The organism is Holdemanella hominis, assembly GCF_014306155.1.
Taxonomy (GTDB): Bacteria; Bacillota_I; Bacilli_A; order Erysipelotrichales; family Erysipelotrichaceae; genus Holdemanella; species Holdemanella hominis.
Genome location: NZ_JACRWH010000004.1, coordinates 1 through 57671, shown reverse-complemented (window position 1 = coordinate 57671; position 57671 = coordinate 1). Strand labels below are relative to the sequence as shown.

General features: G+C 33.5%; 53 protein-coding genes, 1 rRNA gene, 1 other RNA gene, 2 pseudogenes and 1 other annotated feature. Of the genes and pseudogenes, 34 read left to right on the top strand and 23 right to left on the bottom strand.

Annotated elements, in window-relative coordinates; all coding sequences use genetic code 11:
- Positions 1-160: 160 nt before the first annotated feature.
- Positions 161-371 (top strand) — a binding site (T-box leader).
- Positions 372-411: 40 nt separating this feature from the next.
- From serS to tadA, 3 genes are all read left to right on the top strand, one after another.
- Positions 412-1695 (top strand): serine--tRNA ligase, encoded by a 1284-nt coding sequence (serS, locus tag H8911_RS02265; protein WP_117925499.1) that lies wholly within the window; start codon positions 412-414, stop codon positions 1693-1695.
- Between the two features lie 65 nt (positions 1696-1760).
- Positions 1761-1846: signal recognition particle sRNA small type (ffs, locus tag H8911_RS02260), an RNA gene on the top strand.
- Between the two features lie 12 nt (positions 1847-1858).
- On the top strand, positions 1859-2335 hold the full coding sequence (gene tadA, locus H8911_RS02255; protein WP_199519615.1) for a tRNA adenosine(34) deaminase TadA: 477 nt from the start codon (positions 1859-1861) through the stop codon (positions 2333-2335).
- A 157-nt stretch (positions 2336-2492) separates the two neighbouring features.
- Here the strand turns inward: tadA and H8911_RS02245 are convergent.
- Positions 2493-2852: pseudogene (locus H8911_RS02245) on the bottom strand (RNA-guided endonuclease TnpB family protein).
- Between the two features lie 11 nt (positions 2853-2863).
- A pseudogene (gene tnpA / locus H8911_RS02240) lies at positions 2864-3247 on the bottom strand (IS200/IS605 family transposase); the annotation flags it as partial.
- Between the two features lie 219 nt (positions 3248-3466).
- Between tnpA (H8911_RS02240) and dnaX the strand changes: the two are divergent.
- From dnaX to H8911_RS02225, 3 genes are all read left to right on the top strand, one after another.
- Complete coding sequence (dnaX, locus tag H8911_RS02235) at positions 3467-5230, top strand: DNA polymerase III subunit gamma/tau (RefSeq protein WP_186998579.1); 1764 nt, start codon at positions 3467-3469, stop codon at positions 5228-5230.
- 10 nt (positions 5231-5240) lie between these two features.
- A complete protein-coding gene (gene recR / locus H8911_RS02230) occupies positions 5241-5828 on the top strand; it encodes a recombination mediator RecR (RefSeq protein ID WP_117925506.1) in 588 nt (195 codons plus the stop codon).
- Positions 5829-6508: 680 nt separating this feature from the next.
- Entirely contained in the window at positions 6509-7057 is a 549-nt protein-coding gene (locus H8911_RS02225; protein WP_186998578.1) for a hypothetical protein, read from the top strand.
- Here the strand turns inward: H8911_RS02225 and H8911_RS02220 are convergent.
- Positions 7054-7599 (bottom strand): CYTH domain-containing protein, encoded by a 546-nt coding sequence (locus H8911_RS02220; RefSeq protein ID WP_186998577.1) that lies wholly within the window; start codon positions 7597-7599, stop codon positions 7054-7056. The two genes, H8911_RS02225 and H8911_RS02220, sit on opposite strands and share 4 nt — an antisense overlap.
- A 54-nt stretch (positions 7600-7653) precedes the next feature.
- Between H8911_RS02220 and H8911_RS02215 the strand changes: the two genes are divergently transcribed.
- Complete coding sequence (locus tag H8911_RS02215) at positions 7654-8427, top strand: NAD kinase (RefSeq protein ID WP_186998576.1); 774 nt, start codon at positions 7654-7656, stop codon at positions 8425-8427.
- Here H8911_RS02215 and H8911_RS02210 read toward each other — a convergent pair.
- Positions 8411-9649 carry an FtsW/RodA/SpoVE family cell cycle protein gene (locus H8911_RS02210; protein ID WP_117925512.1) on the bottom strand — a complete coding sequence of 413 codons (1239 nt, stop codon included), beginning with the start codon at positions 9647-9649 and terminating at the stop codon, positions 8411-8413. The genes H8911_RS02215 and H8911_RS02210 overlap by 17 nt on opposite strands.
- A gap of 86 nt (positions 9650-9735) precedes the next feature.
- Between H8911_RS02210 and mutS the strand changes: the two genes are divergently transcribed.
- Genes mutS through H8911_RS02180 form a run of 6 tightly spaced genes read left to right on the top strand, consistent with a single transcriptional unit; the run spans position 9736 to position 17940 of the window.
- Positions 9736-12276: a DNA mismatch repair protein MutS gene (mutS, locus tag H8911_RS02205; protein WP_186998575.1), complete on the top strand. Its 2541-nt coding sequence runs from the start codon at positions 9736-9738 to the stop codon at positions 12274-12276.
- A gap of 32 nt (positions 12277-12308) precedes the next feature.
- Positions 12309-14135, top strand: a complete 1827-nt coding sequence (mutL, locus tag H8911_RS02200; RefSeq protein ID WP_117925516.1) for a DNA mismatch repair endonuclease MutL — start codon at positions 12309-12311, stop codon at positions 14133-14135.
- Positions 14128-15042, top strand: a complete 915-nt coding sequence (gene miaA / locus H8911_RS02195) for a tRNA (adenosine(37)-N6)-dimethylallyltransferase MiaA (protein ID WP_186998574.1) — start codon at positions 14128-14130, stop codon at positions 15040-15042. The genes mutL and miaA overlap by 8 nt, the downstream gene beginning before the upstream one ends.
- A complete protein-coding gene (locus H8911_RS02190) occupies positions 15029-15715 on the top strand; it encodes a tRNA threonylcarbamoyladenosine dehydratase (protein ID WP_117925520.1) in 687 nt (228 codons plus the stop codon). The genes miaA and H8911_RS02190 overlap by 14 nt, the downstream gene beginning before the upstream one ends.
- 15 nt (positions 15716-15730) lie before the next feature.
- Positions 15731-16630 (top strand): diacylglycerol/lipid kinase family protein, encoded by a 900-nt coding sequence (locus H8911_RS02185; RefSeq protein WP_117925522.1) that lies wholly within the window; start codon positions 15731-15733, stop codon positions 16628-16630.
- A 38-nt stretch (positions 16631-16668) separates the two neighbouring features.
- On the top strand, positions 16669-17940 hold the full coding sequence (locus tag H8911_RS02180) for an HlyC/CorC family transporter (protein WP_186998573.1): 1272 nt from the start codon (positions 16669-16671) through the stop codon (positions 17938-17940).
- A gap of 24 nt (positions 17941-17964) precedes the next feature.
- On the opposite strand, the gene H8911_RS02175 is transcribed toward H8911_RS02180, so the two are convergent.
- The 9 genes from H8911_RS02175 to H8911_RS02140 all read right to left on the bottom strand — a co-directional run bounded on the left by H8911_RS02175 (position 17965) and on the right by H8911_RS02140 (position 24195).
- Positions 17965-18702, bottom strand: coding sequence for an N-acetylmuramoyl-L-alanine amidase family protein (locus H8911_RS02175; RefSeq protein WP_186998572.1), 738 nt, complete (start codon positions 18700-18702; stop codon positions 17965-17967).
- 27 nt (positions 18703-18729) lie between these two features.
- Positions 18730-19347, bottom strand: a complete 618-nt coding sequence (locus H8911_RS02170; RefSeq protein ID WP_186998571.1) for a YggS family pyridoxal phosphate-dependent enzyme — start codon at positions 19345-19347, stop codon at positions 18730-18732.
- Between the two features lie 311 nt (positions 19348-19658).
- Complete coding sequence (locus tag H8911_RS12620) at positions 19659-19784, bottom strand: hypothetical protein (protein WP_255466253.1); 126 nt, start codon at positions 19782-19784, stop codon at positions 19659-19661.
- On the bottom strand, positions 19753-20175 hold the full coding sequence (gene tnpA / locus H8911_RS02165) for an IS200/IS605 family transposase (protein WP_186998570.1): 423 nt from the start codon (positions 20173-20175) through the stop codon (positions 19753-19755). Before tnpA (H8911_RS02165) ends, H8911_RS12620 begins: the two co-directional genes overlap by 32 nt.
- A complete protein-coding gene (locus H8911_RS02160) occupies positions 20165-20353 on the bottom strand; it encodes a hypothetical protein (protein ID WP_186998569.1) in 189 nt (62 codons plus the stop codon). Before H8911_RS02160 ends, tnpA (H8911_RS02165) begins: the two co-directional genes overlap by 11 nt.
- Positions 20354-20459: 106 nt before the next feature.
- Positions 20460-20960 (bottom strand): DUF2798 domain-containing protein, encoded by a 501-nt coding sequence (locus H8911_RS02155; RefSeq protein WP_255466252.1) that lies wholly within the window; start codon positions 20958-20960, stop codon positions 20460-20462.
- A 42-nt stretch (positions 20961-21002) separates the two neighbouring features.
- Positions 21003-22832, bottom strand: a complete 1830-nt coding sequence (locus tag H8911_RS02150; RefSeq protein ID WP_186998568.1) for a histidine kinase dimerization/phospho-acceptor domain-containing protein — start codon at positions 22830-22832, stop codon at positions 21003-21005.
- The gene (locus tag H8911_RS02145; protein ID WP_186998567.1) at positions 22825-23526 is read right to left on the bottom strand and encodes a response regulator transcription factor; all 702 of its coding nucleotides are present in this window, start codon (positions 23524-23526) and stop codon (positions 22825-22827) included. Before H8911_RS02145 ends, H8911_RS02150 begins: the two co-directional genes overlap by 8 nt.
- Before the next feature lie 18 nt (positions 23527-23544).
- Positions 23545-24195 carry a PIG-L family deacetylase gene (locus tag H8911_RS02140; protein WP_186998566.1) on the bottom strand — a complete coding sequence of 217 codons (651 nt, stop codon included), beginning with the start codon at positions 24193-24195 and terminating at the stop codon, positions 23545-23547.
- Positions 24196-24412: 217 nt separating this feature from the next.
- On the opposite strand from H8911_RS02140, the gene H8911_RS02135 reads away from it, so the two are divergent.
- The 3 genes from H8911_RS02135 to H8911_RS02125 are packed head-to-tail and all read left to right on the top strand — an operon-like array spanning position 24413 to position 27907.
- On the top strand, positions 24413-26647 hold the full coding sequence (locus H8911_RS02135; protein ID WP_222620929.1) for a YfhO family protein: 2235 nt from the start codon (positions 24413-24415) through the stop codon (positions 26645-26647).
- Positions 26599-27000 (top strand): GtrA family protein, encoded by a 402-nt coding sequence (locus H8911_RS02130; RefSeq protein WP_186998564.1) that lies wholly within the window; start codon positions 26599-26601, stop codon positions 26998-27000. Before H8911_RS02135 ends, H8911_RS02130 begins: the two co-directional genes overlap by 49 nt.
- Positions 26987-27907: a glycosyltransferase family 2 protein gene (locus H8911_RS02125; protein WP_117925745.1), complete on the top strand. Its 921-nt coding sequence runs from the start codon at positions 26987-26989 to the stop codon at positions 27905-27907. The genes H8911_RS02130 and H8911_RS02125 overlap by 14 nt, the downstream gene beginning before the upstream one ends.
- On the opposite strand, the gene H8911_RS02120 is transcribed toward H8911_RS02125, so the two are convergent.
- Both H8911_RS02120 and H8911_RS02115 read right to left on the bottom strand, forming a co-directional pair.
- Positions 27904-29145 carry an alpha-L-fucosidase gene (locus H8911_RS02120; RefSeq protein ID WP_255466251.1) on the bottom strand — a complete coding sequence of 414 codons (1242 nt, stop codon included), beginning with the start codon at positions 29143-29145 and terminating at the stop codon, positions 27904-27906. The two genes, H8911_RS02125 and H8911_RS02120, sit on opposite strands and share 4 nt — an antisense overlap.
- Positions 29146-29155: 10 nt before the next feature.
- Entirely contained in the window at positions 29156-29647 is a 492-nt protein-coding gene (locus H8911_RS02115; RefSeq protein ID WP_186998562.1) for an SOS response-associated peptidase, read from the bottom strand.
- 47 nt (positions 29648-29694) lie between these two features.
- Between H8911_RS02115 and H8911_RS02110 the strand changes: the two genes are divergently transcribed.
- A complete protein-coding gene (locus H8911_RS02110) occupies positions 29695-29865 on the top strand; it encodes an NAD(P)-dependent oxidoreductase (protein ID WP_117925748.1) in 171 nt (56 codons plus the stop codon).
- Between the two features lie 430 nt (positions 29866-30295).
- Here H8911_RS02110 and H8911_RS02105 read toward each other — a convergent pair whose 3' ends face one another.
- From H8911_RS02105 to H8911_RS02070, 8 genes are all read right to left on the bottom strand, one after another.
- The gene (locus H8911_RS02105; protein WP_117925749.1) at positions 30296-30706 is read right to left on the bottom strand and encodes a FoF1 ATP synthase subunit delta/epsilon; all 411 of its coding nucleotides are present in this window, start codon (positions 30704-30706) and stop codon (positions 30296-30298) included.
- Between the two features lie 2 nt (positions 30707-30708).
- Positions 30709-32094, bottom strand: coding sequence for a F0F1 ATP synthase subunit beta (atpD, locus tag H8911_RS02100; protein WP_117925750.1), 1386 nt, complete (start codon positions 32092-32094; stop codon positions 30709-30711).
- Positions 32085-33005, bottom strand: coding sequence for an ATP synthase F1 subunit gamma (atpG, locus tag H8911_RS02095; RefSeq protein WP_117925751.1), 921 nt, complete (start codon positions 33003-33005; stop codon positions 32085-32087). Before atpG ends, atpD begins: the two co-directional genes overlap by 10 nt.
- On the bottom strand, positions 33005-34747 hold the full coding sequence (atpA, locus tag H8911_RS02090) for a F0F1 ATP synthase subunit alpha (protein WP_186998561.1): 1743 nt from the start codon (positions 34745-34747) through the stop codon (positions 33005-33007). The genes atpG and atpA overlap by 1 nt, the downstream gene beginning before the upstream one ends.
- Positions 34748-35212, bottom strand: coding sequence for a F0F1 ATP synthase subunit B (locus H8911_RS02085; protein ID WP_186998560.1), 465 nt, complete (start codon positions 35210-35212; stop codon positions 34748-34750).
- A 12-nt stretch (positions 35213-35224) separates the two neighbouring features.
- Entirely contained in the window at positions 35225-35446 is a 222-nt protein-coding gene (gene atpE / locus H8911_RS02080; RefSeq protein WP_040466409.1) for an ATP synthase F0 subunit C, read from the bottom strand.
- Between the two features lie 17 nt (positions 35447-35463).
- Complete coding sequence (locus H8911_RS02075) at positions 35464-36147, bottom strand: F0F1 ATP synthase subunit A (RefSeq protein ID WP_186998559.1); 684 nt, start codon at positions 36145-36147, stop codon at positions 35464-35466.
- Positions 36148-36418: 271 nt separating this feature from the next.
- A complete protein-coding gene (locus H8911_RS02070) occupies positions 36419-36772 on the bottom strand; it encodes an ArsR/SmtB family transcription factor (RefSeq protein ID WP_040466407.1) in 354 nt (117 codons plus the stop codon).
- 140 nt (positions 36773-36912) lie between these two features.
- On the opposite strand from H8911_RS02070, the gene H8911_RS02065 reads away from it, so the two are divergent.
- From H8911_RS02065 to H8911_RS01985, 17 genes are all read left to right on the top strand, one after another.
- A complete protein-coding gene (locus H8911_RS02065; protein WP_117925762.1) occupies positions 36913-37131 on the top strand; it encodes a cation transporter in 219 nt (72 codons plus the stop codon).
- Positions 37132-37221: 90 nt separating this feature from the next.
- Complete coding sequence (locus H8911_RS02060; protein WP_186998558.1) at positions 37222-39090, top strand: heavy metal translocating P-type ATPase; 1869 nt, start codon at positions 37222-37224, stop codon at positions 39088-39090.
- A gap of 87 nt (positions 39091-39177) precedes the next feature.
- Complete coding sequence (locus H8911_RS02055) at positions 39178-40047, top strand: phosphoribosylaminoimidazolesuccinocarboxamide synthase (protein ID WP_117925765.1); 870 nt, start codon at positions 39178-39180, stop codon at positions 40045-40047.
- Between the two features lie 189 nt (positions 40048-40236).
- Complete coding sequence (gene tmk / locus H8911_RS02050; protein WP_117925767.1) at positions 40237-40869, top strand: dTMP kinase; 633 nt, start codon at positions 40237-40239, stop codon at positions 40867-40869.
- Positions 40862-41776, top strand: coding sequence for a DNA polymerase III subunit (locus H8911_RS02045; RefSeq protein ID WP_186998557.1), 915 nt, complete (start codon positions 40862-40864; stop codon positions 41774-41776). The genes tmk and H8911_RS02045 overlap by 8 nt, the downstream gene beginning before the upstream one ends.
- On the top strand, positions 41776-42609 hold the full coding sequence (gene ricT, locus H8911_RS02040; protein WP_186998556.1) for a regulatory iron-sulfur-containing complex subunit RicT: 834 nt from the start codon (positions 41776-41778) through the stop codon (positions 42607-42609). The genes H8911_RS02045 and ricT overlap by 1 nt, the downstream gene beginning before the upstream one ends.
- Positions 42602-43447, top strand: coding sequence for a 16S rRNA (cytidine(1402)-2'-O)-methyltransferase (rsmI, locus tag H8911_RS02035; RefSeq protein WP_117925774.1), 846 nt, complete (start codon positions 42602-42604; stop codon positions 43445-43447). Before ricT ends, rsmI begins: the two co-directional genes overlap by 8 nt.
- Before the next feature lie 115 nt (positions 43448-43562).
- Entirely contained in the window at positions 43563-45245 is a 1683-nt protein-coding gene (locus H8911_RS02030) for an ABC transporter substrate-binding protein (RefSeq protein WP_186998555.1), read from the top strand.
- Between the two features lie 441 nt (positions 45246-45686).
- Positions 45687-47345 (top strand): ABC transporter substrate-binding protein, encoded by a 1659-nt coding sequence (locus H8911_RS02025; protein WP_186998554.1) that lies wholly within the window; start codon positions 45687-45689, stop codon positions 47343-47345.
- A 326-nt stretch (positions 47346-47671) separates the two neighbouring features.
- The gene (purE, locus tag H8911_RS02020; RefSeq protein WP_117926472.1) at positions 47672-48160 is read left to right on the top strand and encodes a 5-(carboxyamino)imidazole ribonucleotide mutase; all 489 of its coding nucleotides are present in this window, start codon (positions 47672-47674) and stop codon (positions 48158-48160) included.
- Between the two features lie 10 nt (positions 48161-48170).
- A complete protein-coding gene (locus tag H8911_RS02015) occupies positions 48171-51872 on the top strand; it encodes a phosphoribosylformylglycinamidine synthase (RefSeq protein WP_186998553.1) in 3702 nt (1233 codons plus the stop codon).
- 1 nt (position 51873) lies between these two features.
- Positions 51874-53253 (top strand): amidophosphoribosyltransferase, encoded by a 1380-nt coding sequence (gene purF, locus H8911_RS02010; RefSeq protein WP_117926474.1) that lies wholly within the window; start codon positions 51874-51876, stop codon positions 53251-53253.
- Between the two features lie 3 nt (positions 53254-53256).
- Positions 53257-54288 carry a phosphoribosylformylglycinamidine cyclo-ligase gene (gene purM, locus H8911_RS02005; RefSeq protein ID WP_186998552.1) on the top strand — a complete coding sequence of 344 codons (1032 nt, stop codon included), beginning with the start codon at positions 53257-53259 and terminating at the stop codon, positions 54286-54288.
- Entirely contained in the window at positions 54282-54863 is a 582-nt protein-coding gene (gene purN / locus H8911_RS02000; RefSeq protein WP_117926476.1) for a phosphoribosylglycinamide formyltransferase, read from the top strand. The genes purM and purN overlap by 7 nt, the downstream gene beginning before the upstream one ends.
- Positions 54863-56395 carry a bifunctional phosphoribosylaminoimidazolecarboxamide formyltransferase/IMP cyclohydrolase gene (purH, locus tag H8911_RS01995; RefSeq protein ID WP_117926477.1) on the top strand — a complete coding sequence of 511 codons (1533 nt, stop codon included), beginning with the start codon at positions 54863-54865 and terminating at the stop codon, positions 56393-56395. The genes purN and purH overlap by 1 nt, the downstream gene beginning before the upstream one ends.
- Before the next feature lie 51 nt (positions 56396-56446).
- Positions 56447-57349 carry a serine hydrolase gene (locus H8911_RS01990; RefSeq protein ID WP_186998551.1) on the top strand — a complete coding sequence of 301 codons (903 nt, stop codon included), beginning with the start codon at positions 56447-56449 and terminating at the stop codon, positions 57347-57349.
- A 237-nt stretch (positions 57350-57586) separates the two neighbouring features.
- Positions 57587-57671, top strand: a 16S ribosomal RNA gene (locus H8911_RS01985); the annotation flags it as partial.

Genomic DNA, 57671 nt, shown 5'->3' with positions numbered 1-57671 from the left:
AATGGATTACAGATGGATTTCTTATATTTTGATACTTTATATCGTCGTAACATTAAATATGATTTGTAGATAAGTAGAATCATACGATAAATCCGATTTAATGTGGCTATTTCACAGAATAAGCGGTTGACTTTAGCTTTGTATTAATGGTATAAATGTGTTGAAAACAAAGATAAGGATAAGTAGATTATTCCATATATTAATTAGAGACAGTATGGCTGGTGAAAATACTGATATGAATAATTGAATAGCACCTTAGAGTGATCGAATGAAACTAGTAGTTTGATCCGGTACATACCGTTATCATGTTAAGAGATCATATATGTATATATATGGTAAAAAGGGTGGCAACGCGAGACATCGTCCCTTTATGGGTGCGAGTGTCTCTTTTTTTATGCAGAGGAGGATATCATGTTAGATATGAAATTTGTCCGTGAAAATCCGGACATTGTCAAAGAGAACATTAAGAAAAAGTTCCAAGACTACAAATTGCCTTTAGTAAATGAAGTGTTAATGGAGGATAAAGAGCTTCGCCAAACACAACAACATGCGGATGATTTACGTGCTAATCGTAAAAAGATTTCTAAAGAAATTGGTAAGTTGATGGGCCAAGGTAAAAAAGAAGAAGCTGAAGAAATTAAGCAACAAATTGCTGAGATTGCTCACGAGTTAACAGCTTTGGAAGAAAAAGAAATTAAATTAAGAGAGTCTGTTACTGAAAAAATGATGCAGATTCCAAATATCATTGATGATAGTGTTCCTATTGGAAAAGATGATAGTGAAAACGTTGAATTAGAAAAATTTGGAGAACCTGTTGTTCCTGATTTTGAAATTCCTTATCACACTGAAATCATGGAACGTTTAAGTGGTATTGATTTGGATGCAGCACGTCGTGTAGCTGGAAATGGATTCTACTATTTAATGGGAGATATTGCTCGTCTACATTCAGCAATCTTAAATTACGCTCGTGATTTCATGATTGATAAAAAAGGATTTACTTATGTAATTCCACCATATATGATTCGTAGTTCAGTAGTTGATGGAGTAATGTCATTTGCAGAAATGGAAGGTATGATGTATAAAATCGAAGGTGAAGATTTGTATTTAATTGGTACAAGTGAACACTCTATGATTGGTAAATTCAAGGATACAATTCTTGAAGAAAAAGATCTTCCATATACTTATACTTCATACTCACCTTGTTTCCGTAAAGAAAAAGGAGCTCACGGTATTGAAGAACGTGGTGTGTATCGTATTCACCAATTTGAAAAACAAGAAATGATCGTTGTTTGTAAGCCAGAAGAAAGTATGGAATGGTTTAAAAAATTATATATGAATACTGTAGAATTCTTCAGAACATTAGATATTCCAGTACGTACATTGGAATGCTGTTCAGGTGATTTGGCAGATTTAAAATGTAAATCAGTGGATGTTGAAGCGTGGTCTCCACGTCAAAAGAAATACTTCGAAGTTGGAAGTTGCTCTAACTTAACAGATGCTCAGGCACGTCGTTTAAAGATTCGTGTTAAGGGTGAAAATGGAGAAAAGTACTTTGCGCATACATTAAACAACACTTGTGTTGCTCCACCAAGAATGTTGATTGCATTCTTAGAAAACAATTTACAGGCTGATGGATCAATCTTGATTCCAGAAGTATTACAACCTTACATGGGTGGTAAAAAGAAAATTGGTTAATCTTAAAAGCTGTCTTTGACAGCTTTTTTCTATTGCGAATTGAAAATGGATTTGATATAATAACTTAGCTACTACAATGATGTCTTATGAATCAGGTCAGGTCGGGAACGAAGCAGCCTTAAGTAAGCTCCATCATGTGTAGTAGTTTTTTATTTTTGAGGATATGAGTATGGATGATGTGAAATGGATGAAGGAAGCTATCAAGCAGGCTAAAAAAGCAGAAAGCTATGATGAGGTTCCAATTGGATGTGTCATTGTGAAAGATGATAAAGTTATTGCTCGTGGATATAATAAGCGTGAGACTTTACAACAAAGCATTGCACACGCAGAAATTATGGCAATTCAAAAAGCATGTAAGAAATTAAATACATGGAGATTAGAGGACTGCATATTATATGTAACTTTAGAACCATGTCCTATGTGTGCAGGTGCGATTATACAATCTAGAATTAAAGAAGTTGTATATGGAGCTTCAGATCCTAAAGGTGGCTGTGTGGGTACATGTACAAATTTGTTTGAAGTGTCTGAATTTAATCATCATCCTGAATATAGAAAAGGAATTCTTGAATCAGAATGTTCAGATTTATTAAAACATTTTTTTAAGAAGAAAAGAGATATGAAAAAGAAGCAGAAATCATAAATTTGAAAGATTTCTGCTTTTCATATATATTGCACTTCCCTATTTCAACCAATTGAACCTCTCATCACTGAAGTGACAGATTCTTGGGAACAGGCTTCTATCGAAACCTTTCTTACCAAGCTATCCCCGCAGTTCCTGCGGTTGTTTTTGTTGTTAGCTAATTTGCTAATATACCTTGCATCAATATATTGATGGATGCATTTATATCTCTGTCATGTTCTGCATGGCATTTTGGACATGTCTATTCTCTTACTTTTAAATCTTTTGTTTCTTCATTCTTATATCTGCAACAATGACAGGTTTGACTGCTCGCATAGAATGTGTCTACTTTTTTGATCACTTTTCCATACCACTGGGCTTTATATTCTAGCTGTGTGGTGAACTTTGACCAGGATACATCCGATATAGACTGGGCTAGATTGTGGTTTTTAAGCATGTTCTCTACTTTTAAATCTTCAATGCAGATGATGTCGTATTCTGTAATGATTCTAGTAGATAGTTTGTTGATAAAATCCATTCTTTGATTCGCTATTTTCTTTTTTGACTTCTTATATACTCTATAATCTGTTCTTCTGTATTTTCAGAAACTGTAGCTACAAAATAAGAAGGATTCCATAGATGTCCACTCCATAACTTGGATCTTAGATCATCCCCAAACTCTTTCATCAAGAGTCTGGCTGATACACCCTTCATAGCTTTTATAATATTTGGAATGTAATGCTGCGGCGTACAATTGATCAGCATACGGATGTAATCTTCCTCCATATTCATTTCCAAGATTTGAAAACCATTATCCTTTGAAATCTGAGTCAGCAGCTCTTTTAAATTTGTTGCGACCTGTCCATTCAAGACATAACGACGATACTTCACACACCATACGATATGATACTGTATTGAATAGACATAGCTCTTCCTTTAACAACTTCCATACGTTTTTTTCTCATCAATATTATAACATCTGTATATATTTAAAGCACTATATTTATCATTTATTATTAAATTATTTATCTAACATTTGCCAATCTAAGAACACTCGTGACTTTAGTCATGAGTGTTCTTAGATTGCACTATAAAATAGATAAAACTATGATAAAATAAGATACAGATAAACATATAGAAAGGATTTTACGAATGGCATATCAAGCGTTATATAGAAAATATAGACCAACGAATTTTGATGAAGTTGTTGGACAAACACATATAATTCAGACATTGAAAAATGCGATTGTTCAAAATCGTATTGCTCATGCTTATTTATTCTGTGGTCCTAGAGGAACAGGAAAAACTTCAATCGCAAAAATATTTGCGAAGACACTAAATTGTACGAATAATCAAGATGCTCCTTGTGGAGTTTGTGAGAACTGTAAAATGGCTGCGAATGGAAGTCATCCAGATATTATTGAAATTGATGCCGCCAGCAACAATGGTGTAGATGAAGTAAGAAATCTGATTGATAAAGTGAAGTATGCTCCAATGCAGGGAAAATATAAAATTTATATTATTGATGAAGTTCATATGATGACATCTGGAGCATTCAATGCATTGTTAAAAACAATCGAGGAACCTCCTGCTCATGTAATTTTTATTTTTGCGACTACAGAACCTAATAAAGTTTTACCAACTATTATTTCTCGTTGTCAAAGATTTGACTTTAATAAAGTGAGTATGCATGACATTAAATATAGATTATCTGTTGTTTGTAAAAACGAAGGAATTGAAATTGATGAGAATGGATTAACGTTAATTGCTCAATTGGCTGATGGAGGAATGCGAGATGCGTTATCCATATTGGATCAATGTGTTGCATACTGTTCATCTCATATTGATGTGAATGATATTCGTAAAATTTATGGTGTCGTAACATCTGAAGATATTGGAAAATTATTTTATTCAGTATATAAAAAAGATGTAGATAGTTTTGTCAAAGATATTCAGAAATATTCAGATATGGGAATGGATATTAAACGATTGACAGCAGACTTTATTCATATGTTGAAGGATAGTCTGATTTTAGATTATTCTGAAAATTCAACTCTAGTTTCAGATATGAACAAAGATATGATTCGGAAATATTTCAAATTAGCACCTATTAATTTCAGAATTAAGTGTATGGAAGAATTGATGGATACATATAATAAATATACATATGCATCTAACGCACTAGATTACTTAGAAGCCTCTTTATTAAAGATTTCAAGTTATTCATATGAATCGAAAACACATATTATTGATTCAGATCATAATGATTTTAAAGAGGTAGAGGAAGAAGAAAACTATGAAACATCATATGACGATACTTCTGATGACTCAGATATAATTGAGAAAAACACTCAAAAAGATGATAATAATGGGGTTTTAGAGAAATCTGAAATTTCTGATGTTTCACGTGAAACATTAAAACAGTCAGAAAATAAAAATAATAAAATCATATTAAACGATGAATTTGTCATTCAATTGTTAGTTGGAGCTACAAAGATGGAAAGAAGTATTGATACGAATAAGTTCAATAATATAGGACAATTCATATCAAGTTTAGAATTTGGAAAATATGCGGCTACATTGAGAAATAGTACTATTATGGCTAGTGGATCTAATTATATTGTCGTATGTGTATCTAGTGAAATCTTTGCGAAACAAATAAATGAATTTGAACTGAATTATGGATATGAAGATTTCATGGAAGTGTTATTAGGAAAAGCAAAGAAAGTATTCGCATTGGATAAGACACAACAATCTCGCGTACTGGATGAGTTTAAAGAAAGAATGATTAGTGGTAATCTTCCAGAACCATTTCAAGTTCATTTAAAAAGAAAAGACGCAGAATCTGAAAATAATATGAGTATTGAAGATCATATGAAAAGTTTGTTTCCTAATATAGAAATAAAAGAAGATTAGAAGGTGAAGCATGTACCCAAAAACATTTGATGATTTAATATATGAATTTCAGAAATTACCAGGAGTAGGTGCTAAAACGGCAGAGAGATATGCATTTACTGTATTAGGGTGGTCTGATGAAGAAATATCTGAATTGGCAGAAACGCTAGTAAATTTAAAAAAGAAGGTAAAGAAGTGTACGCGATGTGGTAATTTAACAGAAGATGAGCTTTGTGAATTTTGTAAGAACTCTAATAGGAATCAGAATATCATATGCGTGGTACAAAATCCGAAAGATATATCAGTAATAGAGTCTATGCAGCAATATAATGGTGTATATCATGTACTAGATGGATTGATCAACACTCAAAAAGGAGTATTACCTGATCAATTGAATATAATGACTCTTTTAAATAGAGTGAATGAAAGAACAGAAGAAGTTATATTGGCTCTAGATCCTACAGTAGAAGGAGAAACAACTGCTTTATATATATCTAAATTATTAGAAGGGAAGTGTAGGGTAAGCAGACTTGCCCATGGTATCCCTGTAGGTAGTCATTTAGACTATACAGACGCTATGACGTTGTTAAAAGCGTTTGAAGGACGTAAAAGTTCGTAAATATGCTTAATCGTATGAAGTATTTATGATATTTCATACGATTTTTTATAAATATATGAATATTAGTGCAAAAATCATATAGAATTCATCATTCATATGAATAAAATAGTACACTATATAGTGAAATCATATAGCATAGTATAAAAATGCTTTAAATAAAGATTATTCACCTAATTATCACATGGAGAGAAAGAACTGCAAAAAACGGACTTCTGAGCGTTCATATGAAATATATATGATATTTCATACCGATATTTTATAAAATCTCATTCATGTGAAAATAATAAAAATAAAAAATAAAGGATATGAATTTAAATATGAATTAAAAAATGTGTATGAAGACGTTCATATGAATATAAAACGTTATGTATATTAATCATATGAAACGATTTATTAAATATTTTAAATCATATGAATTATAAAATTTAAATATGAATGAAATAATTAAATTCATGTGATACAGATGTGAAAATATAAAATATGAAATCGTATGTGATTTTAATAAATAAGTATATATGAAGGTTCATGTGAGAAATATATGAAAAAATAAATGGTATTTTAAAAGTAATAAATAATATAGGAAATTCATATATAGGTATAGCATTCTTGACAAAACTATGATAGACTTATCGTGACTCGTTAGATTATTATTATGAATTTCATAGGAAGGGGACGTGAATATGCCTGAAGAAGCATCAGCAATTGATGTATATTATGATATGGATATTGCGCAGATATGCCAACATTTCAATAAATCAAGAAATACAGTAGATAAAGCAATTGCAAAATTGGTAAAAGATAATCCAGATAAAGATTGGAAATACAAAAATCCAGCCACTCGTCGTATTACAATTAAGGCTGAAGGTGTTGAAAGATTATCTACTTATTTTAGGAAAGAAAAACATGAATTATCTACAGTTGAAATGGAACTTAGATTTGAAAATGAAAAGCTTAAAGCCATTATAGAAGAAAAAGAGAAGGCACAAGTCCAGATTGAACAATTATATCAAGAAAAGCTTAAATTAGAAATCGAAAAGAGTAAACAAACTTTCCTATTAGAAACACAAACGAAAGATGAGAAAATTTCTGAATTAGAATCTGAAAATCAGAAATTAAAAGAAGTAGAAGAACTTTATAATAAAAATAAAGAAGAAATTGAAAATTATAAGAAAAAAGAAGAAGAATATAATTCTAAATCCTTCTTCTATCGTTTAACACATAAATTTTAATCGTTTAATGCTCTAGCAATTTTGCCAGGGCAATTTTTTGCCCATTTTAAACCATATTTTTCTAATATAGAATTAAAAAAATGGATTCCATCATGATCGGATGTGTATTCATACTCAATTTCATAATCTGTATGATTTTTATAATATGTCTTATCTAAACATAATTCTCCGTTTTCAAATGCATATACATTTCTTAATGTAGTAAAACTAGCTGTCGGATGTAAATTTTTGGGAATTTGATATTGGTTGAACCAATTTAATATTTCTGGATCTTCAATCTCATTAATATTTTCTGCAGATATTTCTTTTTCGAATTCATAGTGTGTGTATTCATCTTTTCTGATTTTTAATGTGAATATTTTTTTATTTTGAATTGTTCGAATCCGGACTGCGCCATGTTGTTTTTTTACATCCTGATTCTCTGTGTCAAAGTATGTATTTGTCTGTGTTATTGGATTATGAAAATCATATGAATGGAGTAATTCATTATAAATATTTTCATTAATCAATAATTTCAATTCTCTTTCAATATTATCGTACATTCATATCACCCATAAATATGTTACAATAGATTTAACAAAAGAGGAAGTGATTTGATGCGTTTCAGTATAGTAGACAGAGGAGACGATAACTCAAAAAGAGTTGCAGAAACTCTAAAGAAAAAATGTATAGATATTGGATGGGAATATGATGATGAAAAATCTGAAGTTATTTTTTCTGTTGGAGGAGATGGTACTCTATTAAGAGCAATTCACACTTATATAGATAGATTGGATGAAATTCAATTCGTTGCGATACATACAGGGAATTTAGGCTTTTTTACCGATTATACACAAGATGAAGTGGATCATTTGGTTTATGATTTAAAACATAACCAGCCAAAAATTGAAGAGTTTAATTTACTTCAAATGGACCTTCCTCAAGTTAATGAAACATTATACGCATTAAATGAAGTTCGTATTGAGAGTTTAGCTAAAACATTGGTACTTGATATTTCGATAGATGATGAATTTTTTGAAAGTAGTCAAGGCTCAGGCATTTGTGTGAGCACACAATCTGGTTCTACTGCTGTGAATAGAGCACTTAAAGGAGCTGTTGTGGATCCAGGTTTAAAGGTTTTACAACTTTGTGAAATCATGCCTATCTCACATAAGAACCATCATTCTTTAAAAAATCCATATATTATGAATGATATGCGAAAAATAGGAGTTAGAGGAGATACACTGGCCTATGCACATGTATGTTATGATCACTTAGAAAGAGATTTAGAATCAATTTCTGAAATAATTATTCATTCGAGCACAAAAAAAGTACGATTCGCTAGATACCGTACTTATTCATATTTGACTCGACTTAAGAATTTATATTAATTAACTTACGTCTTTTTGAACGATTCAAACGAATCGTTCTTTTTGTTGCCGGTGAAATGTTTAAAATAATTGCGAATGAAATGAAGTAAGAAAGAATACTACTTCCTCCATAAGAAATCAACGGTAATGTGATACCGGTGATTGGAAGTAACCCAACAATCATCCCTGTATTTTGTAGTTGTTGATATAGCAGCATTGCGATAATACCGATTACAACAAATCGATCTTTTTTATTTTTTGTTGCGTAAGCTATTTTACATAAATAAATATCTAATAATAAACATAATAATAAGATAAATGTGGTTCCAATAAAGCCGAAGCATTGTCCAAAAGCAGCAAAGATAAAATCGGTATGTGCTTCTGGAATAGAGACGATATTTGCTTGTAACCCATATCCAGTTAATCCGGCACTACCTAATGACAATAACGCAGTATATAACTGGTTCGAACTACCTCGAATGTTACTTTCTGGTTCTAACCATGCATCAATTCTCTGTAGTTTGTATGAAGATATAAATGAAGCAAGAATATTAGGGTATTCGAAATATAAGAATAAGAAGGTTCCAACGACAATAACTATAAAGGCGAAAATACCAATAATATACTCTTTGCGTATACCACTACAACAGACTAAAATGAAAATATTGAATACGATAATAATACAAACACCAGTATCTGGCTGCATCATAATCAAAAATAATGGGGGGAATAATATTTTTGCGATTTCCCACAACAACATCAAGTCATCTTTATGTGTTGGATTTGGATGTGCATTTTGATGATCAACAATAATTTGTGAGACTAAAACAATTAAAACAATTTTAATAAATTCACTTGGCTGAAAACTACCAATCAAAGGCAGTTGAAACCATGAAATAGCACCATTAACTTCACTGGCAAAAGGAAGTGTGATACCCACTAAATTAAATAATAAGCGTGAGAAAAATAAATAAATAAGACATAGCATTAAAATTTTATAGGCCATATCCATATATGAATATATTTTTTTGTTTTGAAGAATTGAAAGGAAAAACATTGCGACAAATCCTACAATAAACCAAAATAATTGACGATATAAGTAGGAACTTCCGCTTCCAAATTTTATCAGGTTAAAAGAATTGTATAGTGCAAAACAACTTGTCATACCAAAAAGGATAAGAATTAGAATCAAACCAATATCAATTTGGATGGATTTGTTTTTCCATTGAATTGTTTGTTTCATTAATAAAACCTCCTTATTCAGTATTTTTAATTATAACATAATTATTTCGAATTTTTGTTATAATAGTAGTGTTAGGATGATGATTTATGGCAGAAAAAAAATATACACCAATGATGCAGCATTACTTGAAAATGAAAGAAGAAAATCCGGATTCGATTTTGTTTTATCGTTTAGGAGATTTTTATGAAATGTTTTTTGAAGATGCAAAATTGGTTTCTCAAGAATTAGATTTAGTATTAACAGGAAGAAGTGCTGGCGTTGAAGAAAAGGTACCTATGTGTGGTATTCCTTTTCATGCCGCAAATTCATATATTCAAAGATTAGTCAAAAAAGGGTATAAAGTAGCTATTTGCGAACAATTGGAAGATCCGTCTAGCGCAAAAGGACTGGTGGACCGAGGAATTATTAAAATAATTACACCTGGAACTTATATGGATGCAACAATGGATGCCAAGTCAACAAATTATATGGCATCTTGTGATGTTTCAAGTTTTGAAATTACAGTCATATATTGTGAATTAAGTACAGGTGAATTAAAGTATCAAACGCTACAAAGATCTTTGGTGGCGCTACAAAAGGCTCTTTTGGAACAAAATGTAAGTGAGCTTGTTTGTCCGATGACAATGGATAAAAAATGGATGGCTGCCCTAGAAGAAATGGATACAATGCTCATTTCAAAACATAAAAAGGCAAATATTGATCCTGAGGATCTACCTTTATTAAATGGAATTGAATCCGAATCTTTGAAAGAAGCGTTTGCGCTTTTAATGGCGTATTTAAAAGACACACAAAAACAACGTATTGATCATTTTTTACCAATAGAATCTATGGACAAAGATAAAGTTCTTGTTATGGATTATGAAACAAAGAATCATTTGGAGTTGGTTTCAAGTCAATCTTCGAATGCCAAGGCAGAAAGTCTATGGTCTTTTATGGATAAGTGTCAAAGTGCAATGGGATCAAGAATGTTAAAACGATGGATTGAATATCCATTGATTGATGCAGAAAAGATTGCGAAAAGACAAGCAGCGGTTAAAGATTTAAAAGAAAACTTTATGTTAAGAGAAAATCTAAAAGAACATTTAGTGTATGTGTATGATATGGAAAGACTTGCGAGTCGTATGGCTTATGGGAATGCAAGTCCTAGAGATGTACTTCAACTTGTAGCGACATTAGAACACGCAAAGCCTATTTTAGATTTAGCGTCTTCGTTGAATTCGTACCCAGAATTTAATGATGTGCCAGACTGCCAAGAATTATACAATGAAATAAAAAATGCGATTATAGAAAATCCACCATTAACACTAAAAGAAGGTGGAGTCTTTAATGATGGATACAATCAAGAATTGGATGAAGTTCGAAAAATAGCAAAACAAGGAAAAGACTTTATTCTGGAATTAGAAGCGAAAGAACGTGAAAGAACAGGGGTTAAATCATTAAAAGTAGGATATAACCGTGTATTTGGATATTATATTGAAGTTCGTAATGGAAATTTAGATAATATTAAAGAAGAATTTGGGTATCACCCGAAACAAACACTTGCGAATGCGACACGATTCATTACACAAGAATTAAAAGAAAAAGAAGAACAAATTCTACATGCACAAGAGACAAAGGTAAAACTAGAACAAAGTTTGTTTAATGATTTATTGTTGCGAATCAAAAGAGATTTATTTGATTTGCATGCATGTGCACAAGCATTATCTACAATTGATGTCCTTGTATCTTTGGCAATTCTTGCCAGTGAAAAAGGATATGTATGTCCAGTTTTCCATCCAGGTTACAATGTTAATGTGGTAGAGGGTAAGCACCCAATTTTGGATGATCGTATGAAAAAGAAGAGATATGTTTCAAATGATTGGAAAATGTCAGAAGAAGAACATATACAATTGATTACTGGACCAAACATGGGTGGTAAATCTACATATATGCGACAAAATGCCTTACTTGTAGTTATGTCACAAATGGGAAGTTTTATTCCAGCTAAAACAGCACAACTTCCAATTTTTGATCGAATCTTTACAAGAATCGGAGCATCGGATGATATATTGACAGGAAAAAGTACATTCATGGTGGAAATGATGGAAGCCAATACAGCTTTACGTTATGCTACAAAACATTCCTTGATTTTATTTGATGAAATTGGTCGTGGAACTGCAACTTATGATGGTATGGCTCTTGCTCAAGCAATGCTTGAATATATTGATGAAGCAATCGGAGCAAAAACATTATTTTCGACGCATTATCATGAATTAACGGAATTGGCGGAAGAACATCAATCTATGCGCAATGTACATGTTGATGTTCGTGAAGAGAAAAATGAGATTGAATTTAGATATCGTGTAATTGAAGGAAAGGCTGATAAATCTTATGGTATCAATGTTGCTAAACTCGCACATTTACCAAAAGTAGTTTTAGACAGAGCTTCACAACTTTTATTGAATTTTGAAAATCAAGATAACAATCAAAATTATCAACCAAGTTTATTTGTGATGGATCAAGTTCAACCAGAAAAGTCACAACTTTTACAACAACTACAAGAATTAGATATCGACTCAATGACTCCTAGAGATGCTCTGGATTGTCTTTATGAGTTAAAAAAACTAAGCAAAAAAATCGAATCATAAATATGAAATTCATATGAATGGAGGTGTGAAGTATGGCTAAGATACATGTATTGAGTGAACATTTGACAAATATGATTGCGGCTGGTGAAGTCGTAGAAAGACCGGCTGGAATTGTAAAGGAATGCGTTGAAAACAGTATTGATGCAGGTGCTACAGTCATAGAAGTTGAAGTATACCAAGGTGGTATTGAACGAATTGTGATTACAGATGATGGCTGTGGAATGGATCATGAAGATGCACATTTAGCATTTATGCGACATGCCACAAGTAAAATGCATTCAGAAGAAGAATTATTCAATATTCAAACTATGGGATTTAGAGGGGAAGCTTTACCAAGTATTGCTTCTGTTGCCCAAGTTGAATTGCAGACAAGCAATGGTGAAGAAGGTACTTTATTAAGATACAACTATGGAAGTTTAGATGTTGATGAAACTTGCAATTGTCCACGAGGAACAAAATTAGATGTTTCTGGATTATTTGTTAAAACACCCGCAAGATTTAAACATTTAAAGAGTATTTCTTATGAATTTTCTGTAATTGCCGATTTAATGAATAAGATGGCATTATCCCATCCGCAGATTCGTTTTCAACTTTCTCACGATGGAAGAGTTGTATTTCAAACAAGTGGCAATGGAAATATCCAAGAAATTCTATACCAAATGTATGGTAAAGAAGTAGCTCAGAATGCAATTCAATTTGAAGGAAACAATGAAGATTTTCATATTCATGGATATGCAATCCAGCCCAAAATCAATCGGGCCACAAAATATTTTATGTTTTTAACTTTAAATACAAGATTGATTCGCAGTGTCGCAATCCAAAAAGCAATTCTAGATGCATATAGTGATTATATGCCGCCGAATCGTTTTCCAATCGTTGTTTTACAAATGGATTCAGATACACAATTGGTTGACGTAAACGTACACCCTAATAAATGGGAGGTTCGTTTGTCAAAACAAGGCGAAATGCTAGATTTAATCAAAACAACAATTCAAGATGCTTTAAATGCTTCTTTAAAAACAGTAGCTGTTAGTAAACCTGAAAAGAAGAGTGTTGCATTTGAACAGCCAGAAATACAATATTCATATCCTGTTAAGCAACAGCCAAAAGAGAATAAATCGATTGAACAGAGTTTTAAAAATTATAATCCAGTAGTTATCAAAGAAAAAAAGGAGCAGATACAGATATATGAAGAAAAATCAGCTCCTGAAATAAAAATACAGGAAGAACCGATTTCATATCCAATTCCTAAGGAAGATAAGAATGATAAAGGTCCAGAATTCTTTTTGCACCTTCAAGTATTAGCTCAATTGCATGATTCCTATATCTTATGTAGTAATGAAGAAGGTTTGGTTATCGTGGATCAGCATGCTGCTCAGGAAAGATATCATTATGAGCAGTTAAACGAAAAATTATTGGTTCAATGTACAAACAAACAACCGCTTATGGTTCCTATTCAATTGGACGTCTCAAGTAATGTATTGGCTCAATATATGACCATTAATGAAAAAACAGCATTCTTTGGGATTGAATTTGAACCATTTGGAACGGATCAATTGATTCTTCGTGAAATTCCATTATGGTTTCATGATGTAGACCAAAAACAATTCTTACAAGATTTATTAGATTATTTTGTAGAAAATCAAGACGTAGATATGGCAAAACTTAGAAAACATATGATTGCGACTATGGCATGCCATAGTTCAATTCGTTTTAATCGACCATTATCTATGCAGGAAATGGAGCAAGTCATTTTAGATTTACAAAAGTGTAAACAACCATATCACTGTCCTCATGGAAGACCTACAGTTATTGTGATGAGTGATGGTGAGTTGAGAAAGGAATTTGAACGTGGATAGACAAAAAGTTTTAGCAATCGTAGGACCAACTGGAATTGGAAAAACAAGCCTTTCTGTATGGTTAGCCAAACAATTGAATGGAGAAATTATTTCCTGCGATAGTATGCAAGTATATAAAAAAATGGATATTGGCACGGCCAAAGTAACACAAGAAGAAATGCAAGGCATACATCATGAATTGATTGATGTTCAAAATTATAATGAACCTTACAATGTAAAGGTTTTTCAAGAAAAATGTCGTACAGTTATCGAAGATGTTGTAAAAAGAGGAAAGTTTCCTATTTTATGCGGAGGAACAGGACTTTATTTAAAAGCAGCATTATATGACTATGAATTTCAAGAAGAAAACGAAGATATCGCCTATACTGCTTTTTTGAATTCGAAAACGAATGAAGAATTGGTCGCAATGTTAAAAGAAAAAGATGAAAAAGCTCTAGAAAAAATTCATCCAAACAATCGCAAGCGATTGATTCGTGCTCTACAAATTTGTCGTAGTGGTACTTCAAAATCAGAACAAGAAGACAAACAACAACATATTCCATTATATGATGTGTATTTTTTAGGTTTAGATGTAGATAGAGATATTTTACATGATCGAATCAATAAAAGAGTAGATATTATGTTCGAGAATGGTTTGGTCAAAGAAGTAGAAGATTTATTTACAAATCCAGAAACGTGGGAATATACAAGTTTTCAAGGAATTGGATATAAAGAGTTTAAAGATTATTTCTTAAAAGAAAAGAGTATCGATGAAGTAAAGACTGCTATAAAAACACATTCTAGACAATATGCGAAAAGACAATATACATGGTTTAAAAATCAGATGCCTGTACATTGGTTTGAAGCACAGAATAGAGATGAAATATATAGTGAAGTAAAGGAATGGTTGATGGATGAAGACAAATGAGAGAAGTGAATTGTTGCTGGGAAAAGAAGCATTAGAAACACTAAATGATAAGACAGTCCTTGTTGTTGGAGTTGGAGGAGTTGGTTCTTTTTGCGTAGAGGCCTTAGCAAGAACAGGAATTGGTCATTTAATTCTTATAGACAAAGACTGTGTGGAACCAAGTAATATTAATCGACAATTAGTGGCAACTTTAGATACAGTTAATGAAGTTAAAGTGGATGTATTAAAGAAACGAATTAGTACACTAAATCCTAATTGTATTGTAGATACATATGCATGTTTTTATGATCAAACGAAAGATGATGAAATATTTTCGCAACCCATTGATTTTGTCGTAGACTGCATTGATTCCATTCAGAGTAAAAAAGATTTGATGCAAGCATGTATTGAGCAAAATATACCGTTTTTATCAAGTATGGGAATGGCTAGGCGTAAAGATCCTACAAAATTAGTAGTTACAGAGGTAGAAAAAACAAGTTATGATCCAATGGCTAAACAGATTCGTCAGTGGAAAAGAAAAAATCGTATACGCAATAAAATCTGGGTGGTGGCATCTTTAGAACAACCGATTCCAGTAGAGTCAGGACAACCATTGCCTAGTGCTATTTTTGTACCTGCAAGTGCCGGATTGGTACTTGCGAGTGAATGTGTACAAAGATTGATTGAGTCATAAAGAGGTAATAATGATATGAAGGATGTATTTATTGTAAATCCCAAATCAGGGAAAAATAGTCAATATGAATTAATACAAGAAATCAAAGAGCATTTTCAAGGAAAACGTATTATCATTGAAAAAACAAAAAGTCCTGAACATGCGACGTTTATCGCAAAAAAGTATGCTCTATCCAATGAACCTGTGCATTTGTATGTGTGTGGCGGAGATGGTACTTTGCATGAAGTTATTAATGGGTGTGCCGAAAAAGAAAATGTGACTATTTCTGTGATTCCAATTGGAACGGGGAATGATTTTGTGAAATATTTCGAAGATTTAAAAAGAGGAGACTTTTTAAATCTGGAAAATTATACAGATCCAGAATATATGGATTGTGATTTGATTAAAGTAAATGGAGAATATTCAATAAATACAGTTTCTTTTGGATTTGACGTGGAGGTTGCACGTCAGGTAAATGCACTAAAAAAGAATATAAAGACAGAAGGAATCATACCCTATGTTTTATCAACATTGATTAGTTTAAGAAAACCAATAGGTCAAGACTATCAAATTCAGATTGATACTAAAAAATTACCAAAAGGGAAATATGGATTCCTTGTGTTTGCGAATGGAAAATACTATGGTGGAGGATTTAAGCCGTGTCCAGATGCCAATGTTGATGATGGCTGGATGGATGTTTGTTTGATTTCAGATGTAAAGAGACATCAAATAGTTCGATTGGCAAAGAAATATCAAGAAGGAACGCATATACAGTATAAAAATCTAGTTTCTATGTACCAAGCTAAAACGATACATTTAAATACAGAAAATGAAATGATTTATGCGAATATGGATGGAGAAGTAAAAGGATTTAAAAATCCAACAATAGAAATCGTAGAGAAAGCGATTCGACTTGCTCTTCCTAGAATATCGTGAGTATGATATAATATTCAAAAATATAGGGAGTGTGAAAAATGGACTCGGATTTATGGATACAAATCCTTGAATTAGTTATTTTATTAGCTTTATCAGGCTTCTTTTCTTCAGCTGAAACAGCAATGGTTTCAGTTAGTAAGATTCGCTTGAGAACTTTAGAAGATGAAGGAAATAAAAAAGCATCATTAGCTTTAAGAATATTAGAAAATCAATCAAAAATGCTAAGCGCTGTATTGATTGGTAATAACTTAGTTAATACTTCAGCAGCAAGTATTGCTTCATTGATTGCTTATTCATTTGGTGGAGCAGCCGTTAGTATTGCTACTTTTATCATAACTTTTTTAATTTTGGTTTTTGGAGAAATTACCCCTAAAACATGGGCAACAGTGAATGCGGATCAACTCGCAATTACGTATGCTCCGATTATTTCACTTTTGATGAAAGTTTTAACACCGATTATTTGGTTTGTGAATTTATTTAGTTCAGGTATTTTAAAATTAATGGGCATACAAAATCCAAATCAAAATATATCTATGACCGAAAGTGAGTTGCGTACAATTGTAGACGTTTCTCACGAAGAAGGTGTCATCGAAGAAGATGAAAAAGATATGATCAATAAAGTGTTTGATTTAGGGGATGCCAAAGCTAAAGATGTTATGATACCTCGTGTACATGTTGTGATGGCAGAAGTAGATAGTACATATAAAGACTTATTGGAAATATTTAGAGAAGAAAAGTTTACGCGTATTCCTATCTATCAAGATAAAATTGATAATATTATAGGTATCGTTAATATGAAAGACTTGTTGATGTATGATGATTTTTCATATTTTGATCTGCAAAAGATTCTTCGAAAACCAAAGTTCACATACGAAAATAAAAAAGTATCAGAATTATTGATTGAAATGAAACAATCCACATTTAATCTTGCGATAGTCATGGATGAATATGGAGAATTTTCAGGTATCGTTACGCTAGAAGATATCATTGAAGAAATCGTTGGCGATGTTCAGGATGAATACGATGCACACGAAGAAGAAAATATTGTGAAATTAAATAATCAAACATATGATGTCAAAGGATATTTAAGTTTACATGATTTAAACGATTATTTAGATTTAGATTTAGATAGTGAAGACTTCGATTCAGTTGGAGGTTTAGTAATCGATGCACTTGGTCGTTTACCACAGACAAATGATGAAACGACTTTACCAAATGGAATTCGCATTAAAGTCTTGAAAGTAGAAAAAAATCGTATAGAATCTGTACGATTGATTTTACCAGATACATTAACACAAAAGGATGTTTAACTACATGTGCGTAGTAAATATCCTTTATTTATTTTCAGTAATATATTTGTTGAAAGCCTTCGCAATAGCCTGGGCAACCTTCTTTTGATTTGTTGGATTTTTAAGCTTTTGTATTTCCTTGGTATTCGTACTAAAACCAGCTTCAAATAATATGGCTGGGATTTTTTGCTCGTCAACCACATGTAGAGGATAAAATTCAGTTGTAAGGGTACCACGGTCATGTGTCCAATCTAAACCAGATAAGTTTTTACATATATATTCTGTGATCTGTTCACTTGCTTTATCGTCTTGACGAATATAAGAAACATATCCAGAACAAGTAGGATCTTCATTTGAATTGATATGGAATGAGAAGAAATAATCGGCTTTTTCTTTTTTTGCCATCTTAACTCTCGCTTTTAAATCCTCTGTTTCATCTTCTGACCACGTTACTTTATCGCTTGTACGAGTATAGACAACTTTGATTTCTGGATTTAGTTTTTTTAGTTGTTTACCTGTTTCTAAAGCTAAAGCCAAAGTTAAATCTTTTTCGGTAGTACCATCTTCTGCAACGGTTCCCCCATCATAACCACCATGTCCAGCATCAATCATGACAGTCGCAATCGTTTCGTAATGTTTATTGACTGTTTTTGTCTTTGAATCTGAATTAGAAGTTGAGTGATTGGATAATAAAACTACGAAAGTTCCTATAATCAAACATATACATGCCAAAACAATAAGTAGGTTTTGTGGTTTCAACTTTCTTTTCTTTGAATTTTGCATGGGATTAGTATAGCACTGTTTAAAAAATTATTCAAAAATTGCGCGTCCAATTCGAACTGTATTCGAACCGTGCTTAACTGCTAACTTATAATCTTGAGACATACCCATGGATAAAGTGTCTATATCTGGATATTGCTCTTTTAGCTCTAAATAAAGGGTGTGCATCTGTTCAAATTCAGATTCTACTAATGCTTGATCCTCTGTTTTTGAGGCAACACACATAATTCCTTTAATTTGAATATGTTTAAATTCTTGCAATTGAGAAATAAAGTTTTTCGCATCCTTAAAAGGATATCCCGTTTTATTTGGATCTTCCGAGATTTTTAGTTCTACTAACACCTTTTGAATGATGCCATGTTTGTTGGCTTGTTTTTCAATTTCTTCAGCTAACTTTAATGAATCCAAACTTTCAATCACATCGACTTTTCCAATAATATACTTCACTTTGTTTGTTTGTAGATGCCCAATAATGTGCCAAGTATATTTTGGATCATACTTATCTATAAATTCCTGTACACGATTTTCTCCAAAAGTAGTTAGACCCATTTTTGCGACTTCATCAATTTCTTCCTTTGTACGCGTTTTAGATACAGCCACTACATTAAAATCTTGTGTTTTTAGTTCTTCAATCAACTCTTTATTCATATTAAAACAGTCCTTTCAATATCAATCTAATTATAATCAAAGAAAAAAAAGAAGCAACATTTGCTTCTAGTTAAATAGCTTTCCAAACAACCATCTTATAGTTGGTCCACACTGACTACTCCTCACCGCAAGCAGTGAGGGTTCTGAACTGACAACATTATGCAGCAATCGTACATTATTTTCAAACTTTGGATTCCTGTCTTTCTGTTGGAGCAGTGAACTCTACAATCAAGCACTACATTTAGCACATTAGCGATTGTTTTCTGTATCTCTACATGGAAGCATAGTCAATCTCCCGATTTAACATTTATTTAATTTACCTTAATTCCACTGTTCATGACTTTGATCTGATTCACTTGGATATATTCAATCGTTTCCAATACTAATACATGTCTATCTGAACATCTACGATAGGCTTTCAATTCGGGTTGTATCATTTTTCTGCTCCTCGATATATTTCTTGACTGTAGCTTCACTGATATGCCCTACAGAAGATATAAAATATCCATTTGACCATAATTTTCCACATCTCGCATAGAATCTTTTCAATTCCGGATACGCCTTCAACAATTGGATTGCACTCATAGATTTCAATGTTCGAACAACATCACAAGGTGCAGTCGTTACAGGACAGTCCACAAAAATATGTATATGGTCAGGCATGACATCTAAAGCTTTTATAATATATCCATACGCATCACAAACTTCAGAAAGAATCTTCTTCAAAGTTTCATCCATACCATCACATCTGAACTTTGGACACCATATAATATGATACTGAACTAAATACTTACAATGAGAAGCACGATGATAATTCTCATTTTTCATGATCATTCACATCTTTTAACTGATACTTTTCCTGAATACCTCTACGCATCAAATCCAGAAAAGTAATTGTTTTACCTTCTTCAACCGAATAGATTCTGGCAAGGTTTTCCAGTTCTTTTTTCCATTCACTAGGAATGGCAATATTGATCTGAACATTGTTCGTTCTAGGTCTACCCATGATATCAACTCCGAACTATTTCTACATATATTATATATTTTTAATACGCATTATATAATACAAAAAGTGGTTTTTATCTCCACAGCAAGCATGAAGTTTTCGCCACTTAAATATAACAAATTTGCCAAAAGAAAGCCATTGGAAAATTAAACAAGATGGTCATAAACCATACAGAAATAATTTGTACACCTGGTGTTTTGAATAGAATGGTCGCAATCAAACTCATGATTGGACATATAATACAAATAATGTAGAAAGAAATCGCAAGTGTGATAAAGAAAGGACGATCCTTCGGTGTTACAACTTTAAATGTAAAGTAATGTGCTAGTTTATCAACAAAGAAATATTCTAAAATAAAAGCAACCGGCCACATGATGATTAATTCATGAAAGGATAATAAAAAGACTTGATTAGACATTCCACCCATATTAAGTGCGATGTTGTAACAAATCATGGCATAAACCATTAAAACACATGAATAAAGTGAATACAATATTTTCGAATTTTGTTTTTGGCATATATTTTCTCCTCCTGAATAAAACTTTTTGTGTTGTTCAATCAAAGATGTTTCCAATATGTACCAAAAAGCGAACGCTAATAATACCATAATTTTTTTGATTTTGTAATAAAAAATCAGTAAGATTCACTCTTACTGATGAATAGGGAAAGTTAATATAATAGTAAATAAATCATTTGTTTCGTCTTGATAGAAAGTACCATGATGGATTTTTATCATTTTTTTAACACTCTTCAAACCAATTCCATTACTTTCGACTTTATCCAAATGATGATTGATTGAATTCGTAAAACTCATTTTTAATTGGTCTTCTTCAATCATTGTTTGAATCACTATATCTTTCCAAGGATCACAATATTTTTGAATATTCGAGAATACATTATTTAATATTCTTTGAATTATCGCAAAATTCGCATCCATAGATAGAGAAGTTTGTAGAGGTTCATATAAAATATGAAGATCCATTTCTCTTAAATACTGAATATGATCTACCAATGTATCGATGCACTTTTGAACAGGAATATTCGATAAATCCGAATTATATTCTGTTGAAAAGACAAGAGAATACTCAAACATTTTATTGGAAAGATATGTGATTTCTTCAACCTTATCTAAACATTTTTGAAGATATTGATCACGAAATTTAATATCGTCCTTTTTTAAATTCATGATTTCAAGGTATCCCTTTAATGTTGTTAGTGGAGTTCTTAAATCATGGGATAAAGAAGAAATTAATTCTTTATTCACAACACGAGCCTGTTGTTCATTGTCCATTGTTTGTAGAAAGGCAATGCGCATTTGATTCAAGTCCTGGGCTAAACGTCCAATCTCATCTTTATCACTTACTTTGATTTCATGATTCCAATCTCCAATTGCTAAAGTAAACACATCTTCCTGTAAATTTTGAATGGACTGAATTCGTTTACGGATGAAGCTTTGTAGGATGATCAAATAGAAAGAGAAAGAAATCAAAAGTGAAAGAATAATATAAGGAATTTGGAATGGAATCATAGGAAATGAAGTAATATATAAATAAACGGCTTGGTTTTTAAAATGTATTGGATAATCATAATACAACGGGGCCTCCAAGACATCCAAATCATCAAAACTATATAACAACAATAAATTATTACTGCTTAATGGAGATTTGTCCGTAAAATAGATTCCATCCTGATCATATAATTCTACATACGCATGATTGAGTGCATTTTCTTTTAATATATGATTGATGGCTTTTTTATTTTCCTTCGTTAGATCAAAATTTTGGAGTTGTTTTTCTAATTTCTTTACATAAGAAGAATAATCTTCCGATTGATAAAAAGTATCCATTAAAAACTCAAAGACAGCACTGCGATTTAAATATAGAAATGAAAAAGAAGTTAATACCAACAATGTTGCACAAAGAAAAGAGAACATCATACGACTGGATAAGGAATAGAAGACGTTTTTCTTTGAACGGAGTGGTTTAAGATTTTTTAAAAGTAAATAAAAAAGAATTGTTATAATAAGACTTAAAATACAGTTGAAAATACGATAAGAATGATAATAATTCGTGAAAGATGGATACCACTCAATACAACTCATTTTACTTGAACTCTTTATAAAAATATTATACTTTTGTGCATTTTTTAAAGGAGTACGGCCACAAAACGAAAGTATAGAATCGATGACTTTATCATCTGGTTTATTTGATTTTGTTTTATATAAAATGACTTGATAACTTCCCTTTTTTAATAATTGATTTAAATCTTTACGAATTTGAGTGTGGTTCATAAAATCCACTTGTTCTTGTTCATCTAAATAAGCCTTCGCCTCTTTTATTTTTTCTTTAGATAAAGTATCAGAATACTCATAATGAGTATTTAAATAATCGTATACGACAAATCTTTGAGAATATATTGCGAAAAAACTCAATAAAAAAACAAGAAGGGAAAGATACAGTCTCGTTATTTTTTTATTCAAAACGATACCCCTTTCCCCAAATTGTTTTTATGTATACTGGATTGGCGGGATCCTTCTCGATTTTCTTTCTAAGATTACGAATATGAACCATGATTGTATTATTTGCCGAATAATAATACGGCTCATTCCATGCTTTTTCATACAATTGTTCAGCTGAAAAAATTTGTTTAGGATTCTTCATCAACGTACTCAAAATATTAAATTCAATATCCGTTAATTCAACTTCCTTTCCATTGACCTCTGCATTTTGTTGGGCATAACGCAAAGTAAGACCATCCATACTTAAATCCTTTTCTGTATCAAGTAATCTTTCTTCTTTTTTACCCTTATAGACTTGATAACGACGAAGTAAAGCTTTAACTCTTGCCGTTAATTCACTATACGAAAAAGGCTTTGCCAAATAGTCATCGGCACCACTTGAAAAACCAAGCGTCTTATCCGAATCTAATCCTTTGGCTGTTAAAAATAAGATAGGGACATTGCTTGTTTCACGAAGCTTTAAACAAGTCTGGTAACCATTCATATTCGGCATCATAATATCAAGGACGATTAAATCGATGGAAGAATCAAACAATTGAAGGACCTCGTTTCCATCTTTGGCTTCAATCACTTCATAGCCTTCGCCAGTTAATAAAATTCTTAATATTTCACGGATTTCTGCATTGTCATCCGCCACTAAAATACGCGTCTGCATGTTCACATCCCCTTTCTTTTATTCTATTTTACCCCAATTACTATAGGGTTTCCAATTTTCATAAGGCAACATATGATGTAAATGATCCATCACTTTCGATTGCGAAGAATACAATTGAATGACATCCAATTTTCCTTTATAATCTTTCTTGGATAATTTTTTTTCATTTTTTAATTCAGCCTTGTTTTTCTTTGATGCATACTTACCAAAATATATAAGCTGATTTGTCTTATCTTCTTTTTTTAAAATCATAGTAACATACTTAGATATCTTTTTATGATGGATATGCCCATATTCACCATCTGGATTATGCGTTACAATTTTGTCCCAATCCTTAGAATCGATTTCCTTTTTGATTTCTCTTTGAATATCCTTTTTACAAGATTTCCAGTTATCACGCTTACCCTTTGTCTTATCAGGAAAAGATAAAATAATTCCTTTAGAATGTGTCTTCTCCAGTACCTTCATAAATTCTTTTTTTCTCTTTTTATTGTTTCCATTCGTAATACATAAAACCGTGTAATTTCCATTGATTAAATGAGATCCACCCCAAATTGTTTCATCATCTGGATGGGCCACAATCATTAAAGATTCATGCTCTTGGGCATGAATTACGGATGTATTTAGACAAAGCATTAAACTTAAGATGCATAATAATAACTTTTTCATTTTCATCACCAAAAAAAATTCTATCAAACATTTCTTAACACTCTACTTATGCATTTCTTAAATCTTCTTAATATATTTATGAAAGTTTAATATTTCCTTTTGTCGATACTTAAGATTTATTTTGTATAGTAAAGCCATGAAAAAGAGAGATACGTTTTACATTACAATACTATTTATATTACCCATTTTATTTGTACTCTGTGTATCCACATATTCCATGTATGGATCAAAGTTAGATTGGTTATCCCAACATATATCTTTGGCAGACTATTTTCGACAGACCCAACAATTACTTTCAGATAGTTTTGCGAATCTTCAAGGACAAACCAATGCCTTTAGTTTTTCATATTATGGACTATTAAGGCCAGACGTTTTAGTTTCTTATTTATTTCCAAATATTCCAATACATTTCTTTATTATAGGTTATGCAACACTTCTATGGTCATCTACAGGAGGACTTTGTTATTACTGGCTAAGAAATAAAGGATACAAAGATTCGATTAGTTTCTTTTCAAGCATATGTTGCATATGCGCCAATTGCTTCTTTCAGTCCCACCAACAAATTATGTTTATAGAAATTCTTCCCTTTTTATTTCTTTCATTCATTCTAATCGATAAAAATAAAAGACAATGGATTAGTCTATGTGTAGTTATGGCACTTTTCCATAACTATTTCTATACGCCAGGCATGATATTGATTCTGCTTTTATATGATTATGATCAAAACCATATGATAAAAGATATTCTGATTTCGATTCTTATTGGTATTGGTATGGCTACAATTTTATGGCTACCAACCGGATATTTGATTTTAAACAATCATAAATCTGTTGTACAAACCAACCTATTCGATTTATTAATTCCAAACTTTACTCTAAAAGGACTTGTCTATGATAGCTATGGATGTGGGTTGACTGTGATTAGCTGGATTGCCCTATTTCAAGGCATTCAATTTAAAAAGACAAGGAAACTATCGATTCTGTTGATTTTAATGTTTGTTTTCCCGATGTTCTCTTATATATTGAATGGAACTTTATATGCACGCACAAAAATATTGGTGTTATGTTTACCACTCGTGCTTATGATCCTTTCCTATTGGTTACAAGAAAGAAAGTTGAATAAAAGTTTACTTGTTTTAGCTAGTTTATTTCTTTGCACAAAAACAACACTTCTTGGATTATTAATTTCACTTGTGTTTATTGGCTATTACTTTATGGATAAAAAAGAATGTTTAATGATGTATGCCCTTGTACCTATGATTGTTTTTACAGGATTCAACTACAATCAGTGCTTAGATTTAAAACTCTATAATTCAATGTATTCTAAGGATAAACAAAAATTGATGCAAAGAAACGATTTGAATCAACGAACAGCCGATTTAGATCAGGTGGGTTATAGTGTCAATCGTATCTATGACCCAAAAGAAATGAAGGCATCAAGTTATACGTCAACAAGCAATTCTTTATATAACACTTTCATTTATGACATTATAAAAAGTCCGATTTCCCAATCCAATCGAACAATCATAACAGATAGTGAGAATTATTTATATTTGAGTATGATGGGGATTCAAAATGTATTGAGTAAAGACTCTAATTTATATGGATATAAAGAAGTAGATAGTAAAGGAAAATATAAATTATTAAAGAATAAAAATGTATTTCCAATGGTCTATTTCACAAGTGATACGATGAGTGAATCTGAGTTTGATAAACTCTTTTATCCATATAATTTGGATACCATCTATAATCGCACGATTGTGAATGGTGAAACAAGTAATGATTATGCCTCAAAGATGAAACTTATAAAGAATTTAGATCAATCGATTGTGATTCAGAACAAAAGGAAAAAAAAAACAATACCCATTGATTTTGATACTAAAAATAAGCTGATCTGTATTGATTTTGATGTAAAGAATTATACAGATAAAAAGATTTCGATATCCATAAATGGAATGAAGAATACATTGTCAAAAAAACATTCTGTGTATCCAAATGGGAATAAACATTTTACGTATATTCTTTCTAAAAAAGAATTAAAACAATTTGATGTTACTTTATCCAAAGGAAAATATAAGATATCCAATATTCGTGTTTATACATGTGATATGAATGTGTTTGACCGAGTTGTGACTAAAGTAAAACCATTAAAGACAACTTCTATTTTTAAGGGGAAAGTAACAACATCTAAAGATGGTTATCTTGTAACTTCATATCCTTATGAAAAGGGATATGAAATATATATTGATGGAAAAAAGCAGAATATTGAAATTGTGAATAAGGCTTTTGTGGGATGCCAAATCAAAAAAGGAAGCCATACAATTACAATTCAATTTCATGCACCATTTAAGAATACAGGACTTGGTATAAGCGTTCTGTTCATTATAATGGGAGGATTTTGGATATGGAAAAAGTCAAAGAATTTATTAGTTATGGAATTGTGGGAGTTATGACAACTCTTGTGAATTATATTGTTTATTTTATTTGTTTAAAAATAGGAATCGATTGGCTGACAAGCAATAGTCTAGCTTGGTTGGTTGCTGTTATTTTTGCGTATTTTTCAAACCGTAAAGTTGTATTTCATTCAAGTAATGATATGAAAAAAGAGTGTATCGAGTTTTTTGGACTTCGATTTATGACATTACTTGTTGAAAATCTACTATTGGCCATTTGTATTGATGGCGTACATATTTCAAATTTATTATCTAAGATTTTAGTCAGTGTGATTACTGTTTTAGTCAATTATTTCTTATGTAAATCTCATATATTTTCTAAGAAGGAGGAAATGTTGTATGAACAAAATTAGTGTTGTCGTTCCTTGTTTTAATGAAGAAGAAGTTCTTTCCGTGTTTTACAAAAAGACAAGCGAAGTATTGAATGAAATAGATGGAATTACCTATGAATTGTTGTTTGTGGATGATGGATCAAAGGATCACACAAAAGATATATTAAGAGCTTTGAGTTTAAAGGATGAGCATTGTGAATTTGTTTCTTTTTCTAGAAATTTTGGTAAAGAAGCCGCTATGTTTGCAGGATTAAAGAAATCAAATGGCGATTATGTTGTGATCATGGATGCTGATTTGCAGCATCCTCCTGTATTATTAAAAGAAATGTATAAGGCGGTTAGTGAAGAAGGCTACGATTGTTGTGCCGGAAAAAGAGTAGACCGTACGGGTGAAGGAAAGATTCGTAACTTTTTATCGCATATCTTTTATAAAGTGATGCAGAAAATGTGTAAAATGGATATGAGCGATGGTTGTGGTGATTTTCGGATGATGTCAAGACAAATGGTGGATGCGATTCTAGAGTTAAAAGAATACAATCGCTATATGAAAGGATTATTTTCTTTTGTAGGATTTGATACAAAATGGATTGAATTCCGTAATGTACAACGAGCTGCAGGTAATTCTAAATGGAATTTTTCAAAACTATTCGCATATGCGATGGAAGGTATGTTTTCCTTTTCTACAGCGCCGATTGTATGGATTGGAAATATAGGAACCGTTATTATGATTTCATCGATTTTAATGACTTTGTTTGGATTGTTAGTACATGTCACGTCTATGTTTCATTTAGTATGTTTGATTCTGTTTTTGAGTGGGCTTCAAATGTTGTTTGTGGCCATTTTAGGTCAATATACGACAAAAGACTATATGGAAAGTAAACAAAGACCGATCTATATAATAAAAGAAACCAGCAAGAATTTAAGCTAATCTTTTAATGTGATTTCAATCACCGTGTCAATTGGATCTGGACAATGGTGTGAATTGGAATCAATATGGATAAATGTATAGTCAGGAAAACTTTCTGCGTTCCAAGGCGTTTGAATTTTGATTTGAGAATGATCAGACAATCTTCTTATGTCTTGGATTCTTTCTTTCCGAATTTTAACAGGTATATCAAAAATACTCTCATCTAGAATATGCGCATAAATTTTATTTCCCTTTTGTGTGTATCTTCCCCATTCTGGTTTTTCTAATTCACACTTTGTACAACTATAAATAGAAGCTTTATTTAGTTTCATCCATTCCCTGATTTCATTCAATACTTGGATAGATTCTTTAGGAAATTGCCCTCTAGCATCCGGCCCCACATTCAAAATCATATTTCCACCCTTGGATACACATTCAACTAGAGTACGGATGATTAGCTTAGCAGATTTATAATTCGTGTCCTTAGCGCAATATCCCCAATGTTCATTCATAGTGATGCAAGCTTCCCAAGGCACAGGTAAACCTTGAGGAGGAATCATTTGTTCAGGTGAAGTAAAATCACCGGCTGTAAAACTAGGATGTGCATCCATAATGGTTCCAGGATGTACACCATCTCCTTCTAAACGATTGTCGATGATCATGTCTGGCTGGTAGGTTCTTGCCATTGTTACGATTTTATGGGCATCCCATACATCTTTTGTCATGTTGTCATAAGAAAAGTCAAACCACATGATATCCAACTTTCCATAGTTTGTAAGTAATTCTTTGATTTGAGTATACATATAATTCAAATAGTTTGAAAAACAAATTGGTTTATCATATTCTGCATTGTTTCTTTCTGGATGATGTCGATCTTTAAAGTGAGGATAGTCCGAATGATGCCAATCAAGCAGGGAATAATATAGACCGACTTTTAAGCCTTCTTCTCTAAATGCATCTAAAAATTCTCTGACATAATCATGATTTGCCTTCCAATCTGTAGTCTTTGTATCAAACATACAATATCCATCGTGGTGCTTGGCAGTCATTACGGCATATTTCATACCAGCTGCTTTGGCCAATTTAGCCCATTGGTGTGGATCAAATAGATCTGGATCAAATTCATTCGCAAAAGGAATATAATCTTCTTCTTTCATTTCTTCGTTGCTTCTGACCCATTCACCTCGTGCTGGAATGGAATAGATTCCCCAATGGATAAAAAGTCCGAATCTAGATTTTTGAAACTCTGTAATATTCATAAGATCTCCTTTAGAAAAGTGGTTCTTGTAGCTGCTTTTTTTGAAGTGCAATGCCTGGTTTGGATAAGATTTCCTTGGTTTTAGAAATATCCTTTAGCCAAGGATCTATATCTTCTTTTTCAAGTATGACTGGCATTCGAGAATGCACAGGTTTTACATATGCATTGGCATCCGTAGTAATAATGACAAGATGATTATCGACAAGAAGTCCTGCAAAATATAGAATGTGCTCGCAATAAAATTCCACTTTATTTTTACCTAAATCCCACTCGTAAAAACTTCCTGCAGGCACAATACAATGCAAAGAATCTTTAAATAAAGGCTTTTCTAAGAGAGTTTCTTGTCTAGCATTTAAGATTAAATTATTAGTTTTATACCCAAATGGCACCATTTTCTTTTGGTTTCGAGTAAGTACAAGACATTTGTCACTTGGATGAATGTCTTTTTCTTTTAAACCAAAGGCTTTGGCTACTTTAGGTGTATATCGAAAGCTTGTACACATACTAGAAGTATATCATAAGAAAGAGGTGTAAAAAATTGTGAAAACAGATAAAAAAGGGTTTATTAATTATCAATACATCTCGTGGAGAGATCATTGATACAGATGTGTTGATTGAAGGTATTGAAAATGGAATCATTGGTGGTGCAGGTATTGATTCTTTTGAAAATGAACAGGAAGTCATTCATATTGATCACAACTATAATGTCATCAAAAACTGAGACTTATTGATATTAAAAGCCTATTTTAATATCATTGTAACGCCGTATGCAGACTTTTATACGGATTAAGTATCTTATGATATGGTGCATTGTTCATTGGAAAGTCTAAAGAATTTAGTCAATAATCAAGAATGTAGATATCAATTAAACTAAGGGCAAGAGAAATCTTGTTTTTTTGACAGTTGATTATAATATTTGTTTTAAATAAAGTATAAATTGAAAATAAAATGTTGTATGTAAAAAGAGCTTTTAAGCTAAAAATCTCTTTATTTGATTGAATTTTTAGTTTATATATTTCTGTAATTCATGGATGAGGTCAGAAAAAATGTATGATTTTACTAAATTGAGACCAGAAAAAATGTAAAAGATCTTTATATAAAGGGAAAAAGCCTATATCTTCATGAAAAGTATAGGCTTTTTTATGTGTTTATTAATTAATGTGTTTATCTTTAAATTGTAAACGAGCTAAGGCTCTTGCCATACTGGCTTGTGACATATAATATTCACGAATGGATTGCTTTTGACGCATTCTTTCTTTAGCACGTTCTAAAGATTCTTTGGCTCTTCTTGCGTCTAGTTCTTCTTGTGTTTCACATGTATCGACTAAAACTTCAGCTTGGTTGTTTGAAAAGATCATGGATCCTAATCCACTAACAACTTCAATCTCAGAATTATCTTCTTTTCGGATTTTTAAAAGCCCAGGCGTAATCGCGTAGATTGCCTTGGCATGATGTGCAAGAAATTGTTTACTTCCATTGGGTGTGTGTATCGTTAATACTTGTGCTTTACCATTATAAAACACGTGATCACTGGCCATGATTTTTAGATCAAAAAGTTCCATGATTATACTTCTTTCGCTTTTTCTTTGACTTCTTCAATGGTTCCTACATTGAAAAAAGCACTTTCAGGATATGCATCCATTTCTCCATCTAAGATCGCCTTAAAGCCTTTGATTGTATCTTGTAGAGGAACATATTTTCCTGGAATTGAAGTAAATTGTTCAGCCACATGGAATGGTTGAGCCATAAAGTTACGTAAACGACGAGCTCTGGCTACAACGGTTTTATCTTCATCACTTAGTTCATCCATTCCTAAAATGGCGATAATATCTTGTAGTTCTTTATATTTTTGAAGGTATTGTAAAACACGTTGAGCTGTTTCATAATGTTCTTCTCCTACAATATCGGGTTGAAGAATTCTTGAACTTGATTCAAGTGGATCTACAGCAGGATAAATACCTTGTTCAACAACTTTACGAGATAAGACGGTTGTCGCATCCAAATGTTCGAATGTTGTTGCAGGAGCAGGATCAGTTAAATCATCTGCAGGAACGTATACAGCTTGTACACTAGTAACAGATCCGTTTTTTGTGGAAGAAATACGTTCTTGAAGTTGTCCCATTTCATTCGCTAAAGTAGGTTGATATCCAACGGCAGATGGCATACGTCCAAGTAAAGAAGAAACTTCTGATCCAGCTTGTACAAAACGGAAAATGTTGTCGATAAATAATAAAACGTCTTTATGTTCAACATCACGGAAGTATTCGGCCATAGTCAGTCCGGTTTCAGCAACACGCATTCTGGCTCCTGGACTTTCATTCATTTGTCCAAAGACAAGTGCAGTGTTCTTGATTACACCGGATTCACTCATTTCAGTATATAAGTCGTTTCCTTCACGACTTCTTTCTCCAACACCTGTAAAGATGGAATAGCCTCCATGCTCACTGGCAATATTTCGAATCAATTCTTGGATCAGTACGGTTTTTCCAACGCCGGCACCTCCAAACAATCCAATCTTTCCACCTTTGGCATATGGTGCTAATAAGTCAATAACTTTGATTCCTGTTTCAAGAACTTCTGTAACAGGAGATTGATCTTCAAATTTTGGTGGTTTTCTGTGAATAGGCCAATATGTATCTGTATCGATCGCTTCTTTTCCATCGATTGTATCTCCCAAAACATTAAACAAACGACCTAAATTTTGTGTTCCAACTGGAATTTCAATACCCATTCCTGTAGATAAGACAGGCATATCTTTTTGTAAGCCTTCACTAGGCGATAACATGATACAACGAACTGTATCGGTTCCAATGTGCTGCATAACTTCCATTACAACTTTTTTGCCGTGGTTATCAACCTGTAAAGCGGTTTGAATATATGGAAGTGGCGTTTCATCAAAATGTACGTCTACAACAGGGCCCATAACTTGTGTGATTTTTCCTATTTGCATGTGGATTGACTCCTTTTCTTCTTTTGTAGCTGTTGCCTTCTAGCTTTGGCACCGGCTGCAACCTCTGTTATTTCTTGAGTGATTTTTGCTTGTCTTTGACGATTGTATTGTAAAGATAAACTGTTTAATAATTCTTCACCATTTTTATTCGCTGAATCCATTGCCTGCATACGCGCAAAGTTTTCGGATGCATAAGATTCAACAAGGGAACTATAAATAAATCCAGATAAATAATCAGGAATGACAATGTTTAATAATTCAGCAGGGCTTGGCTCCAACTGGATGGAATGAATGGTTTGTCCACCAACTTCAACTTCCTGATTTAAACGATACAAAGGAAGTAACTGTTCAACATCGACCGTAAATTGATTGTGTTGATCCATACGTGTATAGATAATTAATACTTCATCTATTGTTTTTTCAGCATACAGTTCAAGCATTTTACTCGAAATGGATCTTGCACGACTCAAAGTTGGATTTTGCGCTGTATATAGAAAACTTTCTTCAACCGGAATGTGTCGTCTTAAAAAGTATTGTCTTCCAACTTCTCCAATCATATAGAGCTTATAGTTTGGATGAGCCTTAATGATTTGTTCAGTGAGCTTTAAAACATTAAGGTTGTAGGCACCGGCCAACCCCTTATCTCCAGTAACACATATGATGGCTTTATTTTGATGTTTTTCATCAATATATTCTCGACTATCTAAGTAAGGATGCTCAAAGTGATCAGGAAGATTTTGAAGGATCGTCAAAATCTGTTTTCGTAATGAGTAAAAATAAGGATCGGTATTTGCGGCTTTTTGTTTGGCCGTATTCATTTTGGTTGAAGAAATCATATACATGGCTTTTGTGATCTTCATAGTCGATTGAATACCATTCATTCGATCTTTGATTTCTCGGATTTGTGACATTATTCTTGTCCTCTATATTGTTTAGCTAGTGTAATGATTCTTGTTTTTAAATTGTCATCCAGTTTTTTAGTTGTATTGATCTCACGACTGATTTCACTGTGATTTTCATTAAACCAATCTAATAATTTTGTTTCTTCTTTTTTGACTTGTTTTGAATTCAAATCATCTAGAATTCCTGCGTCTGCAACTACTAGAATAATAACCATGTCTGCATGTGACATAGGGTGGTTTAAAGGTTGTTTCAAAAGCTCCATAAGTACTTGTCCGTGTTGAAGTTGTCGTTTTGTCGCATCATCTAAATCGGAGGCAAATTGTGTAAACTCCTTCATTTCACGGTATTGAGCTAAATTGATACGTAAAGAACCAGATGCCTTTTTCATGGCTTTAGTTTGAGCGGCACCACCGACACGACTAACAGATAATCCAACATTAACAGCAGGTCGTTGTCCTTCAAAGAATAAATCACTTTCCAAGAAGATTTGACCATCGGTAATTGAAATAACGTTGGTTGGAATATATGCACTTACATCTCCATCTTGGGTTTCGATGATTGGAAGAGCTGTGATGGATCCTCCTGAATTTAATCTAGAAGAACGTTCTAGTAGTCTAGAATGTAAATAGAATACATCACCTGGATAGGCTTCACGTCCTGGAGATCTTCCTAGTAATAAGGAGATCGTACGATAGGCAACGGCATGTTTGCTTAAATCATCGTAGACAATAAGTACGTCTTTGCCTTGATGCATAAAGTATTCAGCTAGAGAAGTCGCAGAATAAGGGGCAATATATTGCAGGCTGGCTGAATCGGCAGCCGTAGAGTTTACAATAACTGTATATCCCATCGCATCATTTTTCTTTAATGTATTGACTAGGTTAGCCACTGTACTTGCCTTTTGGGCAATAGAGACATAAATACAAATACAGTCTTTTCCTTTTTGATTTAGTATAGTATCCAATGCGATTGAAGTTTTACCCGTTTGACGATCCCCAATGATTAATTCGCGCTGTCCTCTTCCAATAGGAAACATAGAATCGATGGATAGAATACCGGTTTCCATAGGGGTTGTGACAGGTTTACGATCAATAATGCTTGGGGCGGGTTCTTCGATAGGACGCATTTCAGCGGCTTCAATAGGACCAAGTCCATCAATTGGATTTCCAAGTGGATCCACGACACGTCCTAGAAAATTAGAGCTGACTGGCATACCTGCTTGTTTTTTTGTACGAGAAACCTTTGTACCTTGACCAATAGTACCTTCTGTGTCAAATAGAATAACACCAATGTTTTCGGTTGTAATATCAAGTACCATTCCTTTTGTACCATTCTCAAAAACAACAACTTCTCCATACATTGCATGATCTAGTCCCGAAATGGTTGCGATGCCATCTCCAATTGTTTCGACATAGCCAACTTCATTTTCTTGGGAAGTGGCTTCGAATTGTTCGATAGCCTCTTTTAAAATGGACATAAGTGTTCCATCTTTTTTCATTTGAATAGCTTTATCTCGAGCCGCCTGAATTTGTTCTTGAAGCTGTTGTTGGCGAGAACGCGTAGACCAATCGTATTCGTCGTTGTTTGCGTTTAGAATAAAGCCTCCACGTACACTTGGATCAATAGAGATGGTTAGTGTGATATTTTCGGCCTGGTATTTATTTTTAAGGAATGTCTTTATTTTTTCTTCTTGCGCTGCACTAGGCCTTGTTACACAGCGTAAGGTTGCGTTTAAATTTTCGTTGTTCATTTATTTCATTTCCTTTAAAAAATCATCATATAGTTTTTCATCGCTTTTTGTGTTTGTGATTTTATCAGCCGCTTTATTGATCAAATCTGCAATTTCAGATTTAGCTTTTGCCTTTTCCTCATTGGCAGCTTCAATCGTTTTGATGCGAGCTTGTTCAATCATTTCATCGGATTTCATGTTTGCATCTGCAATAATTTGTTCATATTCAAGGCTGGCTTTTTCTTTTGCATCCGCTAGCATGCCATCACAAATTGTTTGCATATTTGCAAGCTGTTGATCTGCTTTATTTTTTGATTCAAGAGCTTCTTGTTTCTTTTGATTTGCCAAGGCAAAATCAGATTCTATTTCTTGTTTTCTTTTTTCAAGAATGTCATGTACTGGTTGAAATAGAAAATGCTTCATCAGTGCATATAAGATAAGTAGGTTGATGATTATCCAAAGAATATTGGAATCAATTCTTAACATAGATTATCCCACCTATTTCACCATTAAGATGATTAAAATACCTAATACAAATCCGTAGATGGCTGTTGCTTCAGCTAAAGCTGCACCAATTAATAAGGTGCTACGAATTTTTCCGTGAGCTTCTGGCTGTTGAGCGATGGCTTTTACGGCACTGCTTGTCGCAAAACCAATACCTAATCCTCCACCAATAACGGCAAGTGCTGCCATTCCAACTCCGATTGCTGTTAAACTCATTTTTATTTCCTCCTAATTTATTCTGTTTCTGTCGCTTCTGCGATAAATAGTGATGTTAAAAAGACGAATACATAAGCTTGAATGAATCCATCAAAGAAATCAAAGTACAAGCTAAATACAGTAGGTATAAAGACGGGAACGACCATTTTGATCATTTCCATTATGACGAAGGCACCAATGACATTGCCGAATAGACGCATACATAGAGATAAAGGACGTGTAAATATCTCAAGGATATTGATGGGTGTAACTACAGCGACAGGTTGAGTAAAGCTTTTGATCCAGCCTTTCAATCCTTTTGTTCGTATACCACTAACTTCAATTAATACAATACTCATAAGTGCTAAGGCGATAGTGACATTCATATCTTTGGTTGGGGGTTTCATACCAAATATGCCAATGATATTCGCAAGTCCTATATATAATAGGATGGTCGAAATGTATGTAGAATATTCTTTGGCATTTTCACCAAGCATGGATATCGTAAAATCATCTAGCCATATGACAATACTTTCCGCTACAATTTGTTTTTTGCCTGGATTATGAACTTTGAGTCCTCGAGTTAACCAAGCAGAAAGTAAAACAAGTATAGCCATGACAACCCACGTGATGACAACCGATTCACTAATCGCAAAGGGACCGATAGTAAACGCAGTGTCGACGTTTAACTGGTCGAGTAGTTCTTTTGTGAACTCTTCCATAGCTCCTCCTTTCAAAATAATAAAAAAACGACAGAAATAATCCGTGAATTTACGAATTAAGACAAAATTCGTTTTTCTATAAGAAGGTATTTTAGTTCTCATAATTTCAAAATTCAAGTCTTTTTATCAATGTAAACGTTATCTGTTTTATATGACAAATTTTTGTATGTTTTGCATATATGATACATATGTCTCAATTACATAATCGACTTTGTTTTGCGTTTGAATTTTAGAAAAAAGGGCATAAAAAAAGGAAGAATCGATCTTCCTCTTAATGTTCCTTTGTATGATCAAAAGCCATGCCTAGAATGGTTTCAATATGTTCATCATCTAATGAATAGTAGACTGTCTTTCCTTCTTTTCTAGATTTGATGAGTTTAGAAAGGCGTAGTGCCTTTAATTGATGTGATACGGCAGATTTCGTCATATCGAGTACGTTGGCTAAATCTGATACGCACATTTCGCTTTGTTGAAGGGATAATAAAAGCTGAAGGCGTGTACTATCGCCCATGACTTTAAAGAAATCTGATAGGTTCATAATTTCATCAAAGGCCGGCATGTTTTCTTTTACTTCTTGTACTAATTCTGTGTTTTTAGGCTTGCAGTCACAATGTGTACCAATCATATGTTCTCCTTTTTTATTTATTATAGTTGAATGATTGAACAATTGTCAAAAAGTTATTGACATCATGTATGAATCCTATATAATGAAAGTGTAATAAAGTTGAATATATGATCAATTATTCAAGTGTGGAGGAAAATAATATGAAAAAGAGTTATAAGATTGATGTAGATTGCGCAAACTGTGCAAACAAAATGGAAGTAGCTGCTAATAGTACAGAAGGTGTTAAGAGTGCAGTTGTAAACTTCATGATGTTAAAGATGAATGTTGAATTTGAAGATGGAGTTCAACCTAAAGAAGTTATGGCTCGAGTTTTAGAAAATTGTAAAAAAGTTGAAGATGATTGCGAAATTTTCTTTTAATGAAAAGTAAGGTGCGAAAGCATCTCTATTTTTCAATTATTATAGTTGAATGATTGAACAATTAATATTTTTGGAGAGGTAGAGATAAGTATGAACAAGAAACAGAAGAAGATGTTAAAGCGAATTATTGTTGCGAGTATTCTTTTTATTATGATTAAGGTCGCAAAACTACCTGAATATATTGAAATTTCTTTGTTTCTAGTGGCCTATCTAGAAATTGGTTATGATATTCTTCTTAAGGCTTTTAAAGGAATTAGAAATCGTCAGGTATTTGATGAGAATTTTTTGATGGCTGTCGCAACAGTAGGCGCTATTGGTTTGAAATCTTTTGATGAAGCAACAGCTGTTATGTTGTTCTATCAGATTGGGGAATGGTTCCAGAGTTATGCGGTAGGTAAGAGTCGCAAAAACATTACGGAATTAATGGATATTCGTCCGGATTATGCCAATGTTGAAGATGAGGATGGAAATCTTGAACAGGTAGATCCAGATGAAGTTGAAATCGGTACAATCATTGTGGTTAAGCCTGGAGAAAAAGTAGCTATTGATGGAATTGTGGTTGAAGGAAGTTCTACTCTAAATACAGCGGCTTTAACAGGGGAAAGCTTGCCTAGAGAAGTCAGTGAAAATGATAAAGTAATCAGTGGCTGCATCAATATGACTGGCTTATTAAAAATTAAGACAACAAAAGAATTTGGGGAATCCACTGTATCAAAAATTTTGGATTTGGTTGAAAATGCGTCAAGTAAGAAATCTCGTTCAGAAGCGTTTATTTCACGTTTTGCGAGAATTTATACGCCAGTCGTATGTTATAGTGCTTTGGCATTGTTTTTACTTCCACCTGTATTCAATTTGATTATATCAAATCCTGCTGACTTTGGTACATGGCTATATCGTGCCTTAACATTCTTAGTTATTTCTTGTCCATGTGCATTGGTGATTAGTATTCCTTTGAGTTTCTTTGCCGGAATTGGTGGTGCCAGCAATCAGGGCGTTTTGGTTAAAGGATCCAACTATTTAGAGGCTTTGGCATCCTGTAAATATGTTGTATTTGATAAAACAGGTACAATGACACAAGGTGTATTTGAGGTGGCAGGCATTCATCATGCGACTATTCCAGAAGAGAAATTATTAGAGTATGCGGCAATGGCTGAAAGTTATTCGACGCATCCTATTTCTAAAAGTTTATTAAAGGCGTATGGGAATACAATCGATAAATCTCGTATTGAAAATGTAGAAGAAATAAGTGGTCATGGTGTTAAAGCTGTAATTGATGGAGTGCAAGTACTTGCAGGTAATGATAAATTAATGAAGATGTATAATATTCCTTATCAAGAATGCCATTCTGTAGGAACCATTGTACATATGGCTATTGATGGCAAATATGCAGGTCACATTGTGATTTCGGATATGTTGAAGCCACATGCCAAAGAGGCTATTGAAGCATTAAAGAAGGCTGGCATTAAACAAACAGTCATGTTGACTGGGGATGTAAAAAGTGTGGCAGATAAAGTGGCTTCTGAATTACATATTGATAAAGTGTATTCGGAATTGTTGCCTCAAGATAAGGTGAATAAAGTTGAAGAACTATTATCTTTAAAACAGCCAAAAGAAAATCTTGCCTTTGTTGGAGATGGAATCAATGATGCTCCTGTATTATCAAGAGCCGATATTGGTATTGCGATGGGTGCGTTAGGCAGTGATGCAGCCATTGAGGCGGCAGATATTGTTTTGATGGATGATGATCCATTAAAGATTTCTAAAGCCATTAAGATCGCAAAGAAGTGTATTCATATTGTATATGAGAATATTTATTTTGCGATTGGTATTAAACTCGTTTGTTTGATTTTAGGTGCCATTGGTATTGCGAATATGTGGCTTGCGATTTTTGCGGACGTTGGCGTTATGATCATTGCCGTATTAAATGCGATTCGTGCATTAAATGTTAAAAATTTGTAAGGAAATCTTAGGATTTCCTTATTTTGATATTGTGTTAAATTTGTTTTAGTTGTATCTTTGTCTTGTACGCAGAAAAGGAGATTCGAGATGCAGGAATTAAAACCAATTAAAGAAGGAAAAGTACGTGAGATTTACGACAATAAAGACAACCTTATTATGGTTGCGACAGATCGTATCAGTTGTTTTGATGTAATTCTAAACAATGAGGTGACAAAAAAAGGAACTGTTTTAACGCAGATGTCAAAATTCTGGTTTGATTACACAAGAGATATCTTACCAAACCACATGATTAGTGTGGATACAAAGGATATGCCGGAATATTTCCAACAAGAAAAATTTGAAGGAAAATCAATGTTATGCCGTAAATTGAACATGCTTCCAATCGAATGTATTGTTCGTGGTTACATCACAGGTAGTGGATGGGCTAGCTACCAAGAAACAGGAAAGGTTTGTGGTATTGAACTTCCAGAAGGATTACAAGAATCACAAAAACTTCCAGAACCAATTTATACACCTAGTACAAAGGCTGAAATTGGTGATCATGATGAAAACATTTCTTTTGAACAAAGTATTGCGCACTTAGAAAAACACTTCCCAGGACATGGTGAAGAATATGCAACTAAGATCAAAGATTGTACAATCGCTTTATATAAAAAATGTGCTGAATATGCTTTAAGCAAAGGGATTATTATTGCGGATACAAAATTTGAATTTGGTTTAGACGAAAATGGTAATATCGTTATTGGCGATGAAATGTTAACTCCTGATAGTTCTCGTTTCTGGCCTGCAGATGGATATGAAGCGGGTCATTCGCAACCATCATTTGACAAACAATTTGCGCGTGACTGGCTAAAGGCAAATCCAGGTAATGACTGGACACTTCCTCAAGAGATTGTGGATAAGACTATTGAAAAATATCTTCAAGCTTACACAATGTTGACAGGAAAAACATTATAATTAAGAAATACCCATAAGTTGAATTCTTATGGGTATTTTTTTGAAAACTGTATTTTTTGATGTCTGAATATAGTTGAAAACCGTAAAATATGATATTAATAATCACTTGAAAACCGAAGAACGCTATGTTTAAATGAGAAATAGATATTAGAAAATAATAATTATTGAATATATATGGTGAGGAAAAATATGAAACAAGGTGTATTTATAACATTTGAAGGAAATGATGGATCAGGAAAAACAACCGTATGTAAAGCGGTACAAGAAGAATTGATCAAAATGGGATACGACTGCATTTATACTCGTGAGCCAGGCGGAAGCAAGATTGCTGAATCCATTCGTAATATATTATTAGATGTAAACAATACAGAAATGGATGATCGTACAGAAGCATTATTATATGCGGCAAGTCGTAGACAACATTTAAAAGAAGTTGTTCTTCCAGCATTGGAAAATAAGAAGATCGTATTGTGTGATCGCTTCATTGATTCAAGTTTGGCATACCAAGGAATTGCACGAGGAATAGGTTTAAAAGAAGTATGGGATATCAATCAGTTTGCGATTGATGGATGTATGCCTGAAAAGACTCTATTTTTATCCGTTAGTGTAGAAACGGGTAAAAAACGTATGAATCTTCGTGGCGATTTGAATCGTTTGGACCAAGAAGAAAGTTCATTCCATAAAGCTGTGCGTCAAGGCTATGAAACATTAGTATCCATGTATCCAGAGCGTATTGAAGTGATTGATGCCGAGCCTTGTAAGGAAGAGGTTTTAAAAAGTGCCATGGAATGTGTCTTAAAGGTAATCAAAGAATATGAATAAAGAGTATCTAAAAAAGGCACAGCCAATCGTTTATCAGACATTGTCAAATGCTTTAAAAAATAAAAAAGTTGCGAATGCCTATTTATTTCACGGACCAAAAGGTTCAAGTAAATTAGAAACAGCCCTCTTATTTGCCCAAAGTATTGTGTGCGAACATACAGATTTTGATGGTTTTGCGTGTCAAGAATGTGAAAGCTGTAAGCGGATAGAGAATGAAGAATCTTTAGATTACATGATTATATCGAATGATCGTATTAAAAAGAAAGATATAGTGGATTTACAGGCATTTTTTGAATCAACGAGTGCAGGAAAACAAAATGCCAGAATCTATATTCTAGATCATTATGATAAGGCTACGCCAGATGCTTCAAATAGCTTGTTGAAGTTTTTAGAGGAGCCAAGTGAAGGGATTTATGGTATATTAATTGCGGATGAAAAATCCAATGTATTACCGACTATTCAATCTAGATGTCAGGCTATTTGTTTTAAGCCGGAAAGCTGTGAACACTTGTTGCTTGAAAATACAAGTGAAGAAAACGCAAAGATGTTGGCTGAATCTGGATATACGTATGATAAGGCTATTGAATTGTTGTCTTTGCCTGATTTTGAAGAGTTAAAACAAGTTGCACTTGAATATATTGAGCAGGCATCTTCTTTTGCACAAATTGAAAAGATGCAGACAAGTGTATTTGTGAGTAAGTCTGAACGCATGAATAAGGATTGGATACAATTGTGGATTCAATGGGTTTTATTCTATGTAAAAAATGATAGGGTAAATTTACCTTTAGAAAAAAAAGTAAAACTATATTCGATTTTGATTGAGAATATGGATATGTTATATCGACCAGTCGATTTAGGTTTATTTATGGATAAGCTTTATTATGATATTAGGAAGGCTGTGATTTAGTGAATACAGAAGGAAAAGTAACATATAAATATATTGTTTATATTCAGTTTGAAGAATCAAAAAAAGCCTACACTTTCGGGTCAAATGTAAAATACTATACAAATGATATCGTTGTTGTAGAAACGGTACGTGGACAAGAATTAGGAAAGGTTTGTGTCCCTACCGTTGATTTTGATGCTTCCAAAGTAAAAGGAGATATCAAGCCGGTATTGCGTAAGGCAACACCCGAAGATATTAAGTGTAAAGAGGAAAATGTAGAAAGAGCTAAAGAAGCTATGAAGATTTGTCACGAGTGTGTCGCAAATTTGAAGTTGGATATGCATTTGATTAGTTCTGAATATACATTGGATCGTACAAAAGTTATTTTTACATATGTATCTGATGATCGTGTAGATTTTAGACAACTATTGAAAGATCTAGCACAACACTTACATTGTCGTATAGAATTAAGACAAGTGGGTCCAAGAAACAAGGCTAAAATTGTCGGTGGAATTGGAAACTGCGGTATGGAGTGCTGCTGCTCAAGATTCATGTCAGATTTTGATACGGTATCAATCAATATGGCTAAAAACCAGTTGTTGGCATTGAATATTCAAAAGTTGAGTGGACAGTGTGGAAAACTAATGTGTTGTTTACGTTTTGAAAATGAAGAATATACAAGAATGCGCAAGGATTTGCCAAAAATCAATTCAACTGTGGCATATAAAGACAAGAAGTATCGTATTTCAAGTATGAACGTTCTTCAAAAACAGGCTAAGTTAGAGAACAAAGAAGAAGTCTTGTTTGTGGATTTCAAAGAATTGTGGCCAGACAAGGAATTAATTAATGATTAGACAGAAGAGTTTTGAATCGGATGTTTCCACATTGTATTTGGTTCCTACACCTATTGGAAATTTGCAGGAAATGACACCTAGAGCTTTGGATATTTTAAAAGAAGTGAGTGTCATTGCAGCTGAGGATACGCGTAATACAAAAAAACTTTTAATGGCATATGGAATTGATACAATGTTGATGTCGCATCATGAACATAATCAACAGGTCAGTATTCCTAAAATCATTGAACGATTAGAAAATGGCGAAAATGTTGCGGTAGTTTCCGATGCAGGCTACCCTTTGGTTTCAGATCCAGGACAGAAATTAGTTCAAGAAACCATTTCGCATGGATTTAATGTAGTTTCTGTTTCAGGTGCCAACGCAGCTATGAATGCATTGGTTGCGAGTGGATTGAGTTGTTATCACTATTTGTTCTATGGCTTTTTAGACAATAAGAGTTCAAAAAGAAAGAAACAGCTAGAAGAAATCAAAACAATTCCTTATACAACTATTTTCTATGAAGCACCTCATCGTATTGAGGATACTTTACAAGATATGTTGGAAGTATTGGGAAATCGTCAAATGTGTTTAGCTAGAGAACTTACAAAAGTGCACGAAGAATATATTCGTGGAACGATTGAAGAAGTGTTAGAAGTAGCGGCTACTTGTAAAGGTGAAATGGTTATTGTCATGGATGGCTTTAAACAAGATGACGTTGTATTTGATATGTATACAGCCATTACGAAAGTGGATGAATATATTGAATCTGGAATGCGTACAAAAGAAGCTATTGGTTTAGTTGCTAAAGAAATGGCTTGCAAAAAGAATGAATTATATGAAGCTTATCATAAAAGATAGGCTTTTTTCTTTTATATAAAATAAATTATATTGTTACAGAAATTAAATGAAAAAGTAATTGAAATAGTTACAGAAAATATTATAATGATTTACATAAAAGAGAAGAGGAAGAATTATGAATAAGAGAAGTGTATGTGCCCTAGGCATGGCATTTGTACTTGCAGGATGTTCTGCAGGGGGATCAGGTTCTGGTAAAGAACAAACATTAACAGTTGGATTGTTTACAGAAATGAATGGAGATTTTTCTCCCATGTATTATCAAACGGTAAACGATTCGAATGTTGTTAACTTGGTATATCAAGGATTATTGGCATATGACAAGGATGCCAATTTAGTTCCAGAATTAGCAGAGGAACTGCCTACTATTAGTGATGATGGAACAACAATGACATTTAAATTGAAGAAAGGTGTTAAATTCAGTGATGGATCTAAATTTACTTCAAAAGATGTAAAGGCAACGTTTAGCGTTATGGCCGATCCAAGCTATACAGGACGTTTTTCAAGTAATGTTGATTTCTTAAATGGATATAGCGAATATCATGATGGAGATGCCAAAGATGTCTCAGGTATTGAAACACCGGATGATTATACCGTTGTATTCCGCATGTCTAAACCAAAAATCGATGCAGAATCGACTTTGGGAACACAAAAAATTTGTAGTGCAAAAACATTGAAGTATAAGAAGGGAAAAACTTCGAATGTTGAAAAGAACAATAGTAATCCTATTGGAACAGGTCCTTATAAATTAAAATCATTCTCTAAAACAGAGGGAGCTTCATTGGATCGAAATGAAAATTTTGAAGCCAAAGATGGAGAATATCAGATTTCTAAGATTATGATCAAGAAAACGGAGACTTCGACTGAAATCAAAGAATTAGAAAATGGAACTGTCGATTATATTCCAGATGTAGTAGATGCGAATAAAATCAACACAGTTGCCAAAGACAAAGATAAAGGTTTGACTATGGATTCGTATCCAAGTGATCGTGAAGACTTCTTGTTTATGAATACAGCTGCAGGTGCATGCCAAGATCAGGCTGTTCGTCAAGCTTTGGCTTATGGATTTGATCGTGAAGCCTATATCGCAAGCTATTATAAATTAGATGATAAAGATGCAAAATTGGCATATGTACCAGGCATGTTTGGTAACCCAGTATCTGGGGCAAATGGCGCTTATATTCGTGGTGAAGAAAAAGTAGATGGTGCTACTTACTATGATTATGATGTAGAAAAAGCTAAACAAATCTTAGATGATGTGGGATGGACTGTTGGTAGTGATGGTATTCGTGAAAAAAATGGTCAAAAATTAAGCATTAAGTTCTTGGCTACAAAAGAAAAAGATGCGATGGATACATTGATTCCTATGTTACAAAAACAATGGGGCGAACTTGGTGTCGACTTCAAGGCAAATACTGTAGAATTTAATACAGTTATTTCAACTGTAGGTGATGATTCAGCTGTTGGTGATTGGGATGTATCTTACTTAGGATTCTCTTATGGAAGTCCTGAAGATACAGGTGTTGATTACTTGATTCAATCGAAGGGTGTAAATAACTTCGCTCGTTTAAAAGATGATGAATTAGATTCATACTTAGCTGCAGGTGCTTATACAGCTGATAAAGAGGCTTCAGCTGCTGCTTACTTAAAGGCTTATGTTCGTCAAGCAGAACTATGTGCATACTTACCAACAGATGGTGTACAAACGTATTGTTTACGTAATAAGAAAGTAAAAGGTTTGAATACATCTTCTACATTTATTTGGTCACAATCAATGGCTACAGCTTATATTGACGATTAATACGAAAGGGATATGGAGACATATCTCTTTTTCTTGAAAAAAATGTAAATAACTTGAAAAAATGTTGAAAACAGATTTTATTTGGTGTATCCTATAGACAACCGATGCGAAAGAGATCAAACTAAGGACCGTATACAAAGAGATTCTAGTCAGGGTGGAAGCTAGATTATTACGACTTAGCAAATGGACTTTCAAGGGCAAGGTGAAAAGTGTTTCTGAGTAGCTGCGACGTGTTCCGTGCGTTAAATGGATCGAATGTGATGGCATTCTAGAGGTGGGTATAAGTATACCAATTCAGGTGGTACCGCAGATTATTTTGATATTCTGTCCTGTGTCAAATTTTTAATTTGATGCAGGATTTTTTATTTATAAGGAGAGTGATGAAAAGTGTTAGCTGACTGGTGGTGGTACAAAGAATAAATAATTAGGAGGTAAAAGAGAATGTATAAAAATTTATTAGCATGTGGAATGGCTTTGTTGATGTGTGGATGTAGCGCAAAAGCTGCAGGTAATGATCAAGTGTTGACAGTTGGGTTGAGTTCAGAAATGAATGGAACTTTTTCGCCCATGTATTACCAAACGACAAATGATTCTTATGTCGTTGATTTGGTTTATCAAGGGTTGTTGAAATACAACAAAAAAGGAGAGTTAGTTGCAGATTTGGCTAAGTCCTTACCTGAAATCAGTGAAGATGGCAAGACAATGACTTTTAAATTAAAGAAAGGCATCCATTTTAGTGATGGATCCAAGTTTACTTCAAAAGATGTGCAGACAACATTTACAATTATGGCCGATCCAAGCTATACAGGTCGTTTTGCGAACAACGTTGATTTTTTAGATGGTTATAGTGAATATCATGATGCAGATGCATCTAGCTTTACTGGAGTTGAAACACCAGATAATTATACAGTTGTTTTCCATTTGGATAAGCCTAGAATTGATGCGGTTTCTACACTTGGAACACAGAAGATTTGTAGTTCAGAATATTTAAATTATAAAAAAGGAAAAACAGAAAGTATTGAAAAGAAGAATGGTAAGCCAATTGGAACGGGCGCTTATGTGTTAAAGAAGTTTGAGAAGACAAGTGGAGCTAGTTTAGTTTCAAATTCAAAGTTTAAGACGAAAAAAGGAGAGTATCAAATTTCTAAGATTATGATTAAAAAGACTGATACTTCAACAGAAGTCAAAGAATTGGAAAATGGAACAGTGGACTATATTCCGGATGTGATTGAGGCAAATAAAATTAAATCTGTACAAAAAAATAAAAGTTTATCTGTTGATTCTTATCCGAGTGATCGTGAAAGTTTTATTATCTTTAACTCTTATGTGGGAGCTTGTAGTGATGTTGCGGTAAGAAAAGCCATCGGATATGGATTTAATGCGCAAGAATATATTGATAATTACTATCAAATTGATGGTATGGCTTATAAGCCTGGTACTTTTGGAAATCCTGTTTCTTTAAATAATGGAAAAATGATTCGTAATGAAGAAAAAGTAGATGGTGTCACTTATTATGATTATGATGTTGAAAAGGCAAACCAAATCTTAGAAGATGCAGGATATACATTGGCAGATGATGGATATCGTTATAAAGATGGTGAAAAATTAACGGTTCGTTTCTTGGCAAATAAAGATAAGGATTCTTTGGATTCTTTGATTCCGGTTTTACAGAAATGCTTAAATGCGATTGGAATTGATTTTAAAGCCAATACAGTTGAATTTAATACGGTCATAAATACTGTGCAGGATGATGCTCAAACAGATAGTTGGGATGCAACATATCTAGGTTTCTCTTATGGCTCACCAGACGATACAGGCATTAACTTTATTTTAAGAACAGGTGCTACAAATAACTTTGGTCGTTTGAGTGATGAACAACTAGATGCTTATCTAGATGCTGGTATGTATACATCCGATAATGATGTATCTAAAGAGAATTATCATAATGCTTTAGTTCGACAAAGTGAATTGTGTGGTTATTTACCTGTAGACTCTACTAAGACATATTGCTTAAGAAACAAGAATATCAAAGGAATGCATACAACATCTATTTATAATTGGGCTCAATCCATTGCGACGGCTTATATTGTGAATAAATAACATATGATGTATCCTAATGGATATTAGGGCAAAATATAGTCCTGTACTAACTTAATGTTGGTGCAGGATTTTCTTGTATGGGGAGAAATTTTATATATTTGATTTAAGAAAATATAAATTGTTTATGCCTAGAGCATAACTTTCATGAAATATAGGTTGTCATTTGAGTTGATTTTAGGTATTATAATATTGCAGAAGTGTTTTTCTGATTTTGGAGGTCTTACTTATGGTCTTAAGAAGATTTACCACAATTGATAGAGAAGAATTGCTTTTTTAAGCGCGCCTACTATAGGTGCGCTTTTTTTGTTTTGAAAGGAAGGTCATTTATGGAAACAAAGCGTGTTTTAATTGTGATGGGTTCTCGTTCAGACTTACCTAGTATGGAAGGCTGCATGAAACAATTAGACGATTTTCAAGTTGGCTATGAAGTTCGTGTGTTAAGTGCTCACCGTACGCCGGAAGCGGTTTTGGAATTGTCAAAAACAGCGTGTGAACGTGGAATTCAGGTTATTATTGCGGCAGCTGGAGGAGCAGCACATTTAGCTGGAGTTTTAGCTAGCTCTACACCGTTGCCAGTTATTGGAATCCCTATTCAGACATCTGCTTTAGGTGGATTGGATTCATTATTATCGACAGTACAAATGCCTCAAGGTGTTCCTGTTGCGACTGTCGCAATTGGAAAATCAGGGGCAAGAAACGCAGCTATTTTAGCTTGCCAGATGATTGGGCTAAATGATAAGTCATTACAGGATAAAATTGTTGCGTTTAAAAAAGAACAAGCACAAAAAGTATTAGAACAGTCAATTGTTGAATAAGGAGAAAGAAATGGATACTCGTATTTTTGTTCATAAAAAAGAACAGTTTCAAGTTGAAAGTGAATCGTTAGCTGCTGAATTAAGACAATCTTTATCTTTAAAAGAAAATTTTGGTCTTACAAAATACAATTTATATGATATTTTTGATGCCGACGAAAATGATATTGAATTATTGAAGAAAAATGTTTGTAGCGAAGTTGTTACAGATGATGTATATGATTCTGTAGATTTAACAGGTAAATCATATTTGGCATATGAATTTTTGCCAGGTCAATATGATCAAAGAGCAGACAGTGCAATGCAATGTTTGATGCTTTTGAACAACAAACAAACAGTACGTATTCATTCAGGGACTTTATTAGTGTTCGCAAACCCAGTAGATGAAGAAACACTTAATAAAATTACACATTATATTGTTAACCCTGTTGAAGCGCGCGTTAAAGACCTTTCTGTATTAGTAGATGATCAGGACGTTGAAGTAAAAGATGTTCCTGTATTAGAAGGATTTACAACAAAGACGAAAGAAGAATTAGATTCTTTACGTCAGACTTTAGGGTTGGCCATGTCTCAAGCGGACATTGAGCATGTTCAACGTTATTTTGAAAAGGAAGAAAAAAGAGATTGCACAATGACTGAACTTCGTGTTCTAGACACATATTGGTCAGATCACTGCCGTCATACTACTTTTGAAACTGTATTAGATGATGTACATTTCCATTTGGATACATTGTCAGATGAGTTACAGGCTTCTTATGATAAATATTTAAAATTACGTCAGGAAGTTCATGGAAATCGTAAAGAAAAAACATTGATGGACATGGCTACTATCGCCGGCAAGTATCTTCGTAAACAAGGTAAACTTGATGATATGGAGATTACCGATGAAATCAATGCTTGCAGTGTAGAAATTACAGTGGATGTAGATGGAAAAGATGAACAATGGTTGTTGATGTTTAAAAATGAAACACATAATCACCCAACAGAAATTGAACCATTTGGTGGAGCAAGTACATGTATTGGTGGAGCTATTCGTGATCCATTATCAGGACGTAGCTATGTATATCAAGCTATGCGTATTACGGGGGCTGGAGACATCACAAAATCAATTAGTGAAACATTAGAGCACAAATTGCCTCAATCTAAGATTTCAAAAACCGCTGCTCAAGGTTATTCAAGTTATGGTAACCAAATTGGTTTGGCAACTACATTTGTAGATGAAATTTATGATGATGGCTATGTTGCGAAACGTATGGAAGTTGGTGCTGTTGTAGGTGCGGCTCCTAAATCACATGTTAAACGTGAAAAACCAGAAGCTGGCGATATTATCGTTATGATTGGTGGAGCTACTGGTCGTGATGGAATCGGTGGAGCTACAGGTTCTAGTAAAGAACATAATGAAACAAGTTTGGAAAAATGTTCAAGTGAAGTTCAAAAGGGAAATGCCTTGATTGAACGTAAATTACAGCGTTTATTTAGAAATCCTACTTGTACAAAATTAATTAAAAAGGCGAATGACTTTGGAGCAGGTGGAGTTAGTGTTGCCGTAGGTGAACTTGCAGATGGATTGAATATCAACTTAGATGCAGTTCCAGTTAAATATCAAGGCTTAGATGGTACAGAATTAGCTATTAGTGAATCACAAGAGCGTATGGCTGTATGTATCGAGGCTAAGGATTTTGAAAAATTCAAAGAAGAAGCGTATAAAGAAAACTTAGAAGCTATCAAAGTTGCAGATGTAACAGATACAAATCGTTTAGTCATGAAATGGCGTGGGAAAACAATTGTTGATATGTCTCGTGCATTCTTGGATACGAACGGTGTTCGCCAGCACCAGATTGTTGATGTTTGCGAAAATGAATATGATGAACATCCATTTGATGCAGTAAACTCAGATTTAAATACAGTATTACAAGATGCGAATGTCGCAAGTCAAATTGGTTTGGCAGAAATGTTTGACGCTTCTATTGGTAAGAGTACAGTGTTGATGCCTTTTGGAGGTAAATATCAATTAACTCCTGAAGAAGGTTCTGTACAAAAATTGCCAGTGCATGGAATGACAAACACTTGTTCGGTTATGACATATGGATATGATCCAAAAGTATCTAAATATTCTCCATATTTAGGTGCTAGTTATTCAGTTGTTGAAGCATTAGCTCGTATCACAGCATTGGGTGCTGACTATAAGAAGTGTCGTTTATCAAATCAGGAATATTTTGAACGTTTAGGTGCCGATGCACAAAAATGGGGACAACCATTTGAAGCTTTATTAGGTTTGATTGATGCTCAATTGGCATTTGAAACACCAAGTATTGGTGGAAAAGACTCTATGAGTGGAACGTATAAAGATATTCATGTACCTCCAACAGTGATTACATTTGCGGTAACTACAGCTAAAACAGATGATATTGTTTCGGCTTCATTTAAAAATCCCGGAGACTATGTATATTTGGTAAAGCATACGCCAGTTAAAAATAATGTTCCAAATTATGAACAATTAAAAGAAAATTTTGAAACGGTTCATAAATTAATGCAAGAAAAGAAAATTGTTGCGGCAAGCACAATTAAATTTGGTGGTCTAGGTGCAACTATTGCGAAAATGGCATTTGGATCTAAAGTTGGTGTTGCGATCAGCACAGAAGAAGATGTATATGGATTCAATTTGGGTTCAATGATTGTGGAAGCTACAGAAAGCATTCAAGATGAACATTTAGAATTGATTGGTATTTTAAATGATGATTCTAAGATTGTATTAAATGATGAAACTGTTGAAATTGAAGATGCATTAAAGGCTTGGACAAAGCGTTATAGTGAAATTTATCCAATGATCGTGGATGAAGGAAAAGATACTTTAGAAACTCCATTAAATGATGCAGAAGTACCAATGTCTAAGGTTGTTGTGGAAAAACCAAAAGTAATTATTCCTATTTTCCCTGGACAAAACTGTGAATTTGATACAACAGCTAAGTTTGAACGTGCTGGTGCAGAAGTTAAACAAATTGTATTTAATAACTTAACTGTAGAAAACATTCAAAAGAGTATCGAAACTTTAGCCAAAGAAATTAGTACAGCACAAATCTTAATGATTGTTGGTGGATTTAGTAGTGGTGATGAACCAGATGGTTCAGGTAAATTTATTGCGAATGTATTAAGAAATCCAAAGATTGCACAAGCAATTGATACAATGCGTGCAAATGATGGTTTGATTTTAGGTATCTGTAATGGATTCCAGGCATTGATCAAATCTGGATTATTGCCTTATGGTGATATTGAAAAATTGGATGCGGAAAATCCAACATTATTTAGAAATAATATCAATCGTCACGTTTCTCATATTGCACGTACTCGTATTACAAGTAATGCTTCTCCTTGGCTTGCAGGTATGAAAGCTGGAAGCGTATATTCAGTTGCTGTTAGTCATGGTGAAGGTAAATTTGTTGCGAGTGAAGAAGTATTAAATAAATTGATTGAAAATGGTCAGGTTGCAACACAATATGTAAATGAAAAGGGTGTTCCAACAATGGATGGAAAAGACAACTTGAATGGTTCAAGTATGGCAATCGAAGGTATCTTCTCTGAAGATGGAAAAATCTTTGGTAAGATGGGTCACAGTGAGCGTTATGAAAAAGGCTTGTTCCAGAATATTGCTGGAAATAAAGACCAGGATATTTTCGCAAATGGTGTTCGTTACTTTACACATAAGCAGGTGAAGTAGAATGACGATGCAAAAGGTAGTTCAAGATTCTTCTGGGATCGTAGGCTTGTTCAATGTAGAACAAGCCGCCCAGAACATCTATTTAGCAATGCATGCCATTCAGCATCGTGGACAAGATGGTGTTGGTGTGGCTGTTAGTGATAGAGAAAATGTTGTTTGTAAAAAGGGATTAGGATTATTATCTGAGAATTTAAAACAAGATACATTAAATTCTTTGGAGGGTGATATTGCGATTGGTCAACTTCGTATGGCCACAAAAAATGATTCTCAATTAGAAAATGTTCAGCCGATTATGGTGCGTAGTCACCAAAGATATTTTGCGGTTGTATCAAGTGGGATGATCACGAATGCGATTTCTTTAAGAACGAAATTAGAAAATGAAGGATTGATCTTTCAAGGAACAAGTGATTCAGAATTATTAGCACATTTGATTCAGTTGAATCCAGGTTCTTTTGAAGAAAAAATTGCGAAAGCTTGTCGTATGATGAGTGGTGCTTATACATTCATGGTTGTCACAAAAGACAGTTTGTACGTAGTAAGAGATCCTCATGGTATTCGCTCTTTATATATTGCCAAGGTAGATGAAGGATATTGTATCAGTAGCGAAACTTGTTCGTTCCCAATTCTTGGTGGAGAATTTATTCGTGAAGTAAATCCAGGTGAATTGATTTGTTTCAATTGCGAAGGTATGAAGTCTAGTCAAATTATTGAAGAAGCAGAAACGAAGGCTTGTGCTTTAGAGTATGTATATTATTCTAGACCGGATAGCGTTCATAATGGTTTAACGGTTCATGAAGTAAGAAAACAATGTGGTTATTATTTAGCTAAAGAAGAGAATATTGAAGCGGATATCGTTGTTGGTGTTCCTGATTCAGCTTTAAGTGCAGCTGCAAGTTTTGCCAGAACATTGAATGTACCATATGAAACGGGATTGATTAAAAACCGTTATATTGGTTCTACATTTATTCGTCCGACAGAACAACAAAGAATGCAAGGTATGCGTGTTCGTTTAAATGCGATCAGTTCGGTTGTTAAAGATAAAAGAGTTTATTTAATAGATGATAGTGTTGTGAAAGGTTTTACATCACGTCGAATTTGTCAATTATTAAAAGAGGCAGGCGCAAAAGAAGTGCATTTACGTATAGCTTCGCCAATGTTGAGATATCCTTGTTTATATGGAGCGGACTCAACGGCACAAAAAGATTTGGCGGCATTTAACTATACAGTAGATGATATGGAACAATTGTTCCAGGTGGATTCATTGCGTTTCTTAAGTGTTGAAAACTTTAAAAAGTGTGTGCCTGAAACAAGCTGTTTAGCTTGTTGTACAGGTGAATATCCAGAAGATTTACAAGATTATAAAGATGAGGTAAAGGAGTAGAGTATGGCAGAACATTATGCAGCAGCAGGCGTTAGTTTAGAGGCAGGATATAAATCTGTTGAATTGATTAAGGAGCATGTTAAGAAAACAATGCGCCCAGAAGTGTTAGGAGGACTTGGAGGTTTCTCTGGCGCTTTCTCATTATCTAAAATTAAAGATATGGAAGAGCCTGTATTACTTTCTGGTACAGATGGTTGTGGTACAAAAGTTAAACTTGCGATGGTTATGAATAAGCATGATACAATTGGAATTGATGCCGTTGCGATGTGTGTGAATGATATCGCATGTGCAGGTGGAGAACCACTGTTCTTCTTGGATTACATCGCATGTGGAAAGAATGTTCCAGAAAAAATTGCGGACATTGTGAAGGGTGTGTCTGAAGGTTGTTTACAATCTGAAGCTGCTTTGATTGGTGGAGAAACTGCAGAACATCCAGGTTTAATGCCAGAAGAAGATTATGATTTAGCAGGTTTTGCCGTTGGTGTATGCGATAAAAAAGATATGATTACTGGTAAGGATCTAAATGTAGGAGATGTCTTGATTGGACTTCCTTCAACAGGTGTTCACAGTAATGGTTTCTCATTGGTTCGTAATGTATTTGATATTACAGAAGAATCATTAAATACATATTATGATGAATTAGGTAAAACTTTAGGAGAGGCATTATTGGCTCCTACAAAAATTTATGTAAAAGCATTAAAACATATTAAAGCATCGGGGATTACATTAAAAGCTTGCAGCCACATCACAGGTGGTGGATTCTACGAAAACGTACCTCGTATGTTAAAAGAGGGTATGGGTGTTGAAATTGATACAAAGGCATTCCCAAAACCTCCAATTTTTGATTTGATTCAAAAAAATGGAGATATTTCTATGAAAGAAATGTACAACGTATTTAATATGGGACTTGGCTTTGTGATGGCTGTAGATCCAGCAGATGTTGAAAAAGTTCAAGCTGCCTTAAATGAAATCAATGAACCTAGCTATGTGGTTGGTAAAGTAACTGAAACAGGGCAGGTAGATGTCCAATGGTAAATATTGCGGTATTTGCGAGTGGTTCAGGTACTAACTTTGAAACAATCTTGTCACATATTGAAGATGGTTCTTTACATGTGAATTGTGCATGTTTGATTGCGGATAAAGAAAATGCGTATGCTAGAGTTCGTGCGCATAATCATGGAGTAGAAGAGTTTTATTTTAATCCAAAGGGATATGATGGTAAAGCGGGTTATGAAGCGGCAATCTTAGAGGTATTAAAAGAAAAAAAGGTTGATTTGATTGTGTTAAGTGGATATATGCGTTTTATTGGACACACTTTATTGAGCGCTTATCCGAATCGTATCATCAATTTACATCCGGCTTATTTACCTGAATTTCCAGGAGCTCATAGTATTGCAGATGCGTATGAGGCAAAAGTAGCACAAACTGGAGTTACAGTTCATTTCGTAGACGAAGGTGTAGATACAGGTCCTATTATTCGTCAAGAAAGAGTAGCAATCGACCCATCTTGGGATCTTGAAACATTAGAATCGCATGTACATGCGATGGAATATGATTTGTTCTGGCAAGTCATTGAACAAGTCGCAAAAAGTATAGAGGAGGAAAAATAATGAAGCGAGCATTAGTAAGTGTATCCGATAAAACTGGTTTAGTTGAATTTGTACAAGGATTAGTAGATTGTGGATATGAAATCATTTCTACTGGAGGAACAAAAAAAGCTCTTGAGGCAGCTGGAATTCATCCAATTGGAATCAGTGATGTGACTGGTTTTCCAGAAATTATGGATGGTCGTGTGAAAACTTTACATCCAAAAGTTCATGGTGCATTACTTTGTGTTCGTTCAAACCCAGATCATGTACGTCAATTACAAGAATTAGGAATTGAGTATATTGATTTGGTTTGTGTGAATCTATATCCTTTTAAAGAAACTGTATTAAAACCAGGTGTAACACACGAAGAAATTATTGAAAATATTGATATTGGTGGTCCAAGTATGCTTCGTAGTGCTTCTAAAAACTATCAAAGCATTCCGGTTCTTTGTGATCCAAAAGATTATGATAAAGTTCTTGAAGAAATTAGAGAAAACCAAGAAACAACATTGGAAACGCGTGAGCGTTTAGCTGCAAAAGTATTCCGTCATACAGCTCGCTATGATGCGATGATCGCAGATTATTTAACGAAGAAAACACATGAAGAATTCCCAGAAAGTATGACAATTACTTTTGATAAGGTTCAAGACTTGCGTTATGGTGAAAATCCTCATCAAAAGGCTGCTTTCTATAAAGGAATGAATCCTCAATATTCTTTGGCAAATGCGACTCAGCTTCATGGTAAAGAATTGTCTTACAACAATATTCAGGATGGAAATGCGGCTATTGAAATCTTAAAAGATTTTGAAGGTCAATATGCAGCTGTAGGTGTAAAACACATGAATCCATGTGGAGTTGGTATTGGTGAAAATATTGAAGCGGCTTGGGATAAAGCTTATGAAGCTGATTCAATTTCGATTTTTGGTGGTATCGTAGCGTTGAACGCAAAGGTTGAAAAGGGATTAGCAGAAAAATTATCTAAGATTTTCTTGGAAATCATTATTGCGCCAGACTTCTCTGACGAAGCGTTGGAAATCTTAACTCGTAAGAAAAATATTCGATTAATGAAGTTAGATACTAGCTTATCTGTTTCAAGTGCGTTAAAATATACAAATGTTAATGATGGTCTATTGGTTCAAGAGATGGATCAGCATACAATTAATGAGGAAGATTTAACATGTGTGACAAACCGTAAACCTACAGAGGAAGAAATCAAACAATTGTTGTTTGGGTGGAAAGTTGTTAAGCATGTAAAATCAAATGCGATTGTCTTGGTAAAAGATGATATGACAATTGGCGTTGGTGCAGGACAAATGAACCGTGTTGGTGCAGCTAAGATTGCGATTGAACAGGCTGGTGAAAAGGCGAAAGGTTCTGTATTGGCAAGTGACGCTTTCTTCCCAATGCCAGATACAGTTCAAGAAGCTATCAAAGCGGGTGTGACTGCAATCATTCAGCCGGGTGGATCTATTAAGGATCAACTTTCAATTGATGAATGTAATGAACATGGCATCGCAATGGTATTTACAGGGGTTCGTCATTTTAAACATTAATATATAAAAGAGTCTGTATAGACTCTTTTTCATAGTTTGGAAGGGTCTATCATGGATAAGAAAAACAAAATTATTATTATTTCTCTATTATCTGCATTATTAATTGTACTATGTGTATTTGCGGTTGAAATGAAGAACACTGAGAAAAAGGCATATCAGGGGATATCTGAAATCGGAGAAGATCAAAATAAGGAAGTTGAAAATAAAGATAATAGTCAATTTGTTGATATGTCTTTGGCAAAAGATATAGAAGCGTATTTTCAAGAGAATGGTATTGATCATGAAAAAGAAGCATACTGTATCACAGATTTAGAACATAACATTAAATATAGTATGAATGAGAAGGATGAGTTTATTGCAGCGAGTATTTATAAATTACCATTGGCAATGCTATATTATGATAAAATAAATGAGGGTGAGTATACATTAGATTCAACATTTACATATAGTGGATATATGCATGAGGGTGCAGGGGTTATTAGTTCGAATTATGGTATCGGTAGTCAAGTTCCTTTAAGTGATCTTTTAAATGATTTAATAATATACTCTGATAATGATGCGGGTCATATTTTATATGAAAATCTTGGTGGCTGGAAAGAATATAAGGAAGCAATGACAAAATATACAAATTCTATCAGCGAGAATTATTATACAATGGATAATGTTACAACGGTTAATACAATGAATGATGTGGTGACATATTTATATGATCATAAAGAAGACTATAAAGTTTTGATTAAAAATATGGAAAAGGCAGAACCAGGTGAATATCTAGATAGGGATACACAATTGAGTATGCCTCAAAAGTATGGTATGTATGATTATGCTTTAAATAGTGTTGGTTTTGTAGAATGTAATACATCATATAGTATAGTTGTTTTAACGAGTTTAGGGGATAAAGGTGCCGATGTTATGGCAAATATCAATCGTATTGCTTATGAGCATTTTAAATAGAGTTGAAAGGCTCTATTTTTTGTTTTTAGGTGTAAGCGTATACAGTAAAAAATATGAAAAAAATTAAAAAACATTTGACGAAGCGAAAAGTATTTGGTAATATAGATGAGCACTGCTGAGGTGCAGATGATCTTTGAAAACTGAACAGGAAATAAAAATACAAACTAAAACGTCAATTTCGAAACAAACAAACAAACAATTGTAAAGAAAGATGTCAGAGACATCTAAGAGCTAAATCAAATGGAGAGTTTGATCCTGGCTCAGGATGAACGCTGGCGGCATGCCTAATACATGCAAGTCGAACGAGAGGAAGGAAAGCTTG

Excerpts from the sequence above, each read along its gene's own strand:
- H8911_RS02130 (WP_186998564.1), top strand. The coding sequence starts at position 26,599 with ATGGAAAAAGTCAAAGAATTTATTAGTTATGGAATTGTGGGAGTTATG.
- tnpA (WP_186998570.1), bottom strand. The coding sequence starts at position 20,175 with ATGAAAAATGAGAATTATCATCGTGCTTCTCATTGTAAGTATTTAGTT.
- H8911_RS02030 (WP_186998555.1), top strand. The coding sequence starts at position 43,563 with ATGAATAAGAGAAGTGTATGTGCCCTAGGCATGGCATTTGTACTTGCA.
- H8911_RS02180 (WP_186998573.1), top strand. The coding sequence starts at position 16,669 with ATGGACTCGGATTTATGGATACAAATCCTTGAATTAGTTATTTTATTA.
- H8911_RS02220 (WP_186998577.1), bottom strand. The coding sequence starts at position 7,599 with ATGTACGATAATATTGAAAGAGAATTGAAATTATTGATTAATGAAAAT.
- mutL (WP_117925516.1), top strand. The coding sequence starts at position 12,309 with ATGGCTAAGATACATGTATTGAGTGAACATTTGACAAATATGATTGCG.
- purF (WP_117926474.1), top strand. The coding sequence starts at position 51,874 with ATGACGATGCAAAAGGTAGTTCAAGATTCTTCTGGGATCGTAGGCTTG.
- purE (WP_117926472.1), top strand. The coding sequence starts at position 47,672 with ATGGAAACAAAGCGTGTTTTAATTGTGATGGGTTCTCGTTCAGACTTA.
- H8911_RS02145 (WP_186998567.1), bottom strand. The coding sequence starts at position 23,526 with ATGCAGACGCGTATTTTAGTGGCGGATGACAATGCAGAAATCCGTGAA.
- serS (WP_117925499.1), top strand. The coding sequence starts at position 412 with ATGTTAGATATGAAATTTGTCCGTGAAAATCCGGACATTGTCAAAGAG.
- H8911_RS02155 (WP_255466252.1), bottom strand. The coding sequence starts at position 20,960 with ATGGTATTATTAGCGTTCGCTTTTTGGTACATATTGGAAACATCTTTG.
- H8911_RS02015 (WP_186998553.1), top strand. The coding sequence starts at position 48,171 with ATGGATACTCGTATTTTTGTTCATAAAAAAGAACAGTTTCAAGTTGAA.
- H8911_RS02075 (WP_186998559.1), bottom strand. The coding sequence starts at position 36,147 with ATGGAAGAGTTCACAAAAGAACTACTCGACCAGTTAAACGTCGACACT.
- H8911_RS02060 (WP_186998558.1), top strand. The coding sequence starts at position 37,222 with ATGAACAAGAAACAGAAGAAGATGTTAAAGCGAATTATTGTTGCGAGT.
- atpD (WP_117925750.1), bottom strand. The coding sequence starts at position 32,094 with ATGCAAATAGGAAAAATCACACAAGTTATGGGCCCTGTTGTAGACGTA.
- H8911_RS02025 (WP_186998554.1), top strand. The coding sequence starts at position 45,687 with ATGTATAAAAATTTATTAGCATGTGGAATGGCTTTGTTGATGTGTGGA.
- H8911_RS02120 (WP_255466251.1), bottom strand. The coding sequence starts at position 29,145 with ATGAATATTACAGAGTTTCAAAAATCTAGATTCGGACTTTTTATCCAT.
- H8911_RS02055 (WP_117925765.1), top strand. The coding sequence starts at position 39,178 with ATGCAGGAATTAAAACCAATTAAAGAAGGAAAAGTACGTGAGATTTAC.
- H8911_RS02135 (WP_222620929.1), top strand. The coding sequence starts at position 24,413 with ATGTATGGATCAAAGTTAGATTGGTTATCCCAACATATATCTTTGGCA.
- H8911_RS02125 (WP_117925745.1), top strand. The coding sequence starts at position 26,987 with ATGAACAAAATTAGTGTTGTCGTTCCTTGTTTTAATGAAGAAGAAGTT.
- H8911_RS01990 (WP_186998551.1), top strand. The coding sequence starts at position 56,447 with ATGGATAAGAAAAACAAAATTATTATTATTTCTCTATTATCTGCATTA.
- H8911_RS02170 (WP_186998571.1), bottom strand. The coding sequence starts at position 19,347 with ATGAATAAAGAGTTGATTGAAGAACTAAAAACACAAGATTTTAATGTA.
- purH (WP_117926477.1), top strand. The coding sequence starts at position 54,863 with ATGAAGCGAGCATTAGTAAGTGTATCCGATAAAACTGGTTTAGTTGAA.
- recR (WP_117925506.1), top strand. The coding sequence starts at position 5,241 with ATGTACCCAAAAACATTTGATGATTTAATATATGAATTTCAGAAATTA.
- mutS (WP_186998575.1), top strand. The coding sequence starts at position 9,736 with ATGGCAGAAAAAAAATATACACCAATGATGCAGCATTACTTGAAAATG.
- purN (WP_117926476.1), top strand. The coding sequence starts at position 54,282 with ATGGTAAATATTGCGGTATTTGCGAGTGGTTCAGGTACTAACTTTGAA.
- atpG (WP_117925751.1), bottom strand. The coding sequence starts at position 33,005 with ATGTCACAAATCCGAGAAATCAAAGATCGAATGAATGGTATTCAATCG.
- H8911_RS02185 (WP_117925522.1), top strand. The coding sequence starts at position 15,731 with ATGAAGGATGTATTTATTGTAAATCCCAAATCAGGGAAAAATAGTCAA.
- H8911_RS02105 (WP_117925749.1), bottom strand. The coding sequence starts at position 30,706 with ATGGAACTTTTTGATCTAAAAATCATGGCCAGTGATCACGTGTTTTAT.
- H8911_RS02065 (WP_117925762.1), top strand. The coding sequence starts at position 36,913 with ATGAAAAAGAGTTATAAGATTGATGTAGATTGCGCAAACTGTGCAAAC.
- H8911_RS02045 (WP_186998557.1), top strand. The coding sequence starts at position 40,862 with ATGAATAAAGAGTATCTAAAAAAGGCACAGCCAATCGTTTATCAGACA.
- atpA (WP_186998561.1), bottom strand. The coding sequence starts at position 34,747 with ATGAACAACGAAAATTTAAACGCAACCTTACGCTGTGTAACAAGGCCT.
- H8911_RS02085 (WP_186998560.1), bottom strand. The coding sequence starts at position 35,212 with ATGTTAAGAATTGATTCCAATATTCTTTGGATAATCATCAACCTACTT.
- H8911_RS02140 (WP_186998566.1), bottom strand. The coding sequence starts at position 24,195 with ATGAAAAAGTTATTATTATGCATCTTAAGTTTAATGCTTTGTCTAAAT.
- H8911_RS02175 (WP_186998572.1), bottom strand. The coding sequence starts at position 18,702 with ATGCAAAATTCAAAGAAAAGAAAGTTGAAACCACAAAACCTACTTATT.
- H8911_RS02225 (WP_186998578.1), top strand. The coding sequence starts at position 6,509 with ATGCCTGAAGAAGCATCAGCAATTGATGTATATTATGATATGGATATT.
- atpE (WP_040466409.1), bottom strand. The coding sequence starts at position 35,446 with ATGAGTTTAACAGCAATCGGAGTTGGAATGGCAGCACTTGCCGTTATT.
- purM (WP_186998552.1), top strand. The coding sequence starts at position 53,257 with ATGGCAGAACATTATGCAGCAGCAGGCGTTAGTTTAGAGGCAGGATAT.
- H8911_RS02210 (WP_117925512.1), bottom strand. The coding sequence starts at position 9,649 with ATGAAACAAACAATTCAATGGAAAAACAAATCCATCCAAATTGATATT.
- H8911_RS12620 (WP_255466253.1), bottom strand. The coding sequence starts at position 19,784 with ATGATACAACCCGAATTGAAAGCCTATCGTAGATGTTCAGATAGACAT.
- H8911_RS02115 (WP_186998562.1), bottom strand. The coding sequence starts at position 29,647 with ATGTGTACAAGCTTTCGATATACACCTAAAGTAGCCAAAGCCTTTGGT.
- H8911_RS02160 (WP_186998569.1), bottom strand. The coding sequence starts at position 20,353 with ATGGGTAGACCTAGAACGAACAATGTTCAGATCAATATTGCCATTCCT.
- H8911_RS02070 (WP_040466407.1), bottom strand. The coding sequence starts at position 36,772 with ATGATTGGTACACATTGTGACTGCAAGCCTAAAAACACAGAATTAGTA.
- tadA (WP_199519615.1), top strand. The coding sequence starts at position 1,859 with ATGAGTATGGATGATGTGAAATGGATGAAGGAAGCTATCAAGCAGGCT.
- H8911_RS02215 (WP_186998576.1), top strand. The coding sequence starts at position 7,654 with ATGCGTTTCAGTATAGTAGACAGAGGAGACGATAACTCAAAAAGAGTT.
- tmk (WP_117925767.1), top strand. The coding sequence starts at position 40,237 with ATGAAACAAGGTGTATTTATAACATTTGAAGGAAATGATGGATCAGGA.
- rsmI (WP_117925774.1), top strand. The coding sequence starts at position 42,602 with ATGATTAGACAGAAGAGTTTTGAATCGGATGTTTCCACATTGTATTTG.
- H8911_RS02190 (WP_117925520.1), top strand. The coding sequence starts at position 15,029 with ATGAAGACAAATGAGAGAAGTGAATTGTTGCTGGGAAAAGAAGCATTA.
- dnaX (WP_186998579.1), top strand. The coding sequence starts at position 3,467 with ATGGCATATCAAGCGTTATATAGAAAATATAGACCAACGAATTTTGAT.